51 protein-coding genes, 1 tRNA gene and 3 pseudogenes are annotated in these 56432 nt (G+C 64.4%); 22 read left to right on the forward strand and 33 right to left on the reverse strand.

Annotated elements, in window-relative coordinates; all coding sequences use genetic code 11:
* Positions 1–1396: 1396 nt before the first annotated feature.
* On the forward strand, positions 1397–1897 hold the full coding sequence (locus ACWRN3_RS02670) for a hypothetical protein (protein ID WP_255175429.1): 501 nt from the start codon (positions 1397–1399) through the stop codon (positions 1895–1897).
* Between the two features lie 162 nt (positions 1898–2059).
* Here ACWRN3_RS02670 and ACWRN3_RS02675 read toward each other — a convergent pair.
* A pseudogene (locus ACWRN3_RS02675) lies at positions 2060–3140 on the reverse strand (Rossmann-fold NAD(P)-binding domain-containing protein).
* 323 nt (positions 3141–3463) lie between these two features.
* Here ACWRN3_RS02675 and ACWRN3_RS02680 point away from each other — a divergent pair.
* Entirely contained in the window at positions 3464–3784 is a 321-nt protein-coding gene (locus tag ACWRN3_RS02680) for a hypothetical protein (protein ID WP_476739817.1), read from the forward strand.
* Positions 3785–3830: 46 nt separating this feature from the next.
* On the opposite strand, the gene ACWRN3_RS02685 is transcribed toward ACWRN3_RS02680, so the two are convergent.
* Positions 3831–6239 (reverse strand): alpha/beta fold hydrolase, encoded by a 2409-nt coding sequence (locus ACWRN3_RS02685; RefSeq protein WP_476739818.1) that lies wholly within the window; start codon positions 6237–6239, stop codon positions 3831–3833.
* A gap of 69 nt (positions 6240–6308) precedes the next feature.
* Here ACWRN3_RS02685 and ACWRN3_RS02690 point away from each other — a divergent pair, with 69 nt between their 5' ends.
* Both ACWRN3_RS02690 and ACWRN3_RS02695 read left to right on the forward strand, forming a co-directional pair.
* The gene (locus ACWRN3_RS02690; RefSeq protein ID WP_255175433.1) at positions 6309–6941 is read left to right on the forward strand and encodes a TetR/AcrR family transcriptional regulator; all 633 of its coding nucleotides are present in this window, start codon (positions 6309–6311) and stop codon (positions 6939–6941) included.
* 25 nt (positions 6942–6966) lie between these two features.
* Positions 6967–7821 carry a 3-hydroxyacyl-CoA dehydrogenase gene (locus ACWRN3_RS02695; protein ID WP_476739819.1) on the forward strand — a complete coding sequence of 285 codons (855 nt, stop codon included), beginning with the start codon at positions 6967–6969 and terminating at the stop codon, positions 7819–7821.
* Positions 7822–8001: 180 nt separating this feature from the next.
* Here the strand turns inward: ACWRN3_RS02695 and ACWRN3_RS02700 are convergent, their stop codons facing one another.
* From ACWRN3_RS02700 to ACWRN3_RS02730, 7 genes and pseudogenes are all read right to left on the reverse strand, one after another.
* Positions 8002–8736, reverse strand: a complete 735-nt coding sequence (locus tag ACWRN3_RS02700) for an SDR family oxidoreductase (protein ID WP_476739820.1) — start codon at positions 8734–8736, stop codon at positions 8002–8004.
* 65 nt (positions 8737–8801) lie between these two features.
* Complete coding sequence (locus ACWRN3_RS02705) at positions 8802–9797, reverse strand: quinone oxidoreductase family protein (RefSeq protein ID WP_476739821.1); 996 nt, start codon at positions 9795–9797, stop codon at positions 8802–8804.
* A 48-nt stretch (positions 9798–9845) separates the two neighbouring features.
* Positions 9846–10403, reverse strand: coding sequence for an NAD(P)H-dependent oxidoreductase (locus tag ACWRN3_RS02710; protein ID WP_255175437.1), 558 nt, complete (start codon positions 10401–10403; stop codon positions 9846–9848).
* Positions 10404–10493: 90 nt separating this feature from the next.
* Positions 10494–11326, reverse strand: a pseudogene (locus ACWRN3_RS02715) (alpha/beta fold hydrolase).
* Positions 11327–11475: 149 nt separating this feature from the next.
* Positions 11476–11778: a tautomerase family protein gene (locus ACWRN3_RS02720; protein WP_255175438.1), complete on the reverse strand. Its 303-nt coding sequence runs from the start codon at positions 11776–11778 to the stop codon at positions 11476–11478.
* A gap of 123 nt (positions 11779–11901) precedes the next feature.
* On the reverse strand, positions 11902–12885 hold the full coding sequence (locus tag ACWRN3_RS02725; RefSeq protein WP_255175439.1) for a GlxA family transcriptional regulator: 984 nt from the start codon (positions 12883–12885) through the stop codon (positions 11902–11904).
* 111 nt (positions 12886–12996) lie between these two features.
* The gene (locus ACWRN3_RS02730) at positions 12997–13623 is read right to left on the reverse strand and encodes an HD domain-containing protein (RefSeq protein WP_476739822.1); all 627 of its coding nucleotides are present in this window, start codon (positions 13621–13623) and stop codon (positions 12997–12999) included.
* Between the two features lie 483 nt (positions 13624–14106).
* Between ACWRN3_RS02730 and ACWRN3_RS02735 the strand changes: the two are divergent.
* Positions 14107–14628, forward strand: a pseudogene (locus tag ACWRN3_RS02735) (MmyB family transcriptional regulator).
* Between the two features lie 56 nt (positions 14629–14684).
* On the opposite strand, the gene ACWRN3_RS02740 reads toward ACWRN3_RS02735, so the two are convergent.
* Positions 14685–15035: a hypothetical protein gene (locus ACWRN3_RS02740; RefSeq protein ID WP_255175441.1), complete on the reverse strand. Its 351-nt coding sequence runs from the start codon at positions 15033–15035 to the stop codon at positions 14685–14687.
* A 28-nt stretch (positions 15036–15063) separates the two neighbouring features.
* A complete protein-coding gene (locus ACWRN3_RS02745; protein WP_255175442.1) occupies positions 15064–15255 on the reverse strand; it encodes a hypothetical protein in 192 nt (63 codons plus the stop codon).
* Positions 15256–15666: 411 nt separating this feature from the next.
* Between ACWRN3_RS02745 and ACWRN3_RS02750 the strand changes: the two genes are divergently transcribed.
* Positions 15667–16146 (forward strand): hypothetical protein, encoded by a 480-nt coding sequence (locus ACWRN3_RS02750; RefSeq protein ID WP_324645100.1) that lies wholly within the window; start codon positions 15667–15669, stop codon positions 16144–16146.
* Between the two features lie 207 nt (positions 16147–16353).
* Here the strand turns inward: ACWRN3_RS02750 and ACWRN3_RS02755 are convergent, their stop codons facing one another.
* Positions 16354–16818, reverse strand: a complete 465-nt coding sequence (locus ACWRN3_RS02755) for a DUF2382 domain-containing protein (protein WP_324645101.1) — start codon at positions 16816–16818, stop codon at positions 16354–16356.
* A 538-nt stretch (positions 16819–17356) separates the two neighbouring features.
* On the opposite strand from ACWRN3_RS02755, the gene ACWRN3_RS02760 reads away from it, so the two are divergent.
* Positions 17357–17998: a biotin transporter BioY gene (locus ACWRN3_RS02760; RefSeq protein WP_476739823.1), complete on the forward strand. Its 642-nt coding sequence runs from the start codon at positions 17357–17359 to the stop codon at positions 17996–17998.
* Positions 17999–18017: 19 nt separating this feature from the next.
* Complete coding sequence (locus ACWRN3_RS02765) at positions 18018–18329, forward strand: CHY zinc finger protein (RefSeq protein WP_255175577.1); 312 nt, start codon at positions 18018–18020, stop codon at positions 18327–18329.
* Positions 18330–18575: 246 nt separating this feature from the next.
* Here the strand turns inward: ACWRN3_RS02765 and ACWRN3_RS02770 are convergent, their stop codons facing one another.
* The 4 genes from ACWRN3_RS02770 to ACWRN3_RS02785 form a co-directional block, all read right to left on the reverse strand.
* Positions 18576–18974, reverse strand: coding sequence for a nuclear transport factor 2 family protein (locus tag ACWRN3_RS02770; RefSeq protein ID WP_255175445.1), 399 nt, complete (start codon positions 18972–18974; stop codon positions 18576–18578).
* A 388-nt stretch (positions 18975–19362) separates the two neighbouring features.
* On the reverse strand, positions 19363–19674 hold the full coding sequence (locus tag ACWRN3_RS02775; RefSeq protein WP_255175446.1) for a 4a-hydroxytetrahydrobiopterin dehydratase: 312 nt from the start codon (positions 19672–19674) through the stop codon (positions 19363–19365).
* Between the two features lie 1282 nt (positions 19675–20956).
* The gene (locus tag ACWRN3_RS02780; protein ID WP_324645104.1) at positions 20957–21136 is read right to left on the reverse strand and encodes a hypothetical protein; all 180 of its coding nucleotides are present in this window, start codon (positions 21134–21136) and stop codon (positions 20957–20959) included.
* A gap of 156 nt (positions 21137–21292) precedes the next feature.
* A complete protein-coding gene (locus tag ACWRN3_RS02785; protein WP_159633138.1) occupies positions 21293–21466 on the reverse strand; it encodes a CsbD family protein in 174 nt (57 codons plus the stop codon).
* 100 nt (positions 21467–21566) lie between these two features.
* Here ACWRN3_RS02785 and ACWRN3_RS02790 point away from each other — a divergent pair, with 100 nt between their 5' ends.
* Positions 21567–21734 (forward strand): hypothetical protein, encoded by a 168-nt coding sequence (locus ACWRN3_RS02790; RefSeq protein WP_476739824.1) that lies wholly within the window; start codon positions 21567–21569, stop codon positions 21732–21734.
* A gap of 80 nt (positions 21735–21814) precedes the next feature.
* Here ACWRN3_RS02790 and ACWRN3_RS02795 read toward each other — a convergent pair whose 3' ends face one another.
* Positions 21815–22138, reverse strand: coding sequence for a hypothetical protein (locus ACWRN3_RS02795; RefSeq protein WP_476739825.1), 324 nt, complete (start codon positions 22136–22138; stop codon positions 21815–21817).
* A 217-nt stretch (positions 22139–22355) separates the two neighbouring features.
* Between ACWRN3_RS02795 and ACWRN3_RS02800 the strand changes: the two genes are divergently transcribed.
* Positions 22356–23144, forward strand: a complete 789-nt coding sequence (locus ACWRN3_RS02800; RefSeq protein ID WP_476739826.1) for a helix-turn-helix transcriptional regulator — start codon at positions 22356–22358, stop codon at positions 23142–23144.
* Between the two features lie 23 nt (positions 23145–23167).
* On the opposite strand, the gene ACWRN3_RS02805 is transcribed toward ACWRN3_RS02800, so the two are convergent.
* Positions 23168–25144: an APC family permease gene (locus ACWRN3_RS02805; RefSeq protein WP_476739827.1), complete on the reverse strand. Its 1977-nt coding sequence runs from the start codon at positions 25142–25144 to the stop codon at positions 23168–23170.
* A gap of 229 nt (positions 25145–25373) precedes the next feature.
* Positions 25374–25595 carry a hypothetical protein gene (locus ACWRN3_RS02810; RefSeq protein ID WP_476739828.1) on the reverse strand — a complete coding sequence of 74 codons (222 nt, stop codon included), beginning with the start codon at positions 25593–25595 and terminating at the stop codon, positions 25374–25376.
* A 454-nt stretch (positions 25596–26049) separates the two neighbouring features.
* Here ACWRN3_RS02810 and ACWRN3_RS02815 point away from each other — a divergent pair, with 454 nt between their 5' ends.
* Positions 26050–26493 (forward strand): YdeI/OmpD-associated family protein, encoded by a 444-nt coding sequence (locus ACWRN3_RS02815; protein WP_476739829.1) that lies wholly within the window; start codon positions 26050–26052, stop codon positions 26491–26493.
* A gap of 152 nt (positions 26494–26645) precedes the next feature.
* On the opposite strand, the gene fdhA is transcribed toward ACWRN3_RS02815, so the two are convergent.
* A complete protein-coding gene (fdhA, locus tag ACWRN3_RS02820) occupies positions 26646–27863 on the reverse strand; it encodes a formaldehyde dehydrogenase, glutathione-independent (protein WP_255175453.1) in 1218 nt (405 codons plus the stop codon).
* Between the two features lie 440 nt (positions 27864–28303).
* The gene (locus ACWRN3_RS02825; protein WP_476739830.1) at positions 28304–29236 is read right to left on the reverse strand and encodes a LysR family transcriptional regulator; all 933 of its coding nucleotides are present in this window, start codon (positions 29234–29236) and stop codon (positions 28304–28306) included.
* 157 nt (positions 29237–29393) lie between these two features.
* Between ACWRN3_RS02825 and ACWRN3_RS02830 the strand changes: the two genes are divergently transcribed.
* The 3 genes from ACWRN3_RS02830 to ACWRN3_RS02840 all read left to right on the forward strand — a co-directional run bounded on the left by ACWRN3_RS02830 (position 29394) and on the right by ACWRN3_RS02840 (position 32641).
* On the forward strand, positions 29394–30698 hold the full coding sequence (locus tag ACWRN3_RS02830; RefSeq protein ID WP_476739831.1) for an aromatic ring-hydroxylating oxygenase subunit alpha: 1305 nt from the start codon (positions 29394–29396) through the stop codon (positions 30696–30698).
* The gene (locus tag ACWRN3_RS02835) at positions 30695–32110 is read left to right on the forward strand and encodes a ferredoxin reductase (RefSeq protein WP_476739832.1); all 1416 of its coding nucleotides are present in this window, start codon (positions 30695–30697) and stop codon (positions 32108–32110) included. The genes ACWRN3_RS02830 and ACWRN3_RS02835 overlap by 4 nt, the downstream gene beginning before the upstream one ends.
* Positions 32111–32263: 153 nt before the next feature.
* Positions 32264–32641, forward strand: a complete 378-nt coding sequence (locus ACWRN3_RS02840; RefSeq protein WP_476739833.1) for a hypothetical protein — start codon at positions 32264–32266, stop codon at positions 32639–32641.
* Here the strand turns inward: ACWRN3_RS02840 and ACWRN3_RS02845 are convergent.
* The 8 genes from ACWRN3_RS02845 to ACWRN3_RS02880 form a co-directional block, all read right to left on the reverse strand.
* Positions 32595–33041: a rhodanese-like domain-containing protein gene (locus tag ACWRN3_RS02845; protein ID WP_324645119.1), complete on the reverse strand. Its 447-nt coding sequence runs from the start codon at positions 33039–33041 to the stop codon at positions 32595–32597. The two genes, ACWRN3_RS02840 and ACWRN3_RS02845, sit on opposite strands and share 47 nt — an antisense overlap.
* A gap of 263 nt (positions 33042–33304) precedes the next feature.
* Positions 33305–34636 (reverse strand): MFS transporter, encoded by a 1332-nt coding sequence (locus ACWRN3_RS02850; RefSeq protein WP_324645121.1) that lies wholly within the window; start codon positions 34634–34636, stop codon positions 33305–33307.
* Between the two features lie 237 nt (positions 34637–34873).
* Positions 34874–36709, reverse strand: a complete 1836-nt coding sequence (locus ACWRN3_RS02855) for a glycoside hydrolase family 15 protein (protein WP_324645122.1) — start codon at positions 36707–36709, stop codon at positions 34874–34876.
* A gap of 130 nt (positions 36710–36839) precedes the next feature.
* The gene (locus ACWRN3_RS02860) at positions 36840–37946 is read right to left on the reverse strand and encodes an enolase C-terminal domain-like protein (protein ID WP_255175460.1); all 1107 of its coding nucleotides are present in this window, start codon (positions 37944–37946) and stop codon (positions 36840–36842) included.
* Positions 37947–37949: 3 nt separating this feature from the next.
* Entirely contained in the window at positions 37950–39740 is a 1791-nt protein-coding gene (locus tag ACWRN3_RS02865) for a thiamine pyrophosphate-requiring protein (protein WP_255175461.1), read from the reverse strand.
* A gap of 2 nt (positions 39741–39742) precedes the next feature.
* Positions 39743–41398, reverse strand: coding sequence for a GMC family oxidoreductase (locus ACWRN3_RS02870; RefSeq protein WP_476739834.1), 1656 nt, complete (start codon positions 41396–41398; stop codon positions 39743–39745).
* Positions 41395–42036 carry a gluconate 2-dehydrogenase subunit 3 family protein gene (locus tag ACWRN3_RS02875; RefSeq protein ID WP_255175463.1) on the reverse strand — a complete coding sequence of 214 codons (642 nt, stop codon included), beginning with the start codon at positions 42034–42036 and terminating at the stop codon, positions 41395–41397. The genes ACWRN3_RS02870 and ACWRN3_RS02875 overlap by 4 nt, the downstream gene beginning before the upstream one ends.
* Positions 42033–42500 (reverse strand): hypothetical protein, encoded by a 468-nt coding sequence (locus ACWRN3_RS02880; RefSeq protein ID WP_255175464.1) that lies wholly within the window; start codon positions 42498–42500, stop codon positions 42033–42035. The genes ACWRN3_RS02875 and ACWRN3_RS02880 overlap by 4 nt, the downstream gene beginning before the upstream one ends.
* Positions 42501–42589: 89 nt before the next feature.
* Between ACWRN3_RS02880 and ACWRN3_RS02885 the strand changes: the two genes are divergently transcribed.
* A complete protein-coding gene (locus ACWRN3_RS02885; RefSeq protein ID WP_476739835.1) occupies positions 42590–43090 on the forward strand; it encodes a MarR family winged helix-turn-helix transcriptional regulator in 501 nt (166 codons plus the stop codon).
* A gap of 124 nt (positions 43091–43214) precedes the next feature.
* Here the strand turns inward: ACWRN3_RS02885 and ACWRN3_RS02890 are convergent, their stop codons facing one another.
* Together ACWRN3_RS02890 and ACWRN3_RS02895 are read right to left on the reverse strand one after the other, a co-directional pair.
* Positions 43215–44183, reverse strand: a complete 969-nt coding sequence (locus ACWRN3_RS02890) for an aldose 1-epimerase family protein (RefSeq protein WP_476739836.1) — start codon at positions 44181–44183, stop codon at positions 43215–43217.
* Positions 44184–44196: 13 nt separating this feature from the next.
* On the reverse strand, positions 44197–45243 hold the full coding sequence (locus ACWRN3_RS02895; protein ID WP_476739837.1) for a glucose 1-dehydrogenase: 1047 nt from the start codon (positions 45241–45243) through the stop codon (positions 44197–44199).
* 199 nt (positions 45244–45442) lie between these two features.
* On the opposite strand from ACWRN3_RS02895, the gene ACWRN3_RS02900 reads away from it, so the two are divergent.
* The 4 genes from ACWRN3_RS02900 (at position 45443) to nrfD (ending at position 51479) form a co-directional block, all read left to right on the forward strand.
* On the forward strand, positions 45443–45715 hold the full coding sequence (locus tag ACWRN3_RS02900; protein ID WP_324645134.1) for a hypothetical protein: 273 nt from the start codon (positions 45443–45445) through the stop codon (positions 45713–45715).
* Between the two features lie 234 nt (positions 45716–45949).
* Positions 45950–49282, forward strand: coding sequence for a formate dehydrogenase (gene fdh, locus ACWRN3_RS02905; protein WP_476739838.1), 3333 nt, complete (start codon positions 45950–45952; stop codon positions 49280–49282).
* A gap of 98 nt (positions 49283–49380) precedes the next feature.
* Positions 49381–50391 carry a 4Fe-4S dicluster domain-containing protein gene (locus ACWRN3_RS02910; protein WP_255175470.1) on the forward strand — a complete coding sequence of 337 codons (1011 nt, stop codon included), beginning with the start codon at positions 49381–49383 and terminating at the stop codon, positions 50389–50391.
* Positions 50388–51479, forward strand: a complete 1092-nt coding sequence (nrfD, locus tag ACWRN3_RS02915) for an NrfD/PsrC family molybdoenzyme membrane anchor subunit (protein WP_476739839.1) — start codon at positions 50388–50390, stop codon at positions 51477–51479. Before ACWRN3_RS02910 ends, nrfD begins: the two co-directional genes overlap by 4 nt.
* Positions 51480–51494: 15 nt before the next feature.
* Here nrfD and selD read toward each other — a convergent pair whose 3' ends face one another.
* Positions 51495–52505: a selenide, water dikinase SelD gene (selD, locus tag ACWRN3_RS02920; protein ID WP_324645139.1), complete on the reverse strand. Its 1011-nt coding sequence runs from the start codon at positions 52503–52505 to the stop codon at positions 51495–51497.
* Between the two features lie 59 nt (positions 52506–52564).
* Here selD and ACWRN3_RS02925 point away from each other — a divergent pair.
* From ACWRN3_RS02925 to selB, 3 genes are all read left to right on the forward strand, one after another.
* Positions 52565–52659: transfer RNA gene (locus ACWRN3_RS02925), tRNA-Sec, on the forward strand.
* Between the two features lie 36 nt (positions 52660–52695).
* Entirely contained in the window at positions 52696–54027 is a 1332-nt protein-coding gene (gene selA, locus ACWRN3_RS02930; protein ID WP_476739840.1) for an L-seryl-tRNA(Sec) selenium transferase, read from the forward strand.
* A gap of 3 nt (positions 54028–54030) precedes the next feature.
* Positions 54031–55827, forward strand: coding sequence for a selenocysteine-specific translation elongation factor (gene selB, locus ACWRN3_RS02935; RefSeq protein WP_476739841.1), 1797 nt, complete (start codon positions 54031–54033; stop codon positions 55825–55827).
* Between the two features lie 42 nt (positions 55828–55869).
* Here selB and ACWRN3_RS02940 read toward each other — a convergent pair whose 3' ends face one another.
* Positions 55870–56385 carry a nucleoside kinase gene (locus ACWRN3_RS02940; protein WP_324645141.1) on the reverse strand — a complete coding sequence of 172 codons (516 nt, stop codon included), beginning with the start codon at positions 56383–56385 and terminating at the stop codon, positions 55870–55872.
* Positions 56386–56432: the final 47 nt, after the last annotated feature.

Here is a 56432-nt window from a genome sequence, read left to right on the forward strand (position 1 = left end):
ACAAACCGGCGTCCACCGCGGCAGACACCTCCATGATCTGCCCAAAACCTCATCCCCGGCCAGAGCCCGGGGCGAGGCAGCCGCAAACTTTCTCCGAACACGGCGCGCCAGCGACGCTAGACCGCTAGCCCCTGAAGCGCAGGTCGGACCCGGCTGACATCTTCCGAGGTGCTCTCAGTGGAGCCGGGCGCCAAGCTGCACCCGCGCAGGCCCTAAGCTCTCACCCAGACGGCGCGGGGCCTCCAAACGACGCGGTGGCGTCCCAGGCATCATCGGCGCCGGTACCAGAATCTTCACCGCCCTCGCTGACCTTGGCAGCAGGGCGGTCTGCACTGTTGTTGAGGCAGGCAACGCCAATGACCAGCACCGAAGCCTGCCCGTGCTGCCGAACTGGAAACTGTCCGCGTGGCCGGGCCGGCTGTTGGGTCCAGGACGCGCCGTCGAAGGACTCCGGACCGCCTCGACATGTTTGTCTTCGACGATGCTCCGGTAGGCGCCGAATTGGCGGTTCACTCATGTGGCATAGGACTTGATATTCGCGCCCCGGGGCGCTGGACACGTTGATTCTCGAAAAGACATTGCCCGGGGCTCGGACGCAGTCCGTCGAAACCGCTGACTGCGTAACGGATCCGATAGGGAACTGTGAACTCGTCGTTAATCAGCGCCTGAGGTTCACGATTCCAAGGCCATTGGCTGGACCAATTCATCGCTGTGCTCTAGACCAGCATGCGCGTAGTACCGCTTAATAGCGAACGGGCCATCCTTAACGGCTACTGGCTGGAGGTAGTTACGGCTGCTGGACGGAGCCGAATGGCAGCCGGGGATGTGGAGACTTGTTTCCTTTCCCGACGATCGGTCGAGGCTGTCTCTCATTCTGCGGCAGAGCGTTTAGCGATACCAGGCGACGATGCATCCAAGGTTGGAAGCGAGTGTCCCAGTTCACGGTGGTGGGCATCCGCTTGACAGTCCCCCTTACGGCTTTCCGGACTGGCTGCTGGGGCCGTCTGGTCGCGCCTACTGATCAGGACCTGCGCGGAGGCCTGAAGAATTACAAGCTCCACAAGGTCATTGCCGCGTCCGTGCCTCTCCCTCCTCATTCGCGAGACTACGCTCTCCACGGTGTCTTCATCACATACCATGCACCCAGGTCCGGTGACGTCAGCCTCTGAACCACCCAGACTTTTCAGGTACAGCATGAATTGTTCAGAGCTGGACTGGTTGGAGTTCATGCACTCTCCCTGAGGGTAGTTGCGCGGCATGTGCCGGCACACCCCACACTAGGCGCGGGCAACCGCGTTGCACATGAAGTTCTCCAAGAAGATCGTTCCTGGAACTTTATTTCGTCCGCAGGTACTCTGGCGCAGCCGAGGGGCTCCCAAAGGCGCATAGTTGGACGATGGCAACTTTTGATAGCCGGAGTTTTTACACCCGTGGTGACTCCTTCAGCGTTGGGGATTCACGAGAACACGTCGAGCGGGCGCTCTTGGACTTTGGGGCCACGGATGTTCTTTTCAATCAACGCGGGCGCCTCGGCGCCATCGCGTTCAGGGCCTGCGGAAGACAGTTCCGCATCCTCATCTCTTTACCGCAGCCTCATGGAATTCCCGCTGTACAAGGTGACGTCTCGGCGGTCCCTGGCCGGGAAGTTACAACAAAAGCCCTGGAACTCGTCGCGCGAAGGTTTTGGCACGCTTTCGCCTTGTCGACAGACGCCAAACTCGCAGCGGTGGCCGCCGGTGTTGCTACGCTCGAATCAGAATTTCTCGCCCATGTGGTTCTCCCGGGGAACCATACCGTGATCGAGGAACTGGAACCAGCCATCGCGTCTGCCTACCAGTCCGGACAGGGTCCCTTAATCGGCAATGCTGCTGCGCGGGGCCCCGATCAGATGTACTGATCAGGGGATGATGACACTAATGGCTTCGTGGTTTTCGAGCACGCAGCGCGCCCGGGGTAGTAGTCCCAGCTCTTTCGCCGGTCCGGGGTCATCACAGCTGGCGCGCTACACGCGAAGGCGGACAACCGGCCGTCCAAGGCGGGCTACAGGGTGACGTAGCCTTCAGGCGGGCCGTGGGGAGTGCGGGTAGTCCGGTTCCCGTTGCTGGAACTGCAGCACGTCCTGGTTCAGGATCACGCCGTCGCGGATTTCGATCGCGCGGCTGATGGTTTCGTTTCCTGCCCAGGCAGTGGGACCGGAGATCACGGTTTCCAGGAAGGGCAGCAGGGCTTCGCTGATTTCCCAACTGGAGGACTTCCAGAGGCAGGAGGGGCGGTGGCCCACCGCGTAGTAATTGATGTGGTCACCCACGGTGAACATTGGCTCACATCCACGATCAGGCTGCCGGGCCGGAAAGCGTCCAGGTCCTCGGTCCGAAGGTAGGTCAAGGGTGCGTTGGGGTTTTGCAAAGTGCAGTTGACCACCATGTCGCTTTCGGCCAAGAACGGAGCCAACAGGACCCGCCCGCGTTCGGTGATGACCTCGCTGAGGAACGGCGCTTTGGGGTCGTGATCGAACTGGACAATCCGCACCGAATAGATGGGCGAACCCACGGCCGCCACCCCGCGGTTGGTCAGGACTTGGACGTCATGAATGCCGTGGGCGTTGAGGGCGGTGATGGCACCCCGTGCGGTCGCGCCGAAGCCTATGACGACGGCGCTGAGTCTCGGGCCGTAGTCTCCGGTGGAGCCGGTCAGGGCCGGGGAGTGAAGCACGGAGCAGTAGCCGGCCAGTTCGTTGTTTTTGTGGAACACGTGCAGCCCGAATCCGCCGTCGCTGGCCCAGTGGTTCATCGCCTCGAAGGCGATCAGCGTGAGCTTCTTATCGGTTGCCATCTGGGTGATGGCGCGGTCCTGGACGCAGTGCGGCCAACCCCAAAGGACCTGCCCGTCGCGGAGCTCCGCGGAGGACGATGTCTGCTTCCGCCAGCAGTCGTGCGCGGGACGACCCGTCCGACGAGTGGCGCCAGATGGGAGTCCGAGACGCCGAAACGCTCGCCGTAGCCTTCCTCAAAAATGAGGTGCTGCCGGATATCGGGGGCGATGAGATTCAAATGCAGGGGGTGTATGGGAAGGCGCCGCTCATCGGGTTTCCGGGTGCTGGAGAAGATGCCGAGGGTCAGGTGCTCGCTCATACCGGTCACTTCTTTTCCGGCTTGTCGACTTGGCTGCTAGGCCCTTGTCTGCTGAGCTGGGGGTGCCGCGGCGGCCTTCTTGTCGGCTCGTTTCTCCTTGATGGTCTTGGCGGATTTCTTGGCTGCGGTTTGGCGGGGGGATTTGTCAGCCACGAGCCTACGCCAAGGCCTACAGCTTAGAAGCCGAACGGCAATCCTGCTACCCGGACTTCATCGAGTACTACAATCAGCGCAGGCCCCACACCGCACTCAAAGGCGCCTCCCCCGCCAGTCGTGTCACCAACCAACCGGGTTAGTACAGCTAGACGGTGGATTCCAAACCAGAAACGTAAGTGGCAATAGTCACTCAATTGTTCGTTCCTGGCGTGCGCCTGCTCAACTGGCCCGAGCATGTCCGAAATGTGTCTACCCCGGCCCGTCAGGAAGTTCTCCGCCCTGGCGCGCAAATATGCCGGTACATGGTTGATGGGCCCCATTCGGTGAACGAAGTGAGGATGGACTTCTCGTTCCGTGTTGGTCTCTTCGGCTCGGGTGAAAGTAACTCTGCCGACTTCATCCTCAGCAACTACATCGAGAATGTACGTGCTTCGGCAGGGAACGTCGTTTCTGCGCTGGCGATCAGAGGGCCGTATATCTACGTTCCCCAAATGTAGAGGAGCTCCTGCCGAAACAGCGACTCGCCGACGTCGAGAAGCGCCCTTAGATGCTTGCCGCCTGACGGTCTGCGGAGACCCTCGTGAGGAAGTCCTCGACTACGGCCGCGAACTCGTCAGGCCGTTCGATCTGCGGCATGTGTCCGGTCTTGGCGAAGACGTGCGACTCGGCGCGGGGCAGCGCCGCGGCGGCCGCTTCAAGGTGGCTGAACGGCAGGATGTGGTCGTGGTCGCCCCACACCACCAGCGCCGGAACGTCGGACTTGGCGAGCGCTCCGATCAGAGCTGCGCGCCACTCGGCCCGGACACCGGAGACCGTTCCCAGGTCGCGGGCGACGTCGAGCAGCGTCCGGCGGTGCGCCTCCCGCTGCGACAGGGCGAGCGCGTGGCCGATGCGGTCGTCCGTGACCAGCGCTTTGTCGTAGAAGAGCGACTGGACGGTCCGGCGTGATGCTTTCTCGTCGGGCCGCAGGAGCAGGGCCGCGAGCGGGCGGACCGAAAGGAGGCGAAGGACCAGTGCCACTTCCTTGCCGAATCCGGCGCTGTTGGCCAGCACGAGCGCGGAGACGCGGTCCGGATGGTCGGCGGCCAGCTTCATGGCTACGGCACCGCCGAGTGAGTTGCCCATCACGGGCAGCGGCCCGGAAACCCCGACGGCGTCCAGGAAAGCCGGCAGGATCCCGGCCAGCTTCGCGAGCGTCGTCGTGCCGGGGAGCCGTTCGGAGTACGCGAAGCCGGGAAGGTCGACGCTGTAGACCGTGTGGCGGTCCGAGAGCCGCTCGTGCTGTTCGTTCCAGTCCTCGAGGCTCTGGCCGATGCCGTGGAGCAGGAGGACCGGATCCCCGCTGCCGGTCCTCCGGTAGCGCAGGCGTGTCCCCGCGACGGTGACATGGCTCGTTCCCGGCAGCGCGAGGGCATCCCTGGCCGGGGTCGCGGGTTGCCGGACGGTTTCCCGCACCGGCTGCCCGCGCCGGCCGAACCGGACGTGGTCGGTCAGCCTGCCCGCCCGGAGCAGGGCGAAGTCGCGGAAGTAGTTCTGGTGCAGCCGCCACGGCGAGCCTGCGCCCTGCCGGGGCAGTTGGTCGGCGCCGCGGAAAATGTAGCCGGCCTTCAGGTCGATCAGTGAGGACAGCGTGCCGTTGGCGACGTCGGCGGGTGCCACGGGTACCACCCACTGGAGGTTCCTGCGGTCGAGCTGCTTGATCAGCCTGCAGATATAGCCGGCGACCAGGTCCGCCTTCAGAGTCCAGGACGCGTTGGTGTAGCCGATGGTGAGGGCGAAATTCGGGACGCCCTCCAGCATCATGCCCTTGTAGGTGAGGGTTCTGCCGACGTCCACGGGCTCGCCGTCGACGGAGAGCTTCATGCCGCCGATCACCAGCAAGTTCAGTCCCGTCGCCGTGACAATGACGTCGGCGGGCAGCGATGTGCCGGAGATCAGGTCAATCCCGTCCGGGGTGATCCGGGAGATCGTGTCGGTCACGATCCCGGCAGTGCCGGCACTGATGGCCCGGTACAGGTCCCCGTTGGGGATCGCACAGACCCGCTGGTCCCACGGCTGGTACGACGGGGCCAGGTGCGTGTCCACCGGGAAGCCCGCCGGCAGTTTGGCTGTTGCCGACTTGCGCAGGATCGCCTTCATCGTCTCCGGCCGCCGTCGGCTGAGCTGGTAGGTGAACATGGAGAAGAGAATGTTCTTGAAGCGTACGACGTCGTACGCCAGTTGCGCGGGCAGCTTGCCCCGGAGGCGGTCGGCCAGGTGGTCCCGCGCGGGCACGGGGGCGATGTAGGTGGGGGAGCGCTGCAGCATCGTCACCTTGGCCGCCGACTTTGCCATGGACGGCACCAGCGTCACGGCCGTGGCGCCGCTGCCGATGACCACCACCTGCTTTCCCTCATAATCGAGGTCGGCCGGCCAGTGCTGCGGGTGGACGATCGTTCCGGCAAAGGTGTCGGCCCCGTCGATGGCCGGGGTGAAGCCCTCGTCATAGCGGTAGTAGCCGGAACAGACGGACAGGAACGAGCAGGTGAAGGTGACCGGCTCGGGGGAGGAGGCGGTGTCGCCGGACCGGAACTCGCCGCCGGAGGTGTGGACCGCCGTCACGGTCCACAGTGCGGTTTCGCTTGACCATGCGGCGGACATGACCCGGGTGTTTAGCCGGATACGCGGCGCCAGGCCCTCGTCGGCGACCGTTGCCTCGATGTACTCGCGGATGGACTCGCCGTCCGCGATCGCCTTGGCGCCGGCCCAGGGCCGGAAGGAGTAGCCGAGCGTGTACATGTCGCTGTCGGACCGGATCCCGGGGTACCGGAACAGGTCCCAGGTCCCCCCGACGGCGTTCCGCGACTCCAGTACGGTGAAGGTTTTTCCGGGTACCTCGCGCTTCAGCCGGCTGGCGAAACCCACGCCGCTCAGCCCGGCGCCGACAATCAACACATCCACGTGCTCGCTCATGCCGCCAAGTTATCGACTTAATGTTGAGATAGTCAACACTGTGTTGAGAGCCGCGGCTAGGATGGGCGCATGGCTCAAAGAGGAAGACGCAGTGCGAGGGTTTCGGGTGATGAGCGGCAGGACGCAATCCTGGTCACCGCGGAGGCACTCCTGGCCAGCCGTGCCTTTGACGAGGTCTCCATCGAGGATCTGGCCCGGGGTGCCGGCATTTCGCGCCCCACGTTCTACTTCTACTTCCCCTCGAAAGATGCCGTGCTGCTGGCCCTGCTGGACCGGGTCATCACCGAGGTTGAGCACCGGGTGGGGCACCTGCCGCGCGATTTCGAGAGCGACCCCGCGGGTGCGTGGACCCGTTCCATCGGAATGTTCGTTGAGGTGTTTGTCTCGCACCGCGCTGTGTCGACCGCCGCCATCGGGGCGCGCGCCCGCAACGACGAGGTGCGCGGGCTGTGGTCCAGATCAATGCAGTCCTGGGTCGACTTCTCAACCGACGTCATCCGTGCCGAGCAGGCCCGCGGTGCCGCGCCGGCGGGCATCGACGCGCACGACCTCGCGGTGAGCCTGAACCTGATGAACGAACGGGTCATTACCGCTGTCCTCAACCGGGAGAGTCCCGCCATCGCGGAGACCGCCGCCCTGGACGTTCTGTCAACCATCTGGATCCGCAGTATTTACGGGTCCGAAAACCCGGGCAGCCGCTAAGGCCCGCGCCGAAAGGAAAACGATAATGCCCTCCATCAAGACGCTCACCGTGCTCGGCACCGGAGTGCTCGGCTCCCAGATCGCCTTCCAGGCCGCATTCCACGGTTTCGCGGTCACCGCCTACGACGTCGACGAGGACGCGCTTGCCAAGGCGCGGGACCGTTTCACCCGCCTCGCCGGCATCTACCGGGCACAGGCAGCCGGCACCTCCGGGGGCAAGACCGAAGCAGCCCTGGCAAACCTCCGCCTCACCGCAGACCTCGGGGACGCCGTCGTCGACGCGGACCTCGTGATCGAAGCCGTTCCCGAACTGCTGGAACTCAAACGCGTCGCCTACCGCAAGCTCGCGGAGCTGGCGCCGGCCAAGTCCATCTTCGCGACTAACTCGTCCACCCTGCTGCCCAGTGACTTGAAAGACTTCACCGGACGCCCGGACCGTTTCCTCGCGCTCCATTACGCCAACAACATCTGGGCGCAGAACATCGCTGAGGTCATGGGCACCGCGGAGACGGACCCGGCGGTGTTCGCCGCTGTCGTCGACTTTGCCCGGAACAGCGGACTGGAACCGATCGAGATCAAGAAGGAGAAGGCCGGCTACGTCCTGAACTCGCTGCTGGTTCCGCTGCTGAACGCGGCCGCCGGCCTGCTGCTGCAGGGCGTCGCCGACCCGCACACCATTGACAAGACCTGGCGCATCGCCACGGGGGCCCCGAGCGGACCGTTCCAGATCTACGACGTCGTCGGCCTCACCACGGCGTACAACATCGCCTCGGCCTCGCCGGATGCCGGTTCCCAGGCGTTCGCCCAGTACCTAAAGGAGCACTACATTGACCAGGGCAAGCTGGGCGTCGCCTCGGGGGAGGGCTTCTACAAGTACTGAGCCGCGGACCTTAAGTGTTCATTTCGTTCGGCCTTGTTCGATTCTGGTGTAGTAGCCGCGCTGACATCCGATGCGCGGATACTTCCTCCCCACGTGGCTCGTGGGCCTGGCCTAGAGGGGCCCACGAGCAGTCAACTCGAGTTATTCCTGTGTCAACCCCGAAACGTCGGGGGCTGGGGGCTACTGCTGAAGGGTCGGCCGGACGACGAGCTCATTGATGTCGACATTTGCTGGCTGCGCGACGGCAAAGGCGATAACGTCGGCCACAGCTGTAGCGGGAATCCCGAACTGTTCGGCTGCGGCGTGGGCAGCCGCCCGGACTTCGGGACTGCCGCCCCGGTCCGTTAGTTCAGTCAGCGTGAAGCCGGGCGAAACCACGGTTACGCGCACGTCGGTGTTCTCCTGGCGGAGCCCTTCGGAGAAGGCCCGGACGGCGTATTTTGTAGCGCAGTAGATTGCTGCGGTCGGGTCAACGCGCAGGCCAGCGACTGAGGCGACATTGATGATGTGACCTGCCCGCCGGGACCGCATGCCGGGTAAAGCACTTGCCACACCATGAAGTACGCCGCGCAGATTCACATCGATCATGGAGTTCCACTCTTCGATGCGCAGATCATGCACGGGGGACAACGGCATCACACCCGCGTTGTTCACGAGAACGTCGACTGGACCAAAGCGCTCTTCGGCGGCTTTCACGAAATCCTTGAAGTCGGCAAGGTCTGTTACGTCGAGCCGGCGGCACTCTGCCTGGCCTCCATTGCGCTGGATGTCAGCCACGAGGGTCCGCAGTGAATCCTCACGCCGCGCGCCGAGGAATACCCTGTGGCCCTGGGCCGCCAGCGCGCTTGCAGTGGCTGCCCCGATGCCACTGCTGGCACCTGTGACGATGATGTTCTTTTGGTTTTCATGGTTCATGTTTTGATACTCATTCACTTGAGGATGCGGGAAAGGACAGGTCTGCCTGGGAGTGCCGCACCTTGTCAGTACTTTCCAATGGTTTGATGGCTGCTTACAGCAAGAATGAGCCTGCCCGTGACGGTCCGTGATTCCATTTGTGCGTGTGCTTCGGCAGCTTCTTCCAACGGGAGCACGCTCACCGGGAGGGTCAGCTGACCGCTTGCGATGAGAGGCAGGACAGTTCGTCCGGCGGCTGCCCCGCGTTTGGGATTTTCGGAGAGCGCCAGCCCGGCGCTGAAGCCCAGGATGCCGATGTTGCTGCGCCAGATCCTGTTGGTGTCGACCATGGTGCCCCCGTCCTGTGCGGCGCTGCCGACGACAAGCATGCGTGCATGCTGTGCGATGACGTCCAGTGTGGTGAGGCGCTGCTCTCCTCCTACGGGGTCGATAACGAGATCGAACGCTTCGTCGTGGAGGGCGTCGGGAAATTCGTCGGAGACAATGACACGGTCCAGCCCGAGAGACATAGCAGCTTCAGCCTTGTCCCTGGTGCGGACGGTACCAACTACCCGGCTGGCTCCGAGCATGCGGGCGACGGCGGGAAACGCGGAGGCGAGGCCGCCAATGACGCCGTGGACCAGCACGCGGGATCCGGCACGGATGTTGCCCAGCTCGGTCAGTGCCATATAGGCGGTCGCGGCGTTGCCAAGTCCCGCGACGACCTGGACCGGATCAGCGCCGGATCCTTCGAGTGAGACGACCAGCGCGGCCGGGGCGGCTACGACTTCTGCGTATCCTCCGCTGTTCGGAAGGGTCACCGTTGCGACGTGCTCACCGATCGAGAGACCGGTAACCCCTTCCCCGAGGGCGCGGACCGTCCCGGTGACTTCGAGTCCCGGTACATAGCTGGGCTTGGGGACGTAGTCGAGGTCGGCGAATGTTCCTCGGCGGATGATGGCATCGATGAGGCCCACGGCTGCGTACTGGACGTCAATCGTTATTTCCCCCGCGGCCGGCTCGGGAGTGGGAAGGTGGACTTCCTGGATGACTTCGGGGCCGCCGTAGGCCGTGCTCGACATGCTTTTCATTGTGGTTGTCCTATCGGTGTTGGTTCTCGCCGGCATTGCTTAGACGTGCTCTGGCACGGTGCGTAACGACAGCTGGTTCCTGTAGTCCTGCGCCAGGTCCTGCAGCTGTTCGTCCGTCAGGTCACGTACGCCGTGAAGGATGAAGGGGCTCAGCCATTGCATTCCGAGCCGGCGGGCTGTGGCCTGCAGGGGGATGAGGATGTCGTTGTAGTCCCACCCGTGGAAGCCTTCCGGGGAGTAAGCCTCCCCGGCGCCGCCGGTGCTGGTGGCGACCCGGAGTGTTTTGCCTGCAAGTGCTCCGGGTGCTCCGGTGCCGTAGGCCCAGCCGCGGACAAGCACCTCGTCGAGCCAGGTTTTGAGGAATGCTGGAGGGGCGTACCAGTGGGTTGGGTATTGCAGGACGATGTTCTCGGCCGCTTCCACCGCGGCCCGCTCGGCAGCGAGGTCGATGTGGCCGTCGGGGTAGAGGCGTCTCAGGTCGTGCACAGTAAGACCCGGTGCATCCTCGAGCGCGGTTGCCAGAGCCCTGTTGATACGGGAAGTGGAAAGGTCGGGATGGTCCAGAAGGACCAGAGTCTTGTGATGTACAGCTGTCATGGTCGTGGTTCCATTTCATTGGCGGGGAAGCCGCAGCAGGGTGTGGACAGCGGTCGGTTCCACACCCTCCTGTCGGGTGCCAGGGCTGGGTTACTTGTTCAGGAAGCGGAGCAGGATTTCGTTGATCTCGCCACTGTGCGTCCAGAGCATGCCGTGCGGGGCGCCTTCGATCTCCACGTACTCAGCGGAGGGAACACACTTGGTGAACTGTCGGCCTGTTGCGCCTATTGGGAGGATGGGTCCTCCGTTCCGTGGACAATCAGGGCCGGGACGGTGATCTTCCCGACGTCGGCACAGAAGTCCGTTAGCCACGAGTCGACGACAGCGAACGAGGCGTACCAGGAGGAGCGGGCCGCAACGTTCCATGCGCTGCGCAGGGCTTCCTCGCTGAGACGACTTCCAAGGAAGGTGTCGGTGTTGAAGAAATCCTCATAGAAACGGGCGAACCAGGCGTAGCGGTCTTCGGTGGCGGCGTTGCGGATGCCGTCGAACACTGAGGAAGGAACGCCGGTGGCGTTGTCCTCGGTTTGCAGGAGGAATGGTTCGAGGGAAGCAAGGAACGCTGCCTTGGCTATCCGTGCCTCGCCGTAAGTGCGGATGTACCGTCCCACTTCGCCGGTGCCCATCGAGAAGCCAACCAGGACGACCTTCTGCAGGTCCAAGGTTTCGAGGACGGTGTTGAGGTCTGCGGCGAAGGTGTCGTAGTCGTAGCCGGTGGTCGGTTTGCTTGACTTGCCGAAGCCCCGGCGGTCGTAGGTGATGACGCGGTAGCCGGCCTTCAGGAGGGCTGCGCTTTGTTTCTCCCATGACCCGCCATCCAGCGGGTAGCCATGGATCAGGACAACCGGCTGCCCCGTGCCGTGGTCCTCATAGTAAAGCTCGACGTCCGTGCTGTTTTCCATACCGACTTTGATGAAAGCCATAATTCTGTTTCTTTTCTTGAGGGGAGAACGAACGGTGGTTCTCCAGCTGTCTGCACATCGAATTGAGAGATGTGGCTGGTAAGGGCTGGCTGTCCGGTTCGACGAGGGCGCATTACCCAAGCAGATGCGTCACTGAACCTTCAGGCCGGTTACTTGTCCCGAACGGGTGCTTTTTCGGCCAGTTCGGTCCGGGTCAGCGGATGGCCATCGATGGACTCGTAGAGGCCCTTGGAACGTGCGAGGCCGTCCATCAGGCTGGCTGGTCCCCGGAAGGGAAGACCGCCGATGTGCCAACCGTCAGTGTGCAGTTCTTCGATGAGGACCCAGACGACCTCGCGGAAAGCTTCGGACCCTTCGAACTGCACCATTACGTCGGTCAGTGCTGCCGCCATACGGTGCTTTTCGTCTTCGGTGAATACCCCGTCGACGAGCTTGACGTTTACGAAGGGCATGGCCTTCTCCTTTTGTTGTGGGTGCTCCGGTTTGCCCCGGTACGTCAAGCATCGTTCCTGGAAGGAATCAGCGGACCCGCTGATTCCGTCAGGAAACCCACAATTAGCGTCAGGCTGTAGAAGTTACGTGGGGAGGTGTGCGGTGCCGTCGTGGCGCGGCGTGAGGCGCTCAAGATATAGGGAGGGACTCATTCCGACTTTTTGCGTGAAAACGCGCCTCAATGTCTCTGCACTTCCGAATCCGGTTGCGGCTGCCGTTGTGGCAACAGTAGCTCCGCGTTGGAGCATTGCCTGCGCGGCTTCGATGCGTACCTTTTCGACATACCGTGCTGGACTGGTCCGGGTTGCCTCTTGGAACCTGCGGGTAAGGCTGCTGGCGCTGAGATTTGTCATGGCGGCCATGGCGTCGATCGAGTAGTCGGCGGCTGGCTCAGCTGTGATGCGGTCCAGCAGTTCCCTTAGGACGTGGTCCCGGGAAGTGCTCGCACCGACGGCCACGGAGCGCTGTGATTGGCCGCCGGGCCGTTGGTTGAATATGACCATTTGCCGAACGACGGCGCGGGCTACGTCCGGACCATAGTCGTCCTCAACCATGAACAACGCCAGATCCACGCCGGAACTGATGCCAGCGGAAGTGATGATCGGATCATCCTGTACAAACAACGCATCGGGGACCACGTTAACCAGGGGAAATGACTTTCTGAACCGCTCGACCTGGGTCCAGTGCGTTGTCGCGTTCCGGTAGTTCAACAAACCCGCGTGCGCCAGGAGAAAAGCACCAGTGCAAACGGATGCAATCCTTTTGGCATCGTTCGTCAGTTGGGCAACGGCGTCGACCAGTTCCTGCTCGAAAGGCTTGGCCACCATGCCGTAGGCCCCAGGAACGAGCACTGTGTCCAGGGCACCTGCCCGCGCGGCGGTGGTTTCCACCATCAGATAGTGGCCGTTTGCAGCCCGTTTGGCTTGGCCGTCCGCTGAAACCATAACCGTCTTATAGTCGGCGCCAAAGGCATTGGCATGATGGAACACGTCAGCTGGCCCGGCGACGTCCATCATCGTGACGTTGTCGTGAACCAGGAACCCGATGGTTCTGCCACGTTCACTCACTTCTCACCGCAGTTCTCGCATCCGGCGCTGCACACGCCTACAAACACTCGTTTGGGCGCCTTTCCCATCATGAATGCTGAACCCATAAGTTCGCAACGGCTCGACCAGAAGCTAGAAAGCAGGATTAACCCCCTGGCCGCGGCTTGTGCCCAGGTGAGCCTGCAGCAGCCCACCGGGCCAGGAGGATGGAGGTGCCTTCTCCGGGTTGCGCAGTGCCTGGTCAACGACTCTCTGGCCCAGGCACTGCTCGATCATCAGCCGGGGATACGTCGCTTGGACCTCGGAACGGTGCTTATCCGCGCGAGGCAGCAGGGTGTCGTCCCCGAAGTCGGCCCGAACGCCAAGGCGGAGGTACCTTGCCACCGGTCCCCGGCGTTCAGCGATCTGAGGTGAGGTGTGTAGCGCAATCGCTTCCCAGACCGAGTCAACCCGGGTGGCTTCCCATCCGTGGGTGGTCAGGAACGCCGCGGCCGCGTCCGCGCCTTCGACTTCAAACCGCTGCGGGCCGTCATACTCATCAGCGGTCCCGGCATCGTGGAAGAGGGAAGCGATCCGCAGAGCTGCCACATCAACAGCGCAGCCCTCACCGACAGCGATGGCTCGGGCGTACTCGAACACCCGCGCGCTGTGGTTGAAGATGGGCGGCTGCAAGAGCTGAACCAACAAATCCTCGGCAGCAGCAAGTACGGCGTCCTCGGTATCCGGGGGAGTGGACCCTCTTGTGCCTGAGTTCGTCATGTATCTTCCTTTTCGTTGCTGCGGGGTCGGCGTGTCACTCATCATCATGGACTACCCAAACCAAACAGTCTGAAGATCGTCGGACACTTCGCCTAGCGGGGTAATTCTTAGCGTAAAGGAGTCCTCGCCTTGCGCCGCCAAGGACCGCGGAGAGGCTCCGCCACCTGTCCAGGGCGAGCGTACATTGGGAAGGTGGCGCCAAATCAGGCTTTCAGCCAATACCTGCAGCCCCGTCGGGGGCTTGTTAGCCCGGAAGACGTTGGTCTCGGCTTTGGCCGGTGTCGGGTCCCGGATTTTCGGCGTGAAGAGGTCGCAGGACTGGCGGGAATCAGCGTCGATTATTGTGTGTGGCTCGAGCAGTGAAAAGACCACCACCCGTCACCGCAGATCCTCGATGCCCTTGCCCGGGCCCTTCGCCTGGATCCACCCTCGACCCTGCATCTACACCGCTTGGCGCACCCCGGCTTCGTGCAGGACCGCTTCATGAACGTCCCCGCTGCCAATCCATTGGCAGTCGCCCTGTCACCCAGGAACAAAGTGGGGACCAACGTGCTCCGAGACGCGTTTCTGGGCCCTGCCGAGCGGGAGCTTTACGAAGACTGAAAACAGGTCATCGCGGTGACCATCGCAGGCTTGTGGGCCTCGGTGGGTGAGCGGGTCAAGGACCCCGCGCTTGAGGCGCTGGTCTCTGACCTGTCAAAGAGCAGTCCCTACCTCCTGCCATTGTGGGGCCGCCACGATGTGCGCCCGAAAGTGGCAGGGAAACCTCTTCTGCACCATCCACTGGTGGGAGACATGGGGCTCTTCCACGAAAAACTCGCAGTTACCTGCACCGACGGGCACCTTCTGGTCGTTCATCCGGGACATCGCGGAGCTAACAGGCCTGGACCTGGACCAGCTCATCGCGGTCGACAGAATGCCCATCGCCCGGACGTTGGGGGCTGCGCCCGTGGGCTCCACCTGGCCGGAACTGGGAGTCTTCGGGGACCTCGATCTGGACTTTGACCTGAGGAGCCAGGGCAGCCCCCGACAGCGCAGGCGGAAGCGTGCAGTTGGGGTGTTCACAGCCACGGCGGCAGGGGCATGTCCAACCGGGTCAGGAGCCTGTTGAGCGTGTCTTCGACGAAGGTGTCCAGTGGTTCAGCGACGTCTTCTTCTGCCATTATTGCCCGCACTTCCTGCGGGGAGATGTCCTTGCCCAGGACCAAGGCGGCCCACCCCGAGAAGTTCTCGGATTCGTCAGCCAGGTCCACGGGGTCATGGTCGTTTGGGTCGTCGAAATAGTCACGGGGCTGGAAACCCAGAAAGAAGCGTCCGGTGGCTGAGCCTGAGGGCTGGTATTCGATGGTGGCAATGTCACTGTCGTAAACGGAGACCCGCAGTTCCCAGTCGTTGCCACCGTCGCTGTTCATCCATTGGCCTGACCTATAGGCGGATGATTCAAAGTTGCCCACTGGTTCCCCTTGTCACCGGAGTGGTCTTCTGGCTCTCCATTCGGCTGTTGACGCCCCGTCGCTGCCTGCCCTGCTGCCGCTCGGGGATGCGCTCATTCAACTGCTGCTCCTTGGCTGCATCCTCAAGGTTGCCACAATAAGTGCCGATGATGGACGAAATCCCTTCCGCCGCATCCAATGGTCTTCCTGGAGTGTCCCTAACGACACGCCCGGGGTTCCTCCCCGGACGAGCCAGGTCAAGGGGGACCTTTATGGGCACAATCCCTGTCGCAGCCGAGGAAGCACCAAGCGCGACAGCATCCAATAACCTGGTGCCTGTTCCAGCTCCACCATAGTCACGGCTGGAAAGCCCAAGCATCGTCCAACAGGCTTCGTTTTCCGCTTGTCGGCAACACCAAGTGCAGCAGGTGATCCGCGATCCCGCCGCCTTGCAAGTGCTCGGTCTTCCTGGGTTCCGTAGTCCTCGCTGACCGTGGCGGTGACTGTGCTGGTCTCCGTCCCGAGAACCCTGTCAAAAAGCCCCAAAGGCCCTTCCCAGGCTCTTCCGGTGGGCCTAGCCTGTCCCCACCACCATCCACAGGAGGCATCAATGCGGACAGCAAAACCACTGACGGAATCCGAGCAGGTTCATCGTCTTTCCGAGAACCTCATGACGCAGCTGGCCAAGGGCAGAGAATGGGCCACCCCTGGCGTCCAAGCAGCCCTCCAGAGAGCGGTAGCCGGACTCGATACCGGCATCGAATCTGCCTCCCCGCGGCTCCAGGCGCTGTTGCGGCGGTTGGCGGATGAACTAGCCGGCAGCGTGGAAACCATCACTCCCAGGGTCCATGAACAACTGAGGCGGGTCGGGCCACAAGCTGCTGCGCCGGCCCCGATCGAGACCAGGAAGTCCCCGTCCCGGATCTGGTGGTTGATCGCAGGATTCGCCGCCGCTGGAGCCGGGGCAGCCGTGTGGCGGTCCATGAAGGCTTCCAAGCCCGAATCATCACCATGGGTCAACACCGAGGAACTGAAAGCCAACCGCACTGATCCCAACGTCGATGCAGACCTGGCTTCCGGCCGGATGTAGAAGCATGTTCCGGGGGAGCCGGCAAAACGATCCGGGCGCTGTCACGGCACCCAGCCACCTAACAGCAGACCCGCAGCTTCACAGAATCATCAGCGATCCCAGGGGTCCTGACGCGGTTACCTCCAGCCTGTCCAATGAGGAACTGGCGCAGGTGCTGGATGCTCTTTACCGAAGCCTTGATACTCCTGCGCCTGAGCCGGGGACTGTCTATTGGTACGAAGCGTGCCTTGAGGAGAGTCTGCGCAGGCATGGGCGGGAACGGACGCGATCGGATGAGGAGTCATCGCGCACATGAAACGCCCCCGGAAGGAGAAGTTCACTTCCGGGGGCACTGTTCACACTGCCAGGGCAGGCGGGTAAGCCTGCTTTAGGCTGTTGGCGTCGGTCGTCGTCGATGCCGTTTGTGTCGATGTGTTCCTTGCGGACTTCTTCGCTGACGGTTTCCTCGTCGCGGACCACGTCCTTGTCCGGCCGAACGCGCTCGACGGGGACGGTTTCTCCTTTGAAAACGGGAAAGGCGCGCCCCGTTCGCTGAGCACGCCCTTCACTCGAGTGACGCGATTCCCTACCGTGTACAAGCCACGGCTGAACGGCGCTAACGGAGATTCTGTCAACCTGCCGATTCGGGGAACTGACAGAAAACTCCTGCCAGACGGGCACACACGCTCTCATGGCATCGCTAAAACTGCGAAATCCCGCTAAGGCCCCTGATCAATGATTCTGACCTGCGCAGGCTACGTGGCCCTGGCTTGACGAAGGTACTTATTGATCGTTTCACGGCTGATGCCGTAGTCGCGGCCCAGGACGGCCCGGAACAGGGTTCTCAGCGCGATTCATGAGTTCGGCTGCCCGTTCGGGGGTCAGGGCCATCTTCCGCCAATTCTGGGCTCCCTGCTGCTTCGACTGGCCAATCTTTCTCGCTGCCGTTCCCTGATCAGGGAACGTTCGAACTGGGCGAAGGTGCCCATGACGGAGAGCAGGTTGGCCACGGGGGAGTCCTCGCCGGCGAAGACCAGGCTTTCCTTCACGAACTCGGCCCGTACACCTCTGGGCGTGAGGCCTTGGAACGAGAGCTCTGCAGGGCAGGTCGCTGGTTTGTGGCAATTGATCCATAGATCGTCGGCGCAGTCGTGGCTTCGCTACAAAATGACCGTCGAGAGGGCTCTGTAGCCTTCTTCGGAGGACCCGACCACCATTCACAGGAGGAACCATGAGCCACCAGACGACCTCGACGTCGGCACCGCGCCGCCCCGCCGAGAACAACCCCCGCACGCCGCGTCCATTGTGGGATGCGCAGTCGCTGGCGCTTATCTCCGTGTTCGCAGCGTTGATCGCGGCCTCGGCGATCATCCCCGGCATTCCCGTGGGCGGCTTCGGGGTGCCGATCACGCTGCAGACCCTCGCCATCATGGTGACGGGCCTCGTCCTTGGCGGATCACGTGCCGCCGCAGCGGTAGCGCTCTACCTGCTCCTTGCGTTCGCCGGGCTGCCGATCTTCTCGGGCGGCCGGGCTGGCCTGGCCGTCCTCGCCGGCGGATCCGCCGGATACATCGTGGGGTTCCTCCTCGCCGCCCTGCTCGTTGGCATAGCCGCCGAGCAAATCATCCGGCGCCTCCCCGCCAAACGGCGCGGCCTTTGGCTCTTCCTCGCCGCGGTCGTGGTCACCGTGGTCGCATCGCACCTGCTCGGCGTACTCGGCATGATGGTCAACCTCAAGCTGTCATGGCAGGCTGCCTTCGCCAATGACCTCATCTTCTACCCGGGCGACATCCTGAAGGACGCACTGGCATCCGCTGCCGCGGTAGCCGTCCACAGGGCCTTCCCCGACATCCTCGTGCGCCGAGTGAAGTAAGCGAGGCCTGAGCATGGCTATGAGGATCTTCGGGAAGACCGTAGACGACCAAACCCGCTGCATTCACTATCACACTGACGTAGATGTGATAGCCATAAAGTTCAAGTGCTGTCTTCGGTACTATCCCTGCCATCTCTGTCACGAGGAGGAGGCAGACCACCCGACCCAAACATGGCCAAGGAACGAGTGGGCAGAGCCAGCAGTGCTGTGCGGTGTATGCAAAGGCGAGATGTCCATAAACGCTTATCTGGCGACCACATCGTGCCCCAACTGTGCCGCTCGACTGAACGAGCGGTGTGCCGCCCACAGGCATTTTTACTTCCAGAGCTGAACGGAACCGCTTTCAGCAGCTCTACGGGACGGCGTCCACGAGTCGCTAATCCCCTTCTGCTCGTTCTGATTAATAGCCGATAATGAAGATTTTGTCAGCCAAAGCTGGGGGAGAGGCCCGCTCGCGGGGCGCGCTTTTTGAAGAGTTAGCTAGCGCGGCTTGTTTGCGTCGCATTTGCCGTTCGGCCCTCCTGGAATAGCGTGCGACGCACAACGCGGAAACCTTTGGACTGCATCCTCGTCGTTGTCAGGAAGTGACTGTATCGCCGTGGCGGTGGGCTACCTTCCAATGGCCGTCCTCGCGCCGGTAGATCTGGGTTGCCCGGAGGGTGTAGCTCCGCGGCTCGCCGTCTACGGAGGCGGAGGTGTGCTCCAGGCCGGCGGTGTAGGCAATGTCCCCGACCACGTCGTACGCCATCAGCTCGAAGCGGTAGGAAGTGCAGTTGGAGAACTGTCTGGCGAGACCGGTGAACAGGTCATCGAGCTCCTGCCGACCCAGCGCGTTGCGCCAGGCGCCAAGGACGCTCACGGGCTCATTGCGGGACCAGATGGCTCGGCGTGGTCCGGCGTCGCCGTTGTGGAGCGCCAATTCCGCCTCGTAAAGGGTCGACCGTACCCAGGCCAGAAAGTCATCGGAGTCAGCCATGTCTCAGTATGCTCCCGGCCACGGGCGACGGGAAGAGACGGACAGATTGAGGATCGATAGTTACTGTCGCCATTGCCTGGCGCTAGCTTAGCGGCACCGAACAGGGCCCGTATGCGGAATCAATCGTTCAGGACCGGCCACTGGCCTGCCGCCCGTGAAGATCCCGCAGGTATTCGCCAGGCTCACAGCACGTCCGAGACTAGTGACAGCGTAGGAAATCGACGCAGACAGAAAGACCCGCCAAAACCAGCCCGCAGGACCCTCAGCGGGCAGTTGAAACCAGCTCTTTCCGGGTTCCTTCCCCATCAATTTGAATGCCGGTAATGGCGAGTCCGTAAAGGTTGCTTAGCGCCTCGACGATCCTTCACCCCTGCTCGACGGCGGGGACTCACTCCGTGGCGGCGACCCCGAGGTCCGCGGCGTGGCCGCTGATAGTGCGGGCCAGGTCGATGTCGCGGCTGGTAATCCCGCCGACGTCGTGGCTCGAGAGCGTGACGCCGACCTCGGGGTAGGTAAGCGTGAGGTCAGGGTGGTGGTTGGCCTCCTCGGCGGAGGCGCCGATGCGGTTCACGAGCTCCAGCCCGGTGGAGAACTTCCGGGTCCTGAAGGTGGCGGCGAGGGCCTCGCCGGTCACGCGCCACCCCGTGAGCCCGGCCTCGGCGAGCTCGGCGGCGGACAGCTTCCGTTGGGGATCAGTCATAGTGCCATCATGACTCCGGAGGGCCGCCGTGGGCTACCCCGGGAGGCGCCACGCCTCCCCGGGTGATGGCCGGCGGGCCACTGCGGGTAAGACTCCGCACTGGGCGGGGATAACACTGTCGCACCCTGGGTGGGGGAACGGGCCAGTCACGATGCCAGGCGCGTCCTTCTCTGGGCCCCCAGACCCTATGCAAAGGGGGCCTAGAGCGTACTTTCCGTCAATTAGCCGTTGAGAGCTGGTCTGGTAGCGGTGCCGTCGGGGTGGAATTGTTGACCGGCTACCGTTTTCGGAGCTACGGGGTGGTGGTGACGGGCTAATGAATTCGCCCAGAAGACGACCATCTGAGTTCGAGAGTTTGGCGCCTGGGAGGGTGTGGACAATGTCCGCACTTTTCGTATCGGAGTGCCTCGTACCGCCGTCGAACTGACCCGGATTTTGTAGGCTTTCAGGAGTTCCGCATATGTTTTAAGGTCGGGAATGTAGTTCGAGTCCCACCTCGGGCAGAGTGTTTCCGCAAGCCAGCGGCTATGCACCTGGTCAGTCACGCTCCATATGAATGGTGACTTCATAGGAATCTGGGCCTTCCGGAGATGCATCGATACAAAGTGATTCCCGGCTTACTCCAGCAGTCGCGGTCCTGACGCACCCCACAGACCGTTCCAGGGCGGGGCCTCCCTTTCCGGACGTCATCCCGAACCTGCTTGCCGCACTTTCAATGCTGACCTTATGAGTCACGGACCATCGTGCGTTCAGCCGCAAACAGGATGTGTCAATGGAGAGACATCCGGGATCCACCTTGGGGTCGAAGCGGAAGACCTCCACCCAATCATGCTCCGGTACGTTGTCCGCGCGGGCCCTCATGGCACTCGCCTTTTCTTCCTGGGAGCCGCCACCACCATTAATCTCCTGGGCCAGTGCCGAGCATCCCGCGAAGACAAGAATGCACAGTAGGGCTACTGACAGCCCGACTCCGCCGAGGATCCATCCAAGCCAGCTATTCTTAGGCGGCGGAGGCCCCGGCCAGCCTGGCTGAGGGTATCCGTACGGCTGGTGCTGATACTGGACCTGGGGAGAATGGCGCGGCTGAGGGGGATGGGCTGGCTGCTGCTGGTCTGAATTCACTTCAGCACCCCAGTGAGGACCGGCCGCGGCCGCCCGAAGAGGAAGCCAGCCTTGTGGGAGGCGGCCGTGCTCCCGTGCGGTCCAGATGTCTGCTGGAGGTCCGGTGATGAATCCGGGTGGCCTGAAGACTACTCATCGTCTTGGCTTGAGGGACGGGGTGTTAGGTCCGCGCTGCCGCCGCATCATCAGCTTTTTGGGCTTCCGCACCCCCAGCGCCATGGCCGGCCCGGGTCCGCGACCGCCGTCGGGCCTTCGCCAAGGACACCAGCAGGATCACCACGGTACCCATCCAGGCAAATCCGGTGAGGAACACCAGACCGATCGACACTAAGGGGTGCATATCCAGAGCATAGGACCACGCGGCTGGGACATCCGGGTGAAACTCCGCACCATCGGCGCCGGGATCTGCACGGGCAGGCGCGGGCGGTTGCCGTCCTGGCAATGGACACAGAAAAGGCGCGCCCCGTTCGCTGAGCGCGCCTTTCCCTTGATCCGGTCAGTGCTTGAAAGCATCCTTGACCTTTTCGCCGGCCTGCTTCAAGTCACCCTTGGCCTGGTCTGCCTGGCCTTCGGCCCGCAGGCTCTCATCGCCGCTGGCTGCGCCGGCAGCTTCCTTGGCCTTGCCGCCCGCCTTCTCGGCAGCGTTATCAATCTTGTCACCCAGTCCCATGGTCTTACCTCCTGTGGTGTGGCAGCCGTTCGCATTCGGCTGCATCCATAGTAAGCATGCTTAGGTTCCCCATTTCAAGTGTTGTCACTGCCTGCGGCCAATGCACCACACCTGGATCACCACCGCCCAGCTCTCCGCCTACGTGCGGGCCGAGGTGCGCCATCCCATGGCCGACGGCACGACGAGCAACGGGACCAATATGGGAACGACGCTGCTGCTGGGTCCAATGGCAGCATTGACCAACCCGATCTTCCTCGGCGCCACATAGGGGTCGATAGGCGGAAAAGGCCCTAGGGCCGGGTCCTGCGAGGGACCGGCCCCAGAACCTTCTTCAGCTGTTGGGCTCCCTCATTGCTGCGCCGGGAGTGGTGCCCTGAGGGTGTCGGTATTGGAGGTTAGATAATTGTGTACCTCATGGAAAGTCAGTTTCGGGGGTGCCGCAAAGCCCAGTTCCATGCTGAGAGGTCCGATCTTCTCCTGGGCGAAGGCGTCGAACTGCTCACGGCTTTCCCAGACATCGGTGACTTGGAATCCTTTATCCGTAGCCGTGGCCCAGTGGGATATCGAACCTGCGGGACCGGGGCCGCCGGGCGTCAAGCCCATTTTCTTGTTGATCTCGTCATATTGTTCAAGCGTCGACCCGTCGAACTCCATGATGATTGCGACTGCCATGATCTTCTCCTTCTTGGGTCGGGTCCGTTTTTTGCAGACGCGCGGGTGGATGGCCTGCCACGTCCGGCAAGGCGAATATAGAACCCCTTGCATGGGGCTTATATACGCAATTCTGCGCATCGCGGGTGCGGACCAAATGGGGTAGCCCCCTACAACTGGCAAACCCTTGAATGTGCTGAATTCCGGCCCCTAGCCTTGAAAAACGAACCATTCGTTTATGGTGGGCAGAACAATGGATGCTGTTGGTGACCTTGCCGGCGAACTCGTCCGGCTGCCGGACCGCGGGACCTATCTGAAAGCGGCCAGCGAGCTCCTGTCGAAGCTTTTCCCCTGCGATGGGCTGGCATGGAATGAGCTGGATATGCAGCAGGTCCGAGCGGAGGTCTACGCCCGCCCCGGGAACCACCCGTTCGGTGATCTTGCCCGGAAACTGCTTGAAATCCGAAACGACCATCCGCTCGTCACAAGCGACGTAGGCGATTCCATGGCCGGCGTGTGGCGCCCGCGGCGCCTCAGCGACATTGTTTCCGACCGGGAGTTCTACGAATCGAGGCTTTATCGTGAAGGCTTCCGGGAGATGCGGATTAACCGACAATTGTCGCTACGGACGGCACAGGCGGGCCCCGGAATATTGCACAGTTGGGTCATGAACCGCTGGAATCATGATTTCAGCGACAGGGAAATGGACCTTGCCAGGGAAATCCAGCCTGTGCTGTGCCTCCTCGACACGGCCTATTCACAGCCGCCAACTGCAACGAACAATCCGTGGCGTGCCGACGAGTTCGGTCTGACGGACCGCGAGGCAGAGATCCTTGCGCTTGTGGCGCAAGGCCTGAAAAGCACAGCTGTCGGCCACCTGCTGGGAATCAGCCCGCGGACTGTGTCCAAACACCTGGAACATTCCTACTCGAAGCTCCGGTGCACCAACCGCGTGGACGCCGTCAGGCTGTTTACAGCGGCCCCCAGCAAGGCCCCGGGTACCGGTAACTTCAGCGTCCCGGCGTGAGCCGCGCATCCCCGTTGCGCCGGTCAACCCACATGAATGCCGGGCCTGGCCGCCTTGTTAGGTTCCGTCTCGCGGAGGATTTCCCGCACCAGCGGAGGCGTATCGCCCTGGCCAAGGAACAGGTAGCGCATGAGGTGGTTGACCGGGCTGCCCTCAGACCATTCGAAGTAGCACTGCGGCATGACCCCGGTCGAGTCCCGGAGGGCCAGCAGGACTGCTGCGATGGCGTTCGGCACGGCGGGGGACTTCACGCGGAGGACCCGGTAGCCGTCAACCTCGATGCCCTCGACCCGGAGCGTGTGGCTGAATTCCGAGGGGTCGGATATCTCAACTTCCAGGAAGATGACGTCGGCGGGGCCAGGGACGGGGTTCAGCCCGCGCTGCTCGAACTCCTTCTCGGCGTATTCCGTCCCGTCCCCGGTCTGGCGTTTGTTCGCGATGATGTGGAGTTCCCGGTCGTACGCGATGGAATCCGTAATGAACTGGCGTGCGGGTTGGTCGAATTCGATGGTGTCGACCCGCAGTTCGGTGGTCCGGGTAACGCGGGACACGAGGGAGACAGCGATGATGCCGCCGATGAAGAACGCGGAGATAAGGAGGCCGTCCGGCTTTTCGATGACGTTATCGGCCAAGGCGTAAAGCAGGATCAGGGTCAGTACAGTGAAGCCCACAGCGCTGGCCCGGCTGCGACGCCGGATGGCCGAGACGGTGACGGCGACCGCCCCCGAGACCATCATGGCCAGGATCCCTGTGGCATAGGCACCGGCTTGGGCGTTCACGTCCGCCTTGAAGGCGATCGTGATACCGATGCTCACCACGGTGTAGACCAGCACAACAGGCCTGACAGCGCGGCCCCACTCGGGCGCCATGCCATAGGCGGGCAGGTAGCGGGGCACGATGTTGATGAGCCCGGCCATTGCAGACGCGCCGGCGAACCAGAGGATCAAGGCGCTGGAGATGTCATAGACGGTGCCAAATCCGGCGCCGAAGAGTTCGTGGGCCAGGAATGCCAAGGCCCGTCCGTTGGCTTGGCCACCCTCCTGGAACTCGCTGGCCGGGATCATGACGGTGGTCAGGAAGCTGGTGGACATGAGGTAGACGCTCATGATCAGTGCAGCGGTGGTGAGCAGCTTGCGGGTATTCCTGACCCGTGAAGCCATGACGTCGTCCGGCGTGCTTCCGGAGGACTTGATCAGCGGCATCATGGAAACCCCGGTTTCGAACCCTGACAGGCCCAGGACCAGCAACGGGAAGGCGATGATGGCCGGGCTGACCAGCCCCATCGGGCCGCCGCCACTGGAGAGCAGCCGGTCTGTCCAGCCGGCCACCAGGGACGGGTCGGCCGCGAGGTGAATGAATCCGGCCACCACGACGGCGGCGTTAAGCAGCAGGTAGATGGCAACCAGCGGGATGGCGACCCCGACGGCTTCATTGAATCCCAGCAGGAACACTCCGCCCAAAATCAGCAGCAGGACCACCGTGATGATCACTGCTCCGCCCTTGAGGGCTTCGGGGATCAAGGGGTTTTCCAGCAGGTGGACTGAGGCGTCGGCGCCCGAGAGCGTGATGGTAATGATCCACGAGGTTGCCACGAAGCCCAGGAGCAGCAGGACGAAGAACTTGCCGCGCCAGAATGGCAGTAGTTTCTCCAGCATGGCCACCGATCCTTGACCATAAGGGCTTTCCTGCGCGACCCTGCGGTACATGGGCAGCATACCCAGCAGTGTCAGGGCCACGATCAGCAAAGTGGCCAGCGGCGACAGCGCCCCAGCGGCCAGGGCTGCAATGCCGGGCAGGTAGGACAGTGTGGAGAAGTAGTCGACGCCGGTCAGGCACATGACCTTCCACCAGGCGTTGGGCTTGTGGTCCTCCTTGGCCTCCGGGCCGCTGGGAGCCACCTGGTTGGCGAGCAGCCAGCGCACCAGAGGATTGCGGTCCGGGCCAGGTGCCTGCTTGAGGTCAACATGCGCGGGGACGACGTGGTCAGAGGGGGTTGTCATCGGGTCTTTCCCTTGGGATCTGGAACCACGGGCCCGAAGCGGAGCCCATGGAGCCGGGCAGGACTGGTTCGGATCGCCGGACCTAAGCTGCTCTTACCCGGCGGTCAGGAGTTCCAGACACTAAAGAGAGGCATGTTGTTTTGGGGCTGGCGGGTGCAGTGCCGGAAACCAGGCTCGGCTCCACGGGCAAGCTGCTTGGTTGGCAGAAGAGTCCTCTGTGCGGTGCACCCTAGCGATGGCGTTCCAAGAGCCACGCCGAATCCACCTGGGCTTCCGGGAGGTGCCGCAGTCTCCTGACCAGGATGGCGAACGGCAACAACAGCAGCTGGAGCATCCCGCTTGCGAGCAGCAGGGCAACGAGCAGGAGGATGTCCGGAAGGTAGAGGAGGAAGACGCCGGCGATTGCGGCGAAATATCCGGCGATGAACCCGAGGATCCTCCTGGTATCCATGATTGCTCCCAAGAACTCGTCACCCGCACTGGGTGATGGACAGTGTTCTGTTGGCGGCCCGGCTCTGTGCAGTACGGAACCGCACTCGCTGGGCGATGCTGCCCGTGGTGGATGACTTCACCGGCGGACTTTTCTGAGCCTCAACCTGCGTCTCGGTCCAGGGCTTTGGCCTGTGACGGAACGGACCCGGCGCCATGGCCTGTGGTGCCGGGGAGCGGTGGCGGCAGGGGGAGGTGGCGCGGAAGCCACGAGCGATGAACCTCTCCTGCGGCGGCGCAACTTCAGGAGGACGAAGACAGTCCCGCCAACCCACATCAAGGCGGCGCCGAGAATCAGAAAGACGGCCTCAACTGTGTTCACGGCTGTTACTTCGGGGAACTTCGGATTGCACCAGCGCCAGCGTGAGCGGGGGCTGAAGATCAATGCTGGTCCTGGGAAGGTGCATACTTTGGAGATGAAATTTACCACTACCCTTCGAGGGAGCGGCAACAAGGTGGGCATCGAGGTTCCCGAGGACGTCGTTCGGGCGCTTGATGCCGGAAAGCGGCCGCCCGTGGTCGTGACTCTCAACGGAAAGAGTTACCGCAGTACCGTAGCGGTGATGGGCGGGCACAACATGATCGGGCTCAGCGCCGCCAATCGGGAGCTTACCGGTACGTCTGCCGGGGACGTCGTGGAGGTGGACCTGGAGCTGGACACCCAGCCGCGGAGCGTCGACGTTCCGCCAGACCTTGCCGCCGCCTTGGATTCCGACCCCGAAGCGAAAGCTTTCTACCAAACGCTGAGCTACAGCAGCCAGCGCCGCTACGTGGAACCGATTGCAGTGTCTAAGACCGCAGAGACGCGGTCACGCCGGATCGCAAAGGTTGTAAGTGACCTTAAGGCCGGCAGAAAGTAGGACCATAAGGCCGCGGTTTAAATGCAGTGAAACGAACTTTCAGTGCTGGCGGGTTCTTAGTGAGGATGTTGCTGAGGGGCGGGTGCCGGAGGCCGCAGGACAACCGCGCAGTGGCGAAGTGCCCCGGACCTCCGGCTTCCCGTTGCTTCCTACTAAGCCTTCACATAGCCGTTGGGGTTCAGCACGAATTTTGTCGCCGCTCCGGCGTCAAATTCGGCATAGCCGCGGGGAGCATCTTCGAGCGGGATGGCCTTGGCGTTGACGGCCTTTGCAATCTGGACCTTGTCATGGAGGATGGCCATCATCAGTTGACGGTTGTACTTCATCACCGGGCACTGGCCCGTAGTGAAGGACAAGGACTTCGCCCAGCCGGTGCCCAAGGACAGTGAGAGGGAGCCGTGCTTGGCTGCTTCATCAATTCCACCGGGATCCCCGGTCACGTAAAGGCCGGGAATGCCAAGGGCACCGCCGGCGGCCGTGATGTCCATAAGGGAATTCAGGACGGTGGCAGGCGCCTCGTGGGAGGCATCCTTTCCGTGGCCGCGGGCTTCGAAGCCGACGGCGTCCACGCCACAGTCCACCTCGGGAACCCCCAGGATCTGTTCAATCTGTTCCTTCGGGTCGCCCTTCGTCACGTTGACGGTTTCGCAGCCGAACGACCTCGCCTGCGCCAGGCGGTCTTCATTCATGTCGCCCACAATCACGACGGCGGCGCCAAGGAGCTGCGCGCCTACGGCCGCAGCAAGGCCCACCGGTCCGGCGCCTGCCACGTAAACGGTGGAGCCAACACCGACGCCGGCGGTCACGGCCCCGTGGAAGCCGGTGGGGAAGATGTCCGAGAGCATGGTCAGGTCCAGGATCTTTTCCAGGGCCTGGTCCCGGTCCGGGAAGCGCAGCAGGTTCCAGTCGGCGTAGGGGACCAGTACATACTCGGCCTGTCCGCCCACCCAGCCTCCCATGTCGACGTAGCCGTAGGCGCTGCCCGGGCGGTCCGGGTTGACGTTCAGGCAGATGCCGGTCTTTCGTTCCTTGCAATTTCGGCAACGGCCGCAGGAGATATTGAACGGCACGGAGACAATGTCGCCCACTTTGATGAATTCGACGTCGGGCCCCACCTCCACCACTTCGCCAGTGATTTCGTGGCCAAGGACCAGGTTCTGCGGAGCGGTGGTGCGCCCCCGGACCATGTGCTGGTCCGAGCCGCAGATGTTGGTGGTCACCGTGCGGAGGATCGCGCCATGGGGTACCTTGCGGCCAACGTTCGCCGGGTTTACGCCCGGGCCGTCCTTGAGTTCGAACGTCGGATAGTCCGTGTCGATGATTTCGACGACGCCGGGTTCCTTGTAGGCAACTGCTCTGTTTCCTGACATGGTCACTTCCTTATCGGTAGGTGTTGCGGGGCGTGTGGAGAAGCCGGGATATCCGGTCATGGACGTTGGACTCCATGCCGGGCGGGTCTGGGATGGAGCAAAGTGCTTTCCCGGGGATGGCCGCGGGCAGTAAGGGAAGGCGCGGAGGGGTGTGCAATTACCAACCCCCTCAACGATATATTCGGGCTACGTCGACTGATATACCAGGCTGGTGTCAGCGTATACGGGGTATTACTGCAGGTCAACAGGGTTTGGGTACCTGCTGCGGCGTCCTCACCAGCCGGAGCGCGCGACCCCCGGGTCATGAGGGGCGGTGTTCGTTCTGTGTTTCAGGCAGCGCCGGATGGCAGGCATGCCGTGAGCGTCAAAGTTCACCCAACTCCTCAGGCGGGACCGCCTGCCCCACGCTGCGTCGGGTCTTTCCGTTCAGCATTGCGGCTTCACAGGTCGTCTTCCGGGCGGGCGGCGAGGATCCGCTTGGCGTTGGTCTGCAGGATGCTGAGTGACTCCTGGATCAGGGGGGATCCGATACTCCCTCGGCGCGCGACAGCCACGATCCGCCGGACGGGCCGCCCTTTGCCGGTTATGCGCAGCCGGACCACGTTCTCTGCGCTATGAAGTGGCGCCAGTCGTGGCAGCAGGCCCACGCCCAGCCCCGCACCTACGAAAGCGATCTGGGTCTCCCACTCCACAGCCTCGTGGGCAATCCGCGGGGTCACTCCAACTGCAGTGAACGCGGCCGTGAAAAGGGCGTGGTAAGTGGAACCGGCGGCTTCGGTGATCCAGGGTTCCGAGGCCAATTCTTCAAGCGTCACAGTTTCCCGCGATGACAACGGATGGTCGGACGGAATGATCACGTCAAGGGGATCGTCGAGCAGAACGGTCTGCTCGAAGCGCAAATCATCGTCGCTGTAGGTGTTGGACTGCATGGCGACAATGACCGCAAGATCGATCCGCTCGGCCACCAGCAAATCGAAGCAACGGGCCGGGTTGGCCTCGAGTACCTGTACCTCCAACTGGGGGCGCGTGGAGCGGAGGGTGGCGGCCAAAGGGGCGAGCAACTGCGCGGCAGCTGTGGAAAATCCACCGAGGCCGAAACGCGACTGCACTTGGTCGCCGGCCTCCATTGCCGCAGCGCGCAGGCTCTCCCAATCCGCGATGAGGGTGTCCGAACCCGCCACGATGAAGCGGCCTGTGGCGGTCAGCCGGACACCCCGGCCGTCCTTCGTCAGCAGCTGCAAACCGAGCACGCGCTGGAGCTCACGCAGTTGGGCTGAGACTGCGGAAGGAGAGTAGCCCGTAAGGTCCGCGGTTCCGCTGACAGTGCCGCATCTGGCGAATACGCGAAGCGTTATAAGCCTTGGATCAATCATGCATCCATTGTGCACGGTTATCCGCTGATTCTTGCGCTTTTGTTGCAGACCCGGCAGCCCTAATGTGACTACAACGACTTTTGGCGACGGGCTGCGGAAACGCGACCCTTGTCTACGCAAACCAGCACACTCACCCACGCCTCTCGGGAGAAAAACCATGACTGCTCCAGTGCACCAGCCCCTCAACGCACGCGGAAAACTCGCTTCATCCTTGCCTGCAGAGCAGCTGGCGGAGATCACTGAGTTGTTTGCATTGCGTCGCACGGGATATTCACTCGACGCCCCTTTCTATACGGACTCCACGATTTTCAAAATCGACATGGAAGCCATCTTTGGCCAGCACTGGATTTTTGCAGCGAGCACCGCTGAACTTCCGGAGCCCGGCGACTACGTCACGGTCGACTATGGGCCCTACTCGCTGATCGTGCTGCGCAACGACGATGGCGGCGTGAACGTCCTGCACAACGTGTGCCGGCACCGCGGTGCCCGCGTCCTGACTGAATCCACCGGGTCAACGGGAAACCTGGTTTGCGGATACCACTCCTGGACTTATTCACCCAGCGGCGATCTGATCCACGCCTCGGCACCGGGAGAAACGAAGTTCGATAAGAGCTGCTTCGGGCTCAAGCGGGCCCACGGCCGCGAGGTGGCTGGGCTTATCTTCGTATGCATCGCTGACGAGCCGCCGACCGACTTCGATGAAACCTCAAAAATCTTTGAGCCCTACCTCGCGCCCCACGATCTGTCGAAGACGAAAATTGCCTACCAGCAGAACATCATCGAAGAGGGCAACTGGAAGCTCGTCATGGAGAACAACCGTGAGTGCTACCACTGCGACGGCCACCCTGAGCTCGCCTGCTCGCTCTTCCCCACCTGGGGCCTCACCGAGGGCCTCATCCCGGCCCACCTTGAGGAAGTATGGGACCGGAACAAGCAGGCGCAGTCCTCCCTTGAGGAGCGCTGCCGCCGCTATGGTCTTCCCTACGAGGTGGTCGAGGAGCTTGACACCCGCATCGCGGGCATCCGCATCTCCCGCGAATCACTCGACGGAGAGGGCGAATCATTCTCTCCGGACGGCCGCAGGCTCTCCAAGAAGCTGCTCGGCGATCTGCCGGACTTCCGGCTTGGCCGATGCTCGATGCACCTGCAGCCCAACAGCTGGTTCCACTTCCTGGGCGACCACGTCATCACGTTCGGCGTCTTCCCCATCAACGAGCACCAGTCACTGGTACGCACCACCTGGCTGGTAGCGGACGATGCCGAAGAAGGCGTCGATTACGACCTCGAGAAGCTCACGTACACCTGGAAGCAGACAAACCTGCAGGACAAGGCGTTTGTTGAGCTCTGCCAGCAGGGTGCCGGGAGCCCCGCCTACCAGCCCGGCCCCTACATGAAGAGCGAATACCAGGTCGAGGCTTTCATTAACTGGTACGTACAGCGTGTGCAGGAGCACCTGGCATGACGGAACTCCTTATCGAGACACCGGTCCGGGAACCCCAGCGCATCCGCGGTCTTGAAATGCCGTGGAACAGGGTGATGGGCAGCACTGAAGCGCCCGCCCGCGCCGCCCGTGCCTTGGGGCCCTGGCATCCGCAGGAGTTCGTGGCGGAATGCGTCGAGACCATCCCCGAGGCCGGCGGCATGATGACGTTCGTGTTCCGCCGCTGCGACGGTGCGCCCCTGGCGTTCCGTGCGGGCCAGTACGTAAACATTGCCTTCCCGGTGAACGGTGAGGAGCACGAGCCGGTGGACCGCAGCTACTCGCTGTCCAGTTCGCCCACGGAACCGTGGACCTTCAGCGTCACCGTCAAGCGCGACCCGGGCGGACTGGTTTCGCCGTGGGTGCACGACAATGTCAGGCCCGGCACTGTCCTGGACATGCTGGGACCCGTGGGGGCCTTCCACCTGCCGGATGCCGACCGGCGCGCGCGCTACCTCTTCCTGGCCGCGGGCGCGGGCATCACCCCCATCATGTCGATGCTGCGGACCATTCACTCGCTGCCCGGGACCGCCAACGTGGTGGTGCTCTACCACGGTGCCGAAGCCGGCGGCTTTGCCTTCCACCGGGAGCTGGCCTATATCGCTTCCGTTGACCCGCGCGTCAAGGTTTTCTATGCCCTGGGCGACCGCGGCAGGCCTGAGGAGTGGGAGGGCTTCAGCGGACGGCTGAGCTCGGCAATGATCGAGGAGGTGGCCCCCGACGCCAACGGCCGGCAGGTCTACGCCTGCGGCCCGGAGGGTTACCTGAACACCGCTACTGAACTGCTCAAGAAGGTGGGCGTCGACGACACCTCGATTTATATGGAGTTCTTCTCCGGAGATCGCAAAACCCTCCTTGAATACCAGGCAGAGATCGCACTGGCATCGGACATCGCGGAGGAAATTGCCGAGGAAATCGCAGACTCGGCTGAGGACTACTACGAAAGCCAGCCCTCAGCGTTCGGGCTATACGAACCCGGCTATGACGCTGAGGGTACCTTGAAGGCATCCGGGCTGCCGCTGGAAATTGTCGAGCCGGAGGCGCCCTCGAGCGAAGCCGGTAAGGGTACTTCAGAGGCGGATTCCGCGGCCCCGTCCCCCGATGCGTCAAGCTTTGACACCGTGGGGACGGGAAGCCTCACCCTTTCCTTCATGCGCACCGGCATCAATGTACGGATCGACCCCGAAGAACACATCCTGGGTGCGGCCCAGCGCGCGGGCGTCCGGATCGGTGCTAACTGCAAGGAAGGCATGTGCGGCTCGTGCAAGGTGGTCAAGCTTTCGGGTGAGGTCGAAATGAACCACCAGGGCGGAATACGGAAGCGGGAAATCGATGCTGGCAAGTTCTTGCCCTGCTGTTCCACCGCTCAGACGGATCTGGTGATTGATGCCTAGAAGTACTGGCCGGTCGGGGCTCATTTAGCCGCCAAAGGGGCCCCGACTGCGCCATATCTGCAAAGCGGCCCAGGTGTTCCAACAGATTCTGATGCCGCCATGGATGCCGAAAGCCTCTGACACGGCACCGGATACCGTGTTTGTGTTGATGGCATGAAAACGAGTCATGCCGCCCTTCGGGCGGTGAAAGCCTTCCACACAGCCGCCTGGTTCAGCATCGAGGCCTGCATGGTCTATTTGCTCTATGCCGGATTCCGCGGCGACACCGGCAGGCGGGCGGCCATGGCTGCTGCAGTTGTGGGCGGGGAGACCCTGGTCTTCGTCGTGAACGGCTTCCGCTGCCCCCTGACGCCGCTCGCGCAACGCCTGGGTGATGCCCGCGGGTCCGTTACCGACATTTACCTGCCGCGATGGTTCGCCCATAACCTGCCGGCCATCCACGTACCCCTTATCGTCCTCGCGGTGGCCCTGCATCGAAGAAATTTCAGGAATCAGCGCGCAGGGCAGCCCAGGCCTGGAAGCCGCCAATGAGGTCGGTCGCACGGCGCAAACCCAGCCGCTGCAGGGTATGTGCAGCCAGGCTGGAGCTGTAGCCCTCATTGCAGACCACCACTATCCGCCGGGTGGGGTCGTCAGCGATGGGGAGCCGGTGGGGGCAGGAAGGGTCGAGCCGCCACTCCAAAACGTTTCGGTCAATAACCACCGCACCCGGTAGATCGCCGTCGCGGTCCCGCTGGTCAACGGGCCGGGTGTCAACGACAAGTGCGCCCGCGGCCATCTCCTTCTCAAGGTCTGATGGCTGGACCCGCTCGAGCCCGGCGCGGCTCTCGAGCAGCAGTTGGTCAATTGTAAGAGGTTCATGCGAACTGCCCGGATCTGAACTGCATGGGCAGGCTGCGGTGCCGTCCTTGACGATATGAGGCTGATCCACCGGGTTCCTCGCTTTACCTTCTGGTCGGTTGGCGTTCCGCGATGCAGCGGAACGTCGCTCAATTCCTAAGGTATGGGCAGAGCCACGGTCAACATGCTTCCGCCCTGCGACCGCGGCGCTGATTGTGGCGGAGCGCGGGGCGCTCTTCTTGGTGGGAGCGTTCGACGGCGCCGGCTGCTCTAAAGGGCGCGGCCGTCCCCGCGCCGTGGCAAAAGGCTGCCCAGGCGGCCGGGCGCCCGGGCAGCTTATTCCACGACCGCAGATCAACTGACTTTTCCGGCATGCCTTTTCTGGGGTTCGTGCCCGTGGCCCCCGGCCACCGGCCTGTCGCCTCCGCGGCGCAGGGTCAGCATCACCAGGCCGGCGGCGAGCAGGCAGCATGCCAGGAAGATGGACGTGGCCAGGAAACTGCCGTGCGTAAGATCCTGCAGATACCCTCCGACATAGGGCCCGACGAATCCGCCGAGGTTACCTACTGCATTGATCAGCCCCATGGCGGTGCCGGCCACGGCGACCGGCATGGCACGGGATGCGGAGGCCCAGAAGGGGCCGTCGTATGCCAAAGCTCCCGCGACGGCGACGCTGATCAGGGTGACAGCAAGGAACGGAAGATTGTCCCCTGTTGCCACCGAGACGACCAGGGCGACGGCACCGATGGCCATCGACAGCAGCACGTGCGTGGAGTACCGGCCGGAACGGTCGGCTGCTTTGGCGTTGTACCAAAGGCCGAACATCGCCAAAACATAAGGAATCGCAGTGATCAGGCCGACCTCTATGGAGGACCCGGAGGTGATCGTCTTGATCACGTGGGGGAGCCAGATGTTGATGCCGTAGAAGCCGATCTGGATGAGGAAGTACACCAGGGTCAGGCGCCACACCACTGCGTTGGACAGGACATGGCGCAGGCCGAGCTTTTCCTGCTGGGGATGGGCCGCAGCGTCGGCAGCCAACCCTTTCTCGATGTACTCGCGTTCCTGCACCGAGCACCACTTCGCTTCACGCGGGTGATCGGCGATCAGGGACCACCACAGGGGTGCGGCGATGATGAACGGGAAGATGCCTTCGATGATGAACAGCCACCGCCAGTCCGAGAAAGAGAGGATCCACCCGGAGAGGGGCGCAGTGATGATTGACGCGATGGCGATGTTCATCATCCAGAACGCATAGGCCCGGGCCCGTTCGGCGGCGGGGAACCAGTGGCTGATCAGGACAAGGATGGCGGGCCAGATCCCGGCCTCTGCGACGCCAAGGAAGAAGCGCACCACGAGCAGCTGGGTGAAGTCCTGGATGAATCCGGAAAGGACGGCCAGCACGCCCCACACGAGCACCATGATGCCCACAAATTTCTTGGCACTCCAGTGCTCGGCCAGATGGCCGCCCGGTATCTGCAGGACGAGGTAGCCGATAAAGAAGATCCCGGCGGCCAGTCCCTGTTGGGCCGCGTCGATGCCCAGGTCCTGGTGGAGTCCATTGAGGGCGAACCCGATGTTGGTTCTGTCCATGAACGAGATGATGTAGACGATGATTGCGACAGGGATCAGCCTCTTCCACCGGGCATTGCCCACTGCCGGCGCTGACGTGACGTTGTATGCCATCGGATTTGCTCCTTCGCAATATGGCTTATAGGTAGCACCCCAGCATGCTGTTGCTCTTCCGCGGTCCCAGGGGTCCGGCATTACGTACAGGACGCAAGGATCAGGACTCTTTCAGGAAGCCGGCAGCGGGGCGGCGAATCCGGGGACCGTCAGCCGGCCGGCGGTCCTCCCATATGGACCACTCTTTTATTGAATAGCAACTGTTGCGCGAACGCAAGAGTTAACCTGGACCGCCTGTCAGCCTGTTCTTTCGCGGGCTGGCCGGTCACCGGACTGATGGGAGCCGGGCAAGGGCGTGTCGCTGCGGCCCGGCCGCCCATGGCCGAGTTGCAGGGCGCAGTGAATAAGGGGGAAGTGGCTGAAAGCCTGCGGGGTGTTTCCAAGTTGACGATGGTTCCGCGGGTCCCATTCTTCACTGAGCAGGCCTACGTCATTGCGTAGTGCGAGCAGGCGTTCAAACAGTTCCGTGGCCTGGCCGCGGCGGCCGATCCCCAACAGCGCGTCCACCAGCCAGAAGGAACAGGCCAGGAATACGCCTTCGGTACCGGGCAGCCCATCATTGGCCGCTTCGGGGTGGTAGCGCAGGACGAAGCCGTCCTGCGTGAGGTTTTTCTGGATTGCCTCAACGGTGCCCGTGACGCGTGGATGGTCGTGCGGAAGAAACCCGACCCGGGGGATGAGCAGCAGGCTGGCGTCGAGTTCGGTGCTGCCATAGGACTGGACGAAGGTGTTTTGTTTCTCATTAAAGGCGTGGGTCATGACGTCATCGTGGATGTGCGTGCGCAGCGCGGCCCAGCGGTCCCGGGGACCTGGCAGCCCGAACTGCTGCACTCCTTTGACCATCCGGTCCGCAGCCACCCAGGCCATGACCTTTGAGTGGGTGAAGTTGCGGCGCGGCCCGCGCATTTCCCACAGGCCGTTGTCCGGCTGGTCCCATGCCCCTTCAAGGTATTCCATGAGGGCCACCTGGATGTCCCAGGAGTCATCAAGGGCGCCCGCAGGGGCAGCGGCCCGGGTGAGGGCCAGGCCATCGAGTACTTCACCCCACACGTCCAGTTGCAGTTGCGGCGCCGCTGCGTTTCCTGTCCGCACTGGCTTGGAGCCTTCGAATCCCCCCAGCCACGGCAGTTCCGTTTCCGGCAGGCGGCGTGTCCCGTCCAGCCCGTACATGATTTGCAGGTCGGCTGGATCACCGGCGACTGCCCGCAGCAGCCATTCCCGCCAGGCAGCGGCTTCCTCGGTATACCCGCAGGCGAGCAAGGACTGCAGCGTCAGGGTGGCGTCCCGGAGCCAGCAGAAGCGGTAGTCCCAGTTGCGGCTTCCCCCGGGGTCTTCGGGCAGGGAGGTTGTGGGGGCTGCGACGATCCCGCCAGTAGGTGCGAAGATCAGTGCTTTAAGCGTGATGAGGGACCGTTCCACGGCGTCCTGGTAGTCGCCTGACATGGTGTTGCGGCTGATCCACTGATCCCAAAACGCCTGGGTAACGGCCAGGGCGCGTTCAGGGTCGGTCCGGTCCGGGACCGGCTTATAGCTGTGGGCCCAGCGCAGGACGAATGGGATCCGGTCTCCGGCTTTGACCGTGAACTCGCTGATGGTCCGCATGTCCTCGCCCTTCAGCGGAGCGGGGGTAGTGAGGTAGGCGGCGTCCGGTCCTGCGACGGCACTGATGCCGTGGTCCATGCGGCGGACCCACGGAATGATCCGTCCGTAGTCGAAGCGCAGCAGCAGTTCCCCTTTCATGGGGACGCTCCCTTTCAGGCCCTCCACAATGCGGATCATGTCTACTGAATCATCGCGGGCGGGCATGAAATCCGTCACCCTGACGCTTCCCCCTGGAGTGTCCCATTCCGTCTCCAGGATCAGGGTCCCGGGCCGGTAGCGGCGCCTGGTGCAGTTGCCCGCACCGGCCGGTGCCAGGAGCCAGCGTCCCGCCTCCGGGGAGTCCAGCAGGGCCGCGAAGCAGGCCGGCGAATCGAAATTGGGCAGGCACATCCAGTCTATGGATCCGCTGCGGCCCACCAGGGCAGCAGTATGCAGATCGCCCACCATCGCATAGTCGCTGATCTCTGGCATCAGGCGCTTTCCTGCACATATTCCGGTAACGGTGGTTCGGCCGGTCCACCTCGCGGGTTCTTCATGGGTGAGTCCTTTCCGTGTGTGTCCGGCTCCCTCGCAGCGGGTCGCTTCGGCGCCGGCGGGCGTGTCACTGGACCCGGTATTTCCCGGCCTCTGCCGCGCGCAAGGCGAGCCCGTTGCCAGGGCCGTCGCCCGGGCTCAGTGACCCGCCCGCGGGATCCAGCGTTCCGTCGAAGAAGAGATTCTCAATGCGGACGTGGTCGTGGAACCACTCCAAATGCCGGAAGTTGGGAGTGGCGGCGGCGACGGCGGCGCTGAGGTGGGGAGCGCAGTGGCCTGATACTTCCAGCCCGTGGGCAGCGGCCAGGGCAGCGATGCGGAACCATTCGCTGATGCCGCCGCACCGGCTGACGTCCGCCTGAAGGCAGTCGACGGCATCGGCGGCACACATGCGCTGGAAGTAGGGGAGCCCGGTGCCGTATTCACCGGCGGCAACGTCCGCTTCCACGGCGTCCCGGACCACCCGCAGCCCGGCCAGATGGTCGCTGGAGACCGGTTCCTCAAACCAGGTCACGTTCTCCGCATCAACCTCGCGCATGACGCGGACGGCCTGCTTGGCGGTGTAGGCGCCGTTGGCGTCGACAAAAAGTTCCGTGTCAGGGCCGACGGCGGCACGCGCCTGGCGGATGCGCGCCAGGTCCCGTGGCACGTTCGTTCCGTTGTCCTGGCCGATCTTGATCTTCACGCGCGGGATCTGCTGGCCCTGGGTCCAGCCTTCGAGCTGGTTCCGCAGCTGTTCGTCCGAATAGCTGGTGAAGCCGCCGCTGCCATAGATGGCCACTTGGTCGCGTACCGCACCGAGCAGCTGGTGCAGCGGCAGGTCCAGGAGGCGGGCCTTCAGGTCCCAGAGCGCGCAGTCGACGGCGGACACGGCATAGGACGCCAGCCCCGTACTTCCGGGGTTCCGCACCGCACGTGCCATCGCCCACGCCGCGGCCGGCACGGCGAGAGCATCCACGCCCAGGACGGCGGGGCCGAGGAGTTCCTCCACCAGGGCGGCTGCCGCCGCGGGTGCGTAGGTCCAGCCCATGCCGGTCTTCCCGCCCGCTGCTGCCTGGACCAGCACCATGGTGGTGGACTCCCACCAGAACGTGCCGTCCGCTTCCGGGCCGTCCGTAGGCACCGTGTAGGCGGCGGCCTGGACTGCGGTGACGGGCGCTTCGGCACTGGCCAAGGGTCAGCCCTCCTTGTGCGGGAGGAATTCCTGGATCTTTGTCTTGACCCCTTCTTTCACCACACCCCAGGCGCTGTCGTCGCCTTTGACCATTGCCTCGGCGGTCTTGCGGGCCTGCTCCAGGGTGGCGTGCGGGGGGATTGGCGGGATGTCGGGATCGGTGCGGACATCCAAAAGTGTGGGCCTGTCCGCGGCAAGGGCTTTCTCCCAGGCCGGTCCGACGTCGTCGGGATTATCCACGTGGATTCCCTGCAGCCCCAGGCTGTCCGCGAAACCGGCGTAGTCGACGTCGGGCAGCGCCTGGGACTCGCGGAAGGCGGGTACGCCGCCCATGGCGCGCATTTCCCAGGTGACCTGGTTCAGGTCGTTGTTATGCAGGACAGCCACGACCAGGCGTGGATCGTCCCATTCACGCCAGTAGTGTTTGACCGTGATGAGCTCTGCGAGCCCGTTCATCTGCATGGCGCCATCTCCGGCGAAGGCGATGGCGGGCCGGTCGGGATGGGCGAACTTGGCGCCGATGGCGTATGGGACACCGGGTCCCATGGTGGCAAGGTTGCCGGACAGCGAGCCGCGCACCGAACCGTGGAATTTCAGCTGCCGCGCATACCAGTTGGCCGACGAGCCCGAATCGGCACTCAGCATGGCGTTGTCCGGAAGCCGGGTGGAAAGTTCAGCAAACAGTCGCATGGGGTTGACGGGATCGGCGCTGACCATAGCCTCGTCGTGCATGGTTTCCCACCAGCGGCTGATGGATGCTTCGAGGCCCTCTTGCCAGGACCTGTCCTTCTTGCGGTCCAGGTGCGGGATCAGCGCCCGCAAGGCGGTGCCGGCGTCCGCGACGATGTTGAACTCGTTGGTGTAGCGCAGGCCGATCATTTTGGGGTCGACATCGATCTGGACACCCCGCGCCTGCCCCGGTTCGGGCAGGAACTGCGTGTAGGGAAAGCTGGATCCCACAGTGAGCAGCGTGTCGCAGTCCCGCATCATCTCGTAGCTGGGGCGCGTCCCCAGCAAACCAATGGAGCCCGTGACATACGGCAGGTCATCCGGGAGGGAGTCCTTGCCCAGCAGCGCCTTGGCCACGCCCGCGCCCAGCAGTTCAGCCACTTCCCGGACCTCATTTGCCGCGCCGCGCGCGCCCTGACCGATGAGGACAGCCACTTTTGTCCCCTCGTTCAGGAGCTGCGCGGCGCCCCGGATGGATGCGCTGTCCGGCTGGATGTCGGGCCAGTGGATTCCCAGGCTGGAAGGCACCATCTTGAACTCGTGGGTGGGCGGGGCATAGTCGAGTTCCTGGACATCGGCGGGGATAATCACGGCGGTGGGAGCCCGCTGTGCATCCGCGATCCGGATGGCCCGGTCGATGACGTTGGGCAGCTGCTGGGGAACGGTGACCATCTGGACGTAGTCCGACGCTACGTCCTTGAACAGGGTCAGCAGGTCAACTTCCTGCTGGTAAGACCCGCCCATGGCGCTCCGTGCCGTCTGTCCCACGACGGCCACCACCGGAACATGGTCCAGTTTGGCGTCGTACAGGCCGTTGAGCAGGTGGATGGCCCCAGGGCCCGAGGTGGCCATGCAGACGGCCGGGCGCCCGCCGAACTTGGCATAGCCCACGGCCTCGAAGGCCGCCATCTCTTCGTGCCGGGCCTGGATGAATTTCGGCTGGTTTCCCGCCTTGCCGAAGGCGGCGAGGATACCGTTGATGCCGTCTCCGGGGAAGCCGAAGACCTTGTCCACGCCCCACTCGGCCAAGCGGGAGAGCAGGTAGTCAGCCACTGTTGTTGCCATGATCAGTCTTCCTTCGTGCTCATCGGGGCACCCCTGCGGGCACCTTGGATCAGGTCGCGGGCGGCCCGGGCCGCCAGGGCCATGATGGTCAGGGCGGGGTTCGCGCTGCCCTGCGTGGGCAGGACGCTGCCGTCGGTGACCAGCAGGTTGGGTACCGCGAAACTCCGCAGGTTGCGGTCCACAACTCCATCCCGCTCGCCGGCGGCCATCCGGGCACCACCCACCAAATGTGCGTAGCGGTTGATGGTGATCACTTCTTCCGCTCCCGCCGCGGTCAGGATCTGCTCCATGACCTTTTGCGCTGCGGACATCAGCTGCCGGTCGTTGTCGCACTGGCTGTAGCTGAAGCAGGCCACCGGGATGCCGTTGCGGTCCGTCTCGTCCGCCAGGGTCACCCGGTTTTCCTTCAGGGGGAGGAACTCGCAGAGGGCCCCAAGGCAGGCCCAATGCGGGTAGTCGCTCATGTAGCGGCGCAGCGCAGCACCCCAGTGTCCCTGCGCCGCAACATGTTCCGCCCAGGTGATGGGAAGGGGGGAAACGGTCTGGATGGAGAAGCCACGCTTGTACGGTTGTGCCGGGTCTGTCTCGTAGAACTCCTCCGTGCTGACCTCCGGGGGCGGGGCCTTCCACATCCGTACTTCGGCCTGGAACCGTCCGGCCGTCTGCGGCGCCCCCTGGACCATCAGGTAGCGGCCCACCTGGTCGAAGTCGTTGCACATCCCATCCGGGAACCGCGGTGACGTGGAGTTCAGCAGCAGCCTGGGCGTTTCGATCGAGTAGCCGGCCACGGCCACCATTCGGGCGCGCTGGAACCTGTGCACGCCCCCTTGGACGTACTCGACGCCGGTCGCCAGGCCGGTGGACTCGTCGAACCCTACGCGGGTGGCCATGGAATCGGCCCGGATTTCGGCGCCGTGGGCCAGGGCGTCCGGGACATGGGTGATCAGGGGAGAGGCTTTGGCATTGACCTTGCAGCCTTGGAGGCAGAAGCCGCGGTAAATGCAGTGCGGGCGGTTGCCGAAGCGGCCGTTGGCGATGGCCACCGGCCCCACCTTTGCGGTGATGCCGCAGGCGTTGGCGCCTCTCAGGAACAGCTCCCCGTTGCCGGACAGAGGGTGTGGCCGGTGGGGGTAGCTGTGCGGGTCGCCCCACGGCCAATGCTCTCCGGAGACCGGCAGTTCGGCCTCGATGTCCTCGTAGAACTCCCGGAGTCCGGCGTACTCAAGCGGCCAGTCGGCGCCTACTCCGTCCGCGCTGAACGTGTGGAAGTCACTCGGATGGAACCGGGGAGTGTAGCCAGCGAAATGAACCATGGAGCCGCCTACTCCCCGGCCCGAATTGTTCGAGCCCAGCGGAACAGGATCCTTCCCGGTGATGACCCGCGGCTCGGTCCAGTAGAGATGGTGGGAGCCGGCCTCGTCGCTGACCCAGTCCTCTTCGGGGTCCCAGAACGGCCCTGCGTCCAGGCCCACGGCCCGCCACCCGGCCCGTGCGAGTCGCTGGAGCAGTGTAGCGCCACCGGCACCGCAGCCCACGATGACAATGTCCACCTCGTCGTCCTCGCGGAAACGGCGCATGTCAGCGCGCAGGCGCTGGTTGCTGCCGGGCCCGGCGGGCAGCAGCCACGCCGACTCGTTGCGCCTGCGCAGGCTGTTCACCGGCCGGTCCTTCGGGTGGGGTCTGCACCAGGTTGGACGTCGCGCACTTCGAATGGCTCCAGCCGGTCCACCCCGAGGTTTTTGTAGCCGCGGGGGTACGCAGGGCCGGCAAAGCCGATCTCGTCCCAGGCCAGGGGGTGGGAGTAGAACGCGGTGCAGGCGTACCGGGTCCACAGGCTCCAGACCCGGTCGGCGGGGAGGCCGTGCCAGAGGCCCTGCTCCAGGTCACAGATGTCCTGCAGCAGTCCGGCCTGCCTCTCGCGGCTGAGCTGGGCGAAGGTGCAGTCTTCGCGGGAGCGGGCCTCCTGGTCGAGCGCTGCCAGGGAGGCGCGCCATGCCTCGCCGTCGCGGGGCATGTTGTCATAGTGCCAGCCGTCTGTCTGCTCCTCGGCCAGGCGGGCGTCCACCATGTTCACCAGCGGCACCCGCGGCTCCGCATCCTGGTCAAGCAACTGGTCCAGGAGCGCACGCGCCGCTGCCTCCTCCTCCGGGGTGAAGAAGCGCACGTCCGGAGGCAGCGCCATCCTTGACTGCACGACGGCGGCCGTCACCGGATCCCAATGCCGCACCTGCGCAAGGGTGCTGAAGCCCGGATACCGGCCGCCGCCGTCATCCTCGGCCAGGGGGAGCGCGCTCACGGCTCCCGCCTCAGGATCGACGCCAGGACACCCATGCCGCCCACCATGGTGACCAGCAGCGGTGCAAACAGGGGCGGCCCCATCTCCAGGTTGTAGCGCAGGTTGGACAGGCCCCCGGGCTTCTGCCGGATACCCTGCAAGTGAAGCCAGGTGCCCTGCAGGCCGTTCACCACGATGGCGGCGCTGGCCAGCGGAAGCGCCGTCTTGGCCATGCGGCGGCTGAAGACTGCGGCCACTCCTGCCGCTGCGCCCACCGGGCCCAGGGCCACGGGGGCCCACATCCACTTGTTGCCGAAACTTGCCTTGTCATGCTCAAGGAAGATCTCCGCGGCGGTCACCAGGGCGCCTGCCGCCGTCAATGCGGAGAGGGAACGTTCAAAGCGGCCCGTTTGTACGTTTCTGATCAGCCGGTCGATGCCGTTGACTGTTCCCGCCACGGTACGTTCTGCCTGGTGTGTTCTCACGATTCTCCTTACTGATGAGATTCCCCGCCTGGATCCAGTGAAACCTTCAAACTTTGCGGGAAAGCAACTATCGGAGGAAACTGGTGCGCATGGATGCAGCTGGTGGGTCTGACCCAATCCCGGAACCGTCGAGTCGGGAAGTGGAGGCAGTGCTGCGCGCTGCGGACACCCTTCTGGGTGTTGTGGCCCGGTCAGTTGCCGAGGTTGAGGACGTGGTGAATACGCCGCAGCTGCGGGTGCTGGTCCTCATCCACACCCGCGGACCGCAGAACCTCGGCGGGGTGGCCGCTGAACTTGGGGTGCATGCTTCCAACGCCACCCGCATCTGCGACCGCCTCGTCGCGGCTGACCTTCTCGAGCGGCGCGAAGACCCGGCAGACCGGCGGTACGTCCGGCTGGAGCTGACCCCAAAGGGAAAATCTCTGGTGGATTCCGTGCTGGACCACCGGCGGCAGGCGATCGCGGAGGTTATCTCGAGGATGCCGTCAGGCCGCCGTCCGGCACTGGCTGCTGCACTGGAGGCCTTCGCCGCTGCCGCCGGTGGCCAGGGCACCTCCGACGGACGCTTTACCTTGGGAGCCGGCACGTAAACTGACCGGATTATGCTGCCGCAAGCCATGCTTACATTGAACTCCGATAGTTGCGGTGGCGCAATAGTTGGCAGTTTGCTTTTGACTGGTTCTTCTTCCCTGGCAGCATGCTGGCGAAAGGCACTCAAAGCGGCCTGATGCCCCACTCGCCGGTGTGGGATTGCTTGGGCTCAAGGGTGATCAGGCCTTCACCGGAGTTTAAGGCGTCAGGGGCGCACGTCATGGGTTCCACTCCCAGACCCGTGCGCCGCCTGTCCAGCTGTGGGAGGGTGTCCCCGGTGAAGATTTCCAGGTACGGATAGGACTCATCCACCCACAGCTCGACACCTCCGGAGCGGTCCGGCCGCAGGATTTTTACCCTGGCCCGTCCGTCCGCATCACGCGTCAGGTCCGTATAGGCAACATCGATGTGCCGACCTCCCAGCTGCTGGAGTTCCCGCAGGTCGTACTCTGTGCCATCCACGCGCTCATGGCCGGTGGGGATGCCGTGTTCGTCAACCGGCAGGAAGGTGCGCCCGGGCACCTGCACCAGGCCGGCGTTGATGGCGCCCGCGGGCCCGGAACCGGTACTGAGGTAGGGATGCGCCCCCGTTCCGAACGGGCAAGAGGATGCACTGCGGTTGACGACTGTGGTCCGCACGCTCAAGCCGTGATCGCCCAGCTCATAATCCAGCCTGGCATCGAGAACCCACGGCCAGCCCTGGCAGGCGTGAAGGGTATAGGTGAAGGAAATCCTGTCCTTCACATGCTCCACAGCCGGGACGTCCCAGTTCCGCCAGCGGGTCAGGCCATGGATTGCCCCGCCTTTGTCCGGCTCACTCAGGTCCAGCTGAAACTCCTTGCCGTCCCACTCGTACCTGCCGTCCTTGACTCTGTTGGGCCAAGGAATCAGGGACTGCCCGCGCGCGCCCGTGCACATGTCGTCCGGCCCGTACCCATCCAACAGGTTCCGGCCGTCGCACAAGTACGCGCGAAGGGCGCCCCCCACTTCGGTCAGCATGACACTTTGCCGGCCGGCGGTGATTTCATACTGTCGGCCCGAGGGAAGCCAGCGTGCTGCCCCTGGGCCGTCCGGCGCTTGCCCCGCATTCATGGTGGTCCCCCCGTCAGTCCAGCAGCTCGAGGACGACCTTGACGTCGTCGGGTTGGTGGCCGAAAGCCTCACGGAAGCTTTCCAGCGGAAGCCTGCGGCTGATGAGGCGGCGCAGCCAGTCACGGTCCGCTTTCGCCAGGGCCTGCGCTCCGGCGTCGTAATGGCGGCGGTTGGCGTTGACGCTGCCGAACACCACGCCGTTCATGAGCACCTCCTCCCGGTTGAGGGCCCCGACGTCCACTTTCGTCTGTTTCCCGGTTCCCGAGACGCCGGTGAGGCAGGTGATGGCATCCTGGTCCCGGCAGGTGAGGGCATCAAGAACCACCGGTGTGACTCCCGTGCATTCGACCAGGACGTCGGGCTTGAGGCCCGATTCCGGGAGGGGTTCGCTGTGATAGGTGGCGCCCAAGTCGCGGACAAGCTGTGGCTTGGGGCCGTCGGTGACGACGTCGAAGACGTGGACGTCCAGGCCCTGTTGGACCCCCACCAGTGCCGCGAGCAGCCCGACGGGCCCCGCTCCGGTAACCACGGCGGTGTGGGGATCGAAAAAGGCCCGCTGCCCAATCCTGTTGATCTGTTCCCAGGCCTTGGCGACGATGGTGGTGGGCTCCAGGAGGACGCCCACGTCCTCCATCCCGGGATCGAGTTTCACCATTGCATCGGGGTCCGCGCGCCAATGCTGCCGCGCGAAACCGTCGAGGCCCTTGATCCCGTGCTCGGTGTATTTCCCGTTCAGGCACATGTCCCATTCTCCGGCGTCGCAGGCCTTGCACGGTTCCGGGTCAGGCCTGCGGACAATGCCCACCACCAGGTCTCCCTTTGCCAGGCCGGAATCCGGGGGAGCGTCGAGCACCCGGCCCAGGTTCTCGTGCCCCAGTACCAGGAAGTCCTGGCCGGGCGGCGCTTCCCCGTATTCCGCCGCGATGATCTCGCTGTCGGTTCCACAGAGTCCCACGGCCAGCGCCTCCACCAGCACCTGGCCCTCGCTGGCCGGCGGCTCCGGTATATCGCGGAGGTGGATTGAGTCCTTTTTTCCAGGTGTAACTGCCAGTGCACGCATCGTCTCTCCTCAAGCAGAAGGTCCGTACTGCCAGTCTCACCCATTACTTGCGCATGCGCAATAATCATCGAGTGGCAAAGGCGTCGGCGACGTCCGTGACGTCCGCCTCCTTTGGGCCAGGGCGGGAATACCAGAACGTGCTCTTGCCTTGTTATGAGTGAGGCGCCCACCGCAGGCTGCCTCGCTCGAAAGGACCCCCTTGCCCGTAGCTTTCATTCCATTCACCATGCATGCCTCTGCCCGGCATGACCACCGGCGCACCTTCCGCACCGACATCGAACGCTTGACCGACGGACATCTCCGGTCAACGCCGCTGGACGTACTCAGATCGACGAACACCCAGGCTGTGTTCCGCGGCGCCGTTCCAAAAGGCGCACATACCGCCACTGATGCCAGCCTCGCCAAGTACCTCCAGGACCGTCTCGCCAGCGAGAACATCCACCTGGATCTCAGCGTCAGCATCGAGCGGTAAAACACATCTGCGACGCCCGCCCGCCGGGCGTACAGAACGGCCATTGCGGCACCGGAACCTCCGGGACCTGCAATGGCCGTTTTCCTTGTTGGGACGGGAACCGGCCGCCGTCGTTCCGGCTGCGCAGGTCCGTGCAGGCTCTCCTGCCGCCTACCGGCCCAGGCGGGACCTCCCCGCGGGACACGCCCAGCCTTGTCCTGTTGCTCCCGCCGTCGTCTGGGATATGCTCCAGAAATGGCACCGCGAAGTTTTCTTCAATGGCCGGTCGTCCGTCAGCTAAGCACGGGCGACCTGTTGGGCCGTGGGCCGTCGGTAACGTCGGCCAAGACAAAAGCAATAGCCCCCCGGACCGCCACTGCCGACCGCGTCGTGCAGAGCGTGTGCCCTTACTGCGCCGTTGGATGTGGACAGCGTGTCTACGTCAAGGACGAGAAGGTCGTCCAGATCGAGGGAGATCCGGACTCGCCGATTTCGCGCGGCCGCCTGTGCCCCAAGGGCTCTGCGAGTGAACAGCTGGTTAACTCGCCCGGCCGGCAGACCAAAGTGCTTTACCGTGCGCCCCGTTCCACGGAGTGGCAGCGCCTGGACCTGGCGACGGCCGTCGAGATGGTGGCCGACCGGTTCATCGAGACGCGCCGCAGGACCTGGCAGCAGGAAGACGACCAAGGCCGGCTGCTGCGCCGCACCATGGGCATCGCCTCACTGGGCGGCGCAACCCTGGACAACGAAGAAAACTACCTGATCAAGAAGCTCTTCACAGCCGCAGGGGCGGTGCAGACCGAGAACCAGGCCCGCATATGACACTCCGCCACGGTTCCCAGTTTGGGAGCCTCGTTTGGACGCGGTGGTGCTACGCAATCACTGCAGGACATGGCCAACGCCGACTGCATCGTCATCCAGGGTTCCAACATGGCCGAGTGCCATCCCGTGGGGTACCAATGGGTGGCGGAGGCTAAGGCCCGCGGAGCGAAGGTCATCCATATCGACCCCCGCTTCACGCGGACGTCGGCGGTCTCGGATAAGCACATCCCTATCCGTGCGGGTTCTGACGTCGTACTGCTTGGTGCGCTCATCAACTACGTGATCACCAACGATCTCTGGTTCAAGGAGTATGTCAGCGCCTACACGAACGCTGCCACGCTGGTCCATGCCGACTACCGCGACGCAGAGGACCTTGGCGGACTGTTCTCCGGCTTCGACCCGGAGAAGGGCGCCTATGACACATCCTCCTGGGCCTATGCGGAGAAGGGGGAGGGCGCCATCGACGAGCCGGGACCCGGTTCGGAACATGGCGCCGATGCCACGGCGCGCGCCGCCGGCCACGCCTTTGGCAGTGGCGGGCCACCCCTGGAGCACGCCGAAGTGCAGCGTGACGACACGCTCGAGGATCCACGGACCGTTTTCCAGATCGTGAAGCGGCACTACGCCCGCTACACGGCGGAGATGGTGCAGGATATGTGCGGCATCAGCGTCGCCGACTTCGAGTATTTGGCCCGTACCATCACGGAAAACTCGGGACGCGACCGGACCACCTGCTTCGCCTACGCGGTCGGCTGGACCCAGCACTCGCTGGGGGCGCAGTTCATCAGGGCCGCAGCCATCCTGCAGCTCCTGCTCGGAAACGTCGGACGCCCGGGCGGCGGCATCATGGCCTTGCGGGGCCACGCCAGCATCCAGGGTTCCACGGACATCCCCACCCTGTTCAACCTCCTGCCCGGGTACCTCCCAATGCCCAGCGCCGGACGCCATGACAGCCTTGAGGAATACCTGTCCGTTATTGGGTCGAAACAGCAGAAGGGCTTCTGGGCAGACGCCGATGCCTACACCATCAGCCTCCTGAAGGCCTGGTGGGGCGACGCTGCGACGGAAGACAATGACTGGGCCTACGACTACCTGCCCAGGCTGACCGGAGCTCACGGCACGTACGAGACAGTGATGGGCATGCTCGATGACGAAGTCGAGGGCTACTTTATCCTTGGCCAAAACCCGGCAGTGGGCTCCGCCCACGGCCGGATGCAGCGCCTCGCCATGTCCCATTTGAAGTGGCTTGTGGTGCGTGACCTGAACCTCATCGAGTCCGCCACCTGGTGGAAGGACGGCCCGGAGATCGAATCCGGCGAACTGCGCACTGAGGACATCGAAACCGAGGTGTTCTTCCTGCCCGCCGCGACCCACGTGGAGAAGGCCGGCTCCTTCACCCAGACCCAGCGGCTGCTGCAGTGGCGGCACCAGGCAGTGGCCCCGCCGGGGGAGTGCCAAAGCGAACTGCAGTTCTTCTACGAGCTGGGCCAACGGATCCGCGAGAAGCTGGCCGGCTCCGAGGACGAACGCGACCGGCCGCTGCTCGACCTGACGTGGGACTATCCCACGGACGAGCACGGTGACCCGGACGCCGAAGCGGTGCTTGCCGAGATCAACGGCCGTCACGTGACCGGTCAGGATGCCGGAAAGCCCGTTTCCGCATACACGGAACTCCGCGCCGACGGTTCCACGGCGGCCGGCTGCTGGATCTACACCGGCGTGTACGCTGACGGTTTCAACCACGCCGCCAACCGCAAGCCGGGCCGGGAGCAGGGACCGGCGGCTCCGGAATGGGGCTGGGCATGGCCCGCCAACCGCCGGATCCTCTACAACCGCGCGTCCGCCGATCCCGCCGGCAAACCGTGGAGCGAGCGGAAGAAATACATCTGGTGGGACCAGGAGCAGGGTAAATGGGTCGGAGACGACATTCCGGACTTCCCGATCGACCGGGCACCGGGCAGCAAGCCCGATCCCTCCGTGGGTGGACCGGCCGCGCTCAGCGGAGACGATCCGTTCATCATGCAGGCCGACGGCAAGGGCTGGTTGTTCGCGCCGAAGGGCCTGTTGGACGGCCCCCTTCCCACCCACTACGAGGCCCAGGAATCACCGGTGGCCAACGCGCTGTACCCGCAACAGCAAAGTCCTGCGCGGCTGGTGTTCCCCCGTGCGGACAACCTCAGCGCGCCCAGCGCCGGCACCAGCGGGGCGGACGTTTACCCGTTTGTCTTCACCACGTACCGGCTCACGGAGCACCATACGGCGGGCGGGATGAGCCGCTGGCTCCCGTACCTGTCGGAGCTGCAGCCGGAGATGTTCTGCGAGGTGTCGCCTGAACTGGCAGCTGAGCGCGGACTGGAACCGTACGGGTGGGCCACCATCATTTCGCCCCGCTCTGCCATCGAGGCGAAGGTGCTTGTGACGGACCGCATGAGGCCGCTGGCAGTTGGCGGCCACACCGTGCACCAGATCGGTCTGCCCTACCACTGGGGCGTGGGCAGCAACGCGGTGGTCAGCGGTGACGCGGCCAACGACCTGCTGGGTGTGACGCTGGACCCCAACGTCCAGATCCAGGAATCCAAGGTGGCCTCCTGCGACATCCGTCCGGGCCGCCGCCCGCGTGGCGAAGAACTCCTCGCCCTGGTTGCCGAGTACCAGACGAGGGCCGGTCTGACCCCCGAGACCGGTAACCAAGCGGTCACCGACCCCGCGGCGGAAGGCATTGATCCTCGGGGGAAAGATGGCGACGCCGATGGTGGGCCGGGATGATGAGCGTCATCGCCGGCCCGGCCGGCACATACATTGACCGGCCCGGAACGCTGTCTGCCGGCAGCGTTCCGGGTTTCGACGCGACGTTGGAGAACTAGATGGGCCAGCTGTCCGGACCGACCGACCCCACCGCCGATGCCCATTGGGAGCACAACCATCCGCGCAAGGGGTTCTTTACCGACACCTCGATCTGTATCGGCTGCAAGGCCTGCGAGGTCGCCTGCAAGGAATGGAACCACAACCCGCAGGACGGCAACCTGGAACTGCTCGGATCCTCCTACGACAACACCGGCTCCCTGGGCGCCAGCACCTGGCGGCATGTTGCCTTCATCGAGCAAGGCCAGGACCGCATCGTCGAGGCACGGGAATCGGGCCGGGCCCTGGTCAGCCTGGGCATGCCCCGCATCGGTCCCCCCACCCCCGCAGCGTCCGCCCCGGCGGATCTGGCGGAGGCGGACACCACGCCGCCTGACACAGCAGACTTCCGCTGGCTGATGTCCTCTGACGTCTGCAAGCATTGCACCCACGCCGGGTGCCTTGACGTATGCCCCACGGGAGCGCTGTTCCGGACCGAGTTCGGCACGGTGGTGGTTCAGGACGACGTCTGCAACGGCTGCGGAACGTGCGTGGCCGGGTGCCCCTTCGGCGTGATCGAGCGCCGCAGTAACGGCACAGTGAAGGTGGCCACCAGCAGGGAAGACCAGCACGCCGGGCATCCCGACGTCCCCAACGTAGGCATCGCCCAGAAGTGCACCCTCTGCTACGACCGGCTGGTGGCCGACGAGACGCCCGCATGCGCCAAGGCCTGCCCGACGACGTCCATCAAGTTCGGCGACCACGACGACATGGTGGAGGCAGCCCGGGAACGGGTTGCCGACCTGCACGCCAAAGGCCTCACCGAGGCAAGGCTTTACGGTGCGAACGAAAATGACGGCGTCGGCGGAACCGGCTCCGTCTTCCTGCTGCTCGATGAACCGGAGGTCTACGGACTTCCGCCGGACCCGCGCGTACCCACAGCTGATCTGCCAACGATGTACCGGCGGGCCGGGATGGCGGTAGCAGGCATGGCCGCCGCCGCTGCGCTGGCCTTCCTGGGAGGACGCGCGTGACACTTTCCGAGTTCGATAGTTTCCGGCCAGCAGAGCCCGCACGCCGCCGTCGGGAGGGCGGCAAGCGGGGGACGGGCCGCCGCCGGGACAGCGGTGACGGCTCCCGGGAAATGCCGATGGTGCCGGAGCCGGAATTCACCTCGTACTACGGCCGTTCCGTAGTGAAACCCGCTCCCTGGGGCGACGACGTGGCGATCTACCTCTTCCTGGGTGGCGTGGCAGCCGGTTCGGCCCTCCTGGGCGCCGGCGGCCAACTGACCGGACGCCCGGTGCTGCGCAGGAACGCCCGGCTGGGCGCCCTGGCAGCGGTGAGCGCTGGTGCGGTTGCCTTGGTGAAGGACCTGGGCCGGCCGGAGCGTTTCCTGCACATGTTGCGGACTTTCAAGGTCACCTCTCCGATGAGTGTGGGTTCGTGGATCCTCAGCGCCTTCAGCGCCGGCGCTGGCGTCTCGGCAGTGGCGGAAATCGACCGGATGAGCGGCGACCGGCTGCCGCTGGGTCCGTTGCGCAAGGTGCTGCGCGCTGTGGAAGGACCGGCAGGCATCGAAGCTGCGGTGTTCGCCGGGCCGCTGGCGGCGTACACGGCCGTCCTGCTCGGTGACACAGCCACACCGACGTGGAACGCGGCCCACGAGGAATTGCCTTTCGTTTTCGTGAGTTCGGCCTGCCTCGCGTCTGCCGGGCTCGCCATGGTCACCACGCCGGTGCGCGAGACGGGTCCTGCGCGGAAACTGGCCGTGCTCGGCGTCCTGGGAGATGTCGTGGCCATGAAGGTGATGGTGCACCGGATGGACCCGGTGGCCGCGGAACCACTGCACCAGGGCAAGGCCGGCGCCATGCTGAAGTGGAGCGAGCGGTTGGCCGTGGCCGGCGGCCTGGGCACACTGCTGGGCGGACGAAACCGGATGGTCGCCGCCGCTTCGGGGCTGGCACTGCTGACCGCCTCGGCCCTGACCCGGTTTGGTGTGTTCGAGGCAGGGCTCGCCTCTGCCAGGGACCCGCGGTACACCATCGAACCGCAGAAGAGCCGGCTCGCAGCCCGCCGCGCCGCCGGTGTTACCGGCGACGCAATCACCACCGGCAGCTGAGGCAGTTGCCGGGTTTCAGCGGATCTGAATACCCTGCCCCGCAGTGGTATGGCCGATTACGGGGTGGCCCGGCAGCTCGCCGACCACCAGCAGGCCGCCGGACGTCTGCGCATCGGCCAGCAGCAGCAGATCATCCTCGGTGATGCCCGGTGCGGCCTCCAGGTGCGGACGTACCCAGTCGAGGTTGCGCCGGGTCCCGCCCGAGACGAAGCCGTCCCGGAGTGCCTCGCGGGCTCCATCGATCAGCGGTACGGCTTTCAGGTCGATGACGGCGCCCACTTCCGAGGCGCGGACCATCTTGTAAAGGTGCCCCAGCAGGCCAAAACCGGTTACGTCAGTGGCTGCACGAACGCCGGCGGCCACCGCCGCCTCGGAGGCGTCGCGGTTCAGTGCCGCCATCGTCTCCACGGCTTCGGCAAACACCTCACCGGTCTGCTTGTGCCGGTTGTTGAGGAGACCGACGCCGAGTGGCTTGGTCAGAGTGATGGGCAAACCCGGCCGGGCGGCGTCGTTGCGCAGCAAGCGGTCGGGATGGGCGACGCCGGTGACGGCCATGCCGTACTTGGGCTCCGGATCATCAATGGAGTGCCCGCCGAGCACGGGGCACCCCGCCTGGGACGCCACGCTCAGGCCACCGCGCAGGACCTCGGTCATCAATTCCATCGGCAGGACGCCGCGGGGCCAGCCGACGAGGTTGATCGCCGTGACGGGCCGGCCGCCCATGGCGTAGATGTCCGACAGAGCATTGGCGGCGGCAATGCGGCCCCAGTCATATGCATCGTTGACAACGGGGGTGAAAAAGTCGGCGGTGGTCAGGACCGCAAGATCATCGCGCACCAGGACCGCCGCAGCGTCGTCGCCGCTGTCAAGGCCCACAAGGACCTCCGCGCCGGGTTGGCCGATGAGGCCACGGACGGCATCTTCGAGTTCGCCGGGAGGAATTTTGCACGCACAGCCGCCGCCGTGGGCATAGTCGGTGAGCCGGAATGCGCCGGTGGCACCATGATCGAGTTGCTGGACTGACATCTGAGCCTCATTCACCCGCCCAGCGTACCCTCCAAGGCAACCCTGCTATATTGAGGCGCGGTGGCGTCCGGGTCCTGGTGGGCCCCCCGGTCTTCAAAACCGGTGAGGCTGAGCATCTCGGCCTGGCGGGTTCGATTCCCGTCCGCCACCGCCAACTTTCGGCAGCGAATGCCGCGATATGAGGAGGGCTGTGGACCACGTCGATCCCCGGCGCCTGATTCCCCGCACAAATGACCTGCTGGCCTTGCCTGCCGTCCGCGAAGCCCGCACCCGGCTGAACGAGCGCGTCATCCGCGAACTTGTCCGGGACGTCCAGGAGCAGGCCCGGCGCGGCGGGCTGCCCCCCGGCCAGGTGGAACCGGCCCTGCTGGCGGCCGTCGCTGCGCGTGCGGCTACCACCCTGCGCCCGGTGCTGAACGCCACCGGCGTCATCGTCCACACAAACCTTGGGCGCGCCCCTCTTTCTGAAGGTGCAGTGGAAGCTCTCGTCGCGGCCAGCGGCTACGTCGATGTGGAGCTGGACCTGTCAGACGGCAGCCGCTCCCGCCGGGGCGCCGGTGCCCGGGCGGCACTGCTGGCCGCCTGTCCCGCCGCCGAGGACGCACTGGTGGTCAACAACGGAGCCGCGGCGCTGGTGCTGGCCACGACAGCCTTCGCCGCTGGCCGGGAAGTGGTGGTGAGCCGCGGCGAACTCGTTGAAATTGGTGCCGGATTCAGGCTGACGGACCTGATGGAATCCACCGGTGCCAGGCTTCGCGAGGTGGGCACCACCAACCGAACGCACCTGCACGACTACGCCGGAGCCCTCGGTCCTGACACCGGATGCGTCCTCAAGGTCCATCCAAGCAACTTCCGGGTTGACGGTTTTACCTCAGCTGTTCCCATCAATGAGGTGAGCCGCCTGGCCTCGGCCAACGGCGTCCCCCTCGTGGCCGACCTGGGCAGCGGACTGCTGGCCCCCGATCCGTTCCTGCCGGATGAACCGGATGCCACCTCCGCCCTGGCGAGCGGCGCCGACGTCGTCATCGCCAGCGGGGACAAACTCCTGGGCGGCCCCCAGGCGGGGTTGCTGCTGGGCCGCAAGGAGGTCATCGCCCGGCTGGCCCGCCACCCGCTCGCCCGCGCCGTCAGGGCAGACAAACTTGCCCTCGCCGCCCTGGAAGCAACGGTTGCGGGCGGGCCGCCGCCCGTCGTGCAGGCGCTGCACGCCGACGTCGGGCAGTTACGCGGCCGTACGGACCGGCTTGCCCGGGAACTGGGCGTACCCGTGGTCCCGCATGACGGCAGGGTAGGGGGCGGCGGCGCCCCCGGCGTACCCCTGCCCGGGTGGGCACTCCGGCTCCCCGAAGGACTTGCGCGTTCCCTGCGGACCGGCGACCCGGCCGTGCTGCCGCGCGTCCACGACGGCTCCTGCCTGGTCGATCTGCGCTGCGTGCCCGAAAAGGACGATGACCGGATTGTCGAGGCGGTACGGCGTGCCCTGGCAACCCTTGACGTTGCGGATGCAGGGAGGGCGGGCTGAACCGTGCACGTCATTGCCACAGCCGGGCACGTCGATTCCGGTAAAAGCACCTTGGTCCGCGCCCTCACCGGCATGGAGCCCGACCGCTGGGAGGAAGAACGGCGCCGCGGGCTGACCATTGACCTGGGGTATGCCTGGACCACGCTGCCGTCCGGACAGGACGTGGCGTTCGTCGATGTACCGGGCCACGAACGTTTCCTGGGCAACATGCTCGCCGGCATCGGACCTGCGCCGGTGGTCTGCTTCGTGGTGGCCGCCGACGAAGGCTGGCAGGCGCAGTCGAGCGACCACCGGGACGCCGTCGCTGCACTGGGCATTGAACACGGCGTCGTGGTGCTGAGCCGCGCGGACCGGGCATCCGGGCAGCGGGTTGCGGAGGTGCTCGCGCGGACCCGAACGGAACTGGGCGGGACCGGCCTGCAGGACGCGCCCGCAGTAGTTGTGTCCGCCATCGACGGCACGGGCCTGGCTGACCTGCGTGCAGCGCTCGACGGCGTACTGGCCAACGTGCCTCATCCCACCACGGATGGGCGGGTCCGGTTGTGGGTGGACCGTTCGTTCACCATCACCGGTTCCGGGACGGTGGTGACCGGGACACTGGCAGCAGGAACGCTCGCCCAGGGTGACCGGCTGGAACTGATCGGCCACGTCGATACCCGGCCGGTGGTGGTCCGGGGCCTGCAAAGCCGGGACACCTCGTACGCCTCGGTGGAGCCGGTCAGCCGGGTGGCGCTGAACCTGCGCGACGTTGCCGCAACGGATATCCGCCGCGGTGACGCGCTGGTTACCCCGGACGCATGGCCCACCACAGCAGTGGTGGGAATCCAGCGCACCACCGGGGTGGCCTACACCGAGGTCCCGGAACAGCTCATGGTGCACGTTGGCACGGCGTCCGTGCCGGCCCGGCTGCGCCCCTTCGGCGCCGACCATGCCCGGCTGGTCCTCGACAGGCACCTGCCCCTCGTCCTGGGGGACCGCCTGGTGCTGCGCGATCCCGGAAGCCGTTCGGTGCTGGGCGGCGCGCGTATCCTCGATGCCGACCCACCGGCCTTGCGGCGGCGCGGTGACGGCGCCCACTGGGCGGAGCGTCTTGCAGGAATGGACCCCGCCGGAGACGTACTGTCAGAGGTTGCAGCCCGCAGGGCTGTGCAGGCGGAACACCTGCGCCGGCTCGGACTGCTGCCCGGGCATGACGCGGAGGCACCCGCCGGCGTACAGGTCATCGAGGACTGGTGGGTGCACGCTCCCGTCCTTGAGGCCTGGCAGCATCAGCTGCGCACCGCGGTCCAGGCGCTGCAGGAGCGGGATGCCCTGGCCCCAGGCCTTTCCATGGGTGCGGCGCGGGACCTGCTCACGTTGCCCGACGAGAAGCTGCTTTCCCACGTCATCCGCGGTGCCGGCCTGGAACAGGACGGCGGACACGTCCGGCTGCCTGGCAGCCAGGGCAACCTTGGTCCCATCGAGCCGGCAATCGCCACGCTGGAGGGCAGGCTCAGCGCGGATGCCTTCCGTGCCCCCGAAGCCGATGAGCTGGCGGCACTCGGCCTCGGTGCCCGCGAGCTCGCAGCCGCTGAACGCACCGGTCGCCTGCTGCGCCTGCGCGACGGGGTGGTGCTGCTGCCCACCGCCCCGGCGCTTGCCATGCGCACCCTCGCCGGCTTGGACCAGCCCTTCACCACGAGCCAGGCCCGCCAGGCGCTGGGCACAACACGCCGGATCGCGGTTCCGCTGCTGGAGCACCTGGATTCGCGCGGCTGGACCAAGAGGCTGGATGCAGGACACCGCACGGTGGTGCGCTGACCCGCCGTCGGCCAGGAAGAGCGGTGCCCGGCCTACTGAGGGTTAGTCAGGGTCCGCTGCCTGCACGTGGTGCAGGATGTCGTCCACGACCCGGGAAAGCGGCGCGGTGGCGTCAATCGGAATGCCGCCCGGCGGGATCTCTTCCCGTGTTCCGTGCAGGTGTTCGATCAGCTGCCGCTCCGCCGGCTGCCCTCCCCATTCGTCTGCCGGACGCTGGTCGAGGCGCCGCCTCAGTGTGCCCAGGTCCACCTCAAGGACGAAGACGCCGTCGAACAGATCGATGAACTTGGCGAGGTTTCTCGACCCGCCGCAGAAGAACGTCACCGCGTCCCGCTGGTCTGCTGCCTCGGCCCGGACGTCGGCGACTCTCCAGATGTGGTGCCTGTGCACAGCGACGCCGGTGACGCCCCCCAAGGGTTCGCCCGTTTCCGGATCACCCTGATAGGCAAGTTCACGGTCTCCGTTGATGGCGTGGTAGCCGCGCCGCCGCAATTCGTTGCAGACCGCGGTCTTGCCCGTGCCCGAGCCGCCCTCGATAAGGTAATTCTTCCTGCCCATGCCTGATGGTACCGATGAGGGAGAGCCCGGGATGGTTTGATTGGTCA

The sequence above is a fragment of the Pseudarthrobacter sp. rb genome (genome assembly GCF_056389225.1).

Excerpts from the sequence above, each read along its gene's own strand:
- ACWRN3_RS02670 (WP_255175429.1), top strand. The coding sequence starts at position 1,397 with ATGGCAACTTTTGATAGCCGGAGTTTTTACACCCGTGGTGACTCCTTC.
- ACWRN3_RS02685 (WP_476739818.1), bottom strand. The coding sequence starts at position 6,239 with ATGAGCGAGCACGTGGATGTGTTGATTGTCGGCGCCGGGCTGAGCGGC.
- ACWRN3_RS02690 (WP_255175433.1), top strand. The coding sequence starts at position 6,309 with ATGGCTCAAAGAGGAAGACGCAGTGCGAGGGTTTCGGGTGATGAGCGG.
- ACWRN3_RS02695 (WP_476739819.1), top strand. The coding sequence starts at position 6,967 with ATGCCCTCCATCAAGACGCTCACCGTGCTCGGCACCGGAGTGCTCGGC.
- ACWRN3_RS02700 (WP_476739820.1), bottom strand. The coding sequence starts at position 8,736 with ATGAACCATGAAAACCAAAAGAACATCATCGTCACAGGTGCCAGCAGT.
- ACWRN3_RS02705 (WP_476739821.1), bottom strand. The coding sequence starts at position 9,797 with ATGTCGAGCACGGCCTACGGCGGCCCCGAAGTCATCCAGGAAGTCCAC.
- ACWRN3_RS02710 (WP_255175437.1), bottom strand. The coding sequence starts at position 10,403 with ATGACAGCTGTACATCACAAGACTCTGGTCCTTCTGGACCATCCCGAC.
- ACWRN3_RS02720 (WP_255175438.1), bottom strand. The coding sequence starts at position 11,778 with ATGCCCTTCGTAAACGTCAAGCTCGTCGACGGGGTATTCACCGAAGAC.
- ACWRN3_RS02730 (WP_476739822.1), bottom strand. The coding sequence starts at position 13,623 with ATGACGAACTCAGGCACAAGAGGGTCCACTCCCCCGGATACCGAGGAC.
- ACWRN3_RS02740 (WP_255175441.1), bottom strand. The coding sequence starts at position 15,035 with ATGAACAGCGACGGTGGCAACGACTGGGAACTGCGGGTCTCCGTTTAC.
- ACWRN3_RS02750 (WP_324645100.1), top strand. The coding sequence starts at position 15,667 with ATGCGGACAGCAAAACCACTGACGGAATCCGAGCAGGTTCATCGTCTT.
- ACWRN3_RS02755 (WP_324645101.1), bottom strand. The coding sequence starts at position 16,818 with ATGAGAGCGTGTGTGCCCGTCTGGCAGGAGTTTTCTGTCAGTTCCCCG.
- ACWRN3_RS02760 (WP_476739823.1), top strand. The coding sequence starts at position 17,357 with ATGAGCCACCAGACGACCTCGACGTCGGCACCGCGCCGCCCCGCCGAG.
- ACWRN3_RS02765 (WP_255175577.1), top strand. The coding sequence starts at position 18,018 with ATGAGGATCTTCGGGAAGACCGTAGACGACCAAACCCGCTGCATTCAC.
- ACWRN3_RS02770 (WP_255175445.1), bottom strand. The coding sequence starts at position 18,974 with ATGGCTGACTCCGATGACTTTCTGGCCTGGGTACGGTCGACCCTTTAC.
- ACWRN3_RS02775 (WP_255175446.1), bottom strand. The coding sequence starts at position 19,674 with ATGACTGATCCCCAACGGAAGCTGTCCGCCGCCGAGCTCGCCGAGGCC.
- ACWRN3_RS02780 (WP_324645104.1), bottom strand. The coding sequence starts at position 21,136 with ATGCACCCCTTAGTGTCGATCGGTCTGGTGTTCCTCACCGGATTTGCC.
- ACWRN3_RS02785 (WP_159633138.1), bottom strand. The coding sequence starts at position 21,466 with ATGGGACTGGGTGACAAGATTGATAACGCTGCCGAGAAGGCGGGCGGC.
- ACWRN3_RS02790 (WP_476739824.1), top strand. The coding sequence starts at position 21,567 with ATGCACCACACCTGGATCACCACCGCCCAGCTCTCCGCCTACGTGCGG.
- ACWRN3_RS02795 (WP_476739825.1), bottom strand. The coding sequence starts at position 22,138 with ATGGCAGTCGCAATCATCATGGAGTTCGACGGGTCGACGCTTGAACAA.
- ACWRN3_RS02800 (WP_476739826.1), top strand. The coding sequence starts at position 22,356 with ATGGTGGGCAGAACAATGGATGCTGTTGGTGACCTTGCCGGCGAACTC.
- ACWRN3_RS02805 (WP_476739827.1), bottom strand. The coding sequence starts at position 25,144 with ATGACAACCCCCTCTGACCACGTCGTCCCCGCGCATGTTGACCTCAAG.
- ACWRN3_RS02810 (WP_476739828.1), bottom strand. The coding sequence starts at position 25,595 with ATGGATACCAGGAGGATCCTCGGGTTCATCGCCGGATATTTCGCCGCA.
- ACWRN3_RS02815 (WP_476739829.1), top strand. The coding sequence starts at position 26,050 with ATGAAATTTACCACTACCCTTCGAGGGAGCGGCAACAAGGTGGGCATC.
- fdhA (WP_255175453.1), bottom strand. The coding sequence starts at position 27,863 with ATGTCAGGAAACAGAGCAGTTGCCTACAAGGAACCCGGCGTCGTCGAA.
- ACWRN3_RS02825 (WP_476739830.1), bottom strand. The coding sequence starts at position 29,236 with ATGATTGATCCAAGGCTTATAACGCTTCGCGTATTCGCCAGATGCGGC.
- ACWRN3_RS02830 (WP_476739831.1), top strand. The coding sequence starts at position 29,394 with ATGACTGCTCCAGTGCACCAGCCCCTCAACGCACGCGGAAAACTCGCT.
- ACWRN3_RS02835 (WP_476739832.1), top strand. The coding sequence starts at position 30,695 with ATGACGGAACTCCTTATCGAGACACCGGTCCGGGAACCCCAGCGCATC.
- ACWRN3_RS02840 (WP_476739833.1), top strand. The coding sequence starts at position 32,264 with ATGAAAACGAGTCATGCCGCCCTTCGGGCGGTGAAAGCCTTCCACACA.
- ACWRN3_RS02850 (WP_324645121.1), bottom strand. The coding sequence starts at position 34,636 with ATGGCATACAACGTCACGTCAGCGCCGGCAGTGGGCAATGCCCGGTGG.
- ACWRN3_RS02855 (WP_324645122.1), bottom strand. The coding sequence starts at position 36,709 with ATGCCAGAGATCAGCGACTATGCGATGGTGGGCGATCTGCATACTGCT.
- ACWRN3_RS02865 (WP_255175461.1), bottom strand. The coding sequence starts at position 39,740 with ATGGCAACAACAGTGGCTGACTACCTGCTCTCCCGCTTGGCCGAGTGG.
- ACWRN3_RS02885 (WP_476739835.1), top strand. The coding sequence starts at position 42,590 with ATGGATGCAGCTGGTGGGTCTGACCCAATCCCGGAACCGTCGAGTCGG.
- ACWRN3_RS02890 (WP_476739836.1), bottom strand. The coding sequence starts at position 44,183 with ATGAATGCGGGGCAAGCGCCGGACGGCCCAGGGGCAGCACGCTGGCTT.
- ACWRN3_RS02895 (WP_476739837.1), bottom strand. The coding sequence starts at position 45,243 with ATGCGTGCACTGGCAGTTACACCTGGAAAAAAGGACTCAATCCACCTC.
- ACWRN3_RS02910 (WP_255175470.1), top strand. The coding sequence starts at position 49,381 with ATGGGCCAGCTGTCCGGACCGACCGACCCCACCGCCGATGCCCATTGG.
- selD (WP_324645139.1), bottom strand. The coding sequence starts at position 52,505 with ATGTCAGTCCAGCAACTCGATCATGGTGCCACCGGCGCATTCCGGCTC.
- ACWRN3_RS02940 (WP_324645141.1), bottom strand. The coding sequence starts at position 56,385 with ATGGGCAGGAAGAATTACCTTATCGAGGGCGGCTCGGGCACGGGCAAG.